This is a genomic window from Undibacterium sp. Di26W, from assembly GCF_049340265.1.
In the GTDB taxonomy this organism is placed as follows: domain Bacteria; phylum Pseudomonadota; class Gammaproteobacteria; order Burkholderiales; family Burkholderiaceae_D; genus Undibacterium.
Map to the genome: position 1 here is coordinate 1 of NZ_JBMPOR010000029.1, position 57671 is coordinate 57671.

The window sequence follows — 57671 nt, forward strand, 5'->3', positions numbered from 1 at the left end:
GTCACCATACGGACAACTTGCAACTTAAAGCCAATCTCAAATGTTCTTCTTTTTGCTTTCATCTCTTTTCCTCAATAAGTGAATTATCCCACCTATCTCGGTGTCCGTTATTATTAGACCACTACACAGTGAACAGGTTGGGATGGAGATAGGTTTCTGTCGCAAATTTGTTTTAACTCCTTCCCCTTCAAGGGGAAGGTTGGGATGGGGATGGGTTTCTTGTGCAATTCGATTGCGGATTGATCAACCGAAACCCATCCCCACCCTAACCCTCCCCTTGAAAGGGAGGGGATTTATCAGTCATTTTTTTCAAGCAGGTTATTACTGACAACAGTGTGCCTGCGCAGGAGTGACGATTTTGAGGCTATCTCTTTTTTGCGATTCAGGCTCGACTCAACGCTCCACAGGTCGCGAGGCATCTGCACACCATTCACTCCATGAACCCGGATACAAAGCCGCGCCGTGCATGCCTGCCACTTCCAGCGCCAGCAGGTTATGGCAAGCCGTCACGCCAGAGCCGCATTGCATGATGGCCTGGGTGGCGTCGCTGACGATGGCCATCCATTCTTCGCGCAATTGCGCGGCTGGTTTAAAGCGGCCATCGGCTTGCAGGTTGTCTTTGAAGAAGCGGTTTTTAGCACCGGGGATATGGCCACCAACCGGGTCCATGGTTTCATTCTCACCACGGAAGCGGTCAGCGGCACGGGCATCGACGACTGTCCTGGTGGGCTTGCTGATGTTTGCCAACACCTGACTGACTTCGACTGAACCAACCAAGGCTGGCTTGTCACTGATGTTGCCACAGCCACCAATAGCAGGCACCGCCGTGCTTACCGGCAAGCCTGCGGCTTGCCATACAGGCAAACCACCATCCAGTACGGCGACGTCGGCATGTCCGACCCAACGCAGCATCCACCACAGGCGCGCCGCAAACATACCGCCATGCGCGTCATACACGACCACCTGGCTATCATCATTCACGCCCAGATTACGCAGGCTGGCGATGAAATCACCTTTTTCCGGCAAAGGGTGGCGGCCACGAAAAACACCGTCCGGCCCGATTTTGGCTGCCGACAGACGCTGATCAAGATGCACAAACTGTGCGCCCGGGATATGCCCCAGGTCATAGGCAGCCTGCCCGGCATTGGTATCCATCAAATCATGGCGGCAATCCAGTAGCACCCAATTACTGCGTTCAATATGAGGGGCCAGGTCGCTTGCACTGATCAAAGTCGTGTACATCTTCATCTCCTGAAAAATAAATCGCTCACCATCACGCGGGAAAGACCGGCATTTTATTCCGAACTGATGGCGTCGCTGGGCATAGGGGCGGTATTGGTCTTCGCATTATAAAAGGTGGCGATCAGGCCGCTGCATAAAATCACAGCAATACCAAGCCAGCTTAGCCAGGCCAGGCTTTCTTCCCAGATCAGCACATCCCACAAGCTGGAAAACACAATACCCACATATTGCAGATTGGCCGTGACCAGGGTATTACCCAGGCGATAGGCGCGTGTCATGGCCATCTGTGCCATCGCAGCTGTCAGGCCTATGGCAAGCAGTAACAGGATGCCCTTGGTATCGAGGTGATGCCAGACGATGTTTTGTGCATTGCTGCCCATTGCACCGATGGATTTGCTGAACACGGTGCCAGCCAGGCCGGCCACGGCACAGGTCATGGAAAAATAGAATACCACGCGGTATTCAGGTTCGCCCATCAAGCCCATCTGCCTGACCTGCATATAGGCCCAGGCCGCCAGCATGCCAGAAATCAGGGCAATGACGCCGCCGATGACCTGGTCGGCATGAATGCTGGGCCGCAGCAGAAAAACCACGCCCACAAACCCCATGAGGATGGCCCCTACCGGTTGCCAGGTCAGCCCGGGTTGCCTGCGCCACCAGGCTGCCCCCAGCAACATGGCGGCGATCCAGATAGGTGACATGTAATTCAGCGTCACCGCCATCGCCAGCGGCAATTTGCCAATGGCATAAAACCACATCCACAGCGCGATGACACCAATCAGGCCGCGCCCCACATGATGATAGGGCATGCTGGTACGCAAGGTACCACCCTGCCAGCGCACCAGCGTGGCAATCATCAGCATGCCTATCATGCCGCGATACGCCACAATTTCAGAGGTTGAATAATCAACCGATGCCAGCTTGACGCAGACACCCATGATGGAAAACAGAAAGCTGGCAACCAGCATCCATAAAGACTGCATATACCTTTGCTCCAAAAGTTAAGGGAGGCACGCGCCTCCCCTACCGAAACACTTCAAACTGCGATTTTTCTTCGATACCATTCATGGAAGTGCTGCATGCCATCTTCCATGGGTGACTGATACGGCCCGACTTCACTGACACCGCGATCCAGCAAGATCTTGCGCCCGGCATCCATGCGCAAGGCGATTTCATCATCCTCCACACAGGTTTCCATGTAGGCGGCGCGTTCGGCGGCGATAAATTCGCGCTCAAACAGGACAATTTCTTCCGGATAATAAAATTCGACCACATTGCGGGTCTTGCCGGTTGCTGTTGGCCACAGGGTCGATACCACCAGCACATGCGGATACCATTCAACCATGATATTCGGGTACAGGGTCAGCCAGATCGCGCCGTACTTGGGCGTCTCGCCATGACGAAACTTCAGCACCTGCTCTTGCCAGCGTTGATAGGTGTCGGAACCGGACTTCAGCAAACCCTTGTTGACGCCCACGGTTTGTACGCTGTAATCCTCGCCAAATTCCCACTGCAGATCATCGCAAGCGACAAAGCTGCCCAGGCCAGGATGAAAGGGTTCGACGTGATAATCTTCCAGATAGACTTCAATGAAAGTCTTCCAGTTGTAATCACATTCATGCACTTCGACATGGTCGAGCATGTAATCGCTAAAATCCAGGTCTTTGGTAACGCTGAGATTAGTCATGCGTTCCATGACGTTATAGCCGTTTTGCTCAAACAGCAGACCATTCCAGTTTTGCAGCGGCGTGCGTTGCAAATTCAGGCAAGGGGTATCGGCAAAATGTGGCGCGCCAATCAGCTCGCCTTTCAGGTCATAGGTCCAGCGATGCAACGGGCAGACAATATTATGGGTATTGCCACGGCCATTGAACATCAATGCCTGCCGGTGACGGCAGACATTCGACATCAGTTCTATGCCCTGGGCGCTGCGTACCAGCATGCGGCCTTCGTTTTCAGAAGCCAGCGTAGCAAAGTCGCCGACATGGGGCACCATCAGTTCATGGCCGACATAACGCGGACCAGACTGGAATAATTCCTTGATTTCGCGCTGTAACAGCGTTTCATCAAAATACACGTAAACCGGAAGTTGCGCGTCAGAACGCGCGAGTGTAGACAAAGAAGCCAGATCGGACATCCCCACCCCCCAAATTAATTTGCACCAACCTAAGAGAGAAAGAATCCACAAAAACCTGTTTCGGCAGGACTTTCAATCCCGACGAAAATTCAAACGATCAAACGCCTTGAAGAGGAAATTTTGGACAGAACCGAGAATTATACCTGAACTGAAAAAATTTATGCCTTTACTTGCCATGCCATCATGAAAAAAAGCAGTGTAGCAATCCCGGATGCCTGCACTTTTAGAACCTGCTTACGATCTTACTGTGCGGGCGCAATCGGAGTCCAGGCGGGGCTCATGCGCTGCTCAAAATGCTCATGGTCTTAAGACCATTCCGCTTTTTGCGCTGCGTTTTTGTTACCGCTACTCCCGCTGAAGCTCGCTCGCTACAGATCGCAAACAGGTTCTTAGCTCTTGCATCAACAAAAAATGAACAAAAAAATGGTGGGACAAGCAAAATTCTTGCTGGCTGTCAGACACAGCGACTTTCTATACAATGACCGCCTGATGCCCACCAATGAGAGCAAGTGATGACACACCTTATTTATGTTGCCGACCCCATGTGTTCATGGTGCTATGGCTTTGGCCCCGAATTGCAAGCCTTGCTGGATGCTGTACCCGGCAGCCGGCTTGATCTGGTACTGGGTGGCTTGCGCGCCTATAACCAGCAAGTGCTGGACGAGAGCACCCGGACCACCATCCTGAGTCACTGGAAACACGTGGAAGAAAGAAGCGGCCTGCCCTTCGGCAGCGATGCCATGTCACAACCTGGCTTCATCTATGACACCGAACCCGCCTGCCGTGCAGTGGTTGCAGCCCGCACCCTGGTGGATGAAGCATCCAGCGATGCCGTCCTGAAAGTGTTTCATGCCATACAGCATGGCTTTTATGCCGAGGGCAAAGACGTGACGGACATAGGCGTACTATCCGAGATTGCTGTCACCGCCCTGAATGCGGCCGAAGGTGCCGACAGCTATGACGCCATCAGCTTTCACGAAACCATGCTGTCCCCCATGACCATGGCTGATGCAAGGCAAGACTTTGAACAAAGCCAGCGCTGGGGTATACGCGGCTTCCCGGCCTTGTTGCTGGTGCATCAGGATGCCTTGCACATGATTGCATCTGGCTATACCACCCGCGATGACCTGATAGCGACACTCAAACAGCTACAACAGGCATAAGCCTGCATCACCATCAAAGAATAAGCGGTCAGCCATGACGACCAATACAAAGACCATCAGCCCACGCCAGCAAGTTGCACCGGCCGGCCCTGAATTTTCCCGCATCGTGCTTGGCCTGTGGCGCCTGGGTCACTGGAAAATGTCCGCGGAACAAAGAGTCAGCTTTCTGGAACAGGCCCTGGCGCTGGGCATCACTACCGTGGACCAGGCTGACATCTATGGCAATTACCTGAGTGAAACCCTGCTCGGCGAAGCGCTGGTACTCGCCCCGCACCTGCGTCGGCAATTGCAGTTTGTCAGCAAATGCGGCATCAAGCTGGTATCAGACCAGCGCCCCAGCCATGGCATCCAGCATTACGACACCAGCGCGACCCACATCACTGCCTCTGCCGAGCAATCATTGCGTGCCATGCAGATAGACCAGCTGGACCTGCTGCTGATCCATCGTCCAGACCCGCTGATGAATGCGGATGAAATAGCCGGGGCATTTCGCCAGTTGCAAGACAGCGGCAAGGTAAAGCATTTTGGTGTATCGAATTTCACGCCTGCACAATTTGATTTGCTGAACTCACGCTTCCCGCTGGTGACCAATCAGATAGAGTTGTCCCTGCTGCATATGCAGCCCCTGCTGGATGGCAGCCTGGATCAATGCCAGCGCCTGCGCATTGCCCCCATGGTCTGGTCAGCCCTTGGCGGTGGACAATTGATGCTGCCAGCCAGTGAACAAAGCGAACAGGGCCAGCGCATCAGCCAGGTATTGCAGCGCATCGCCGGCGAACTGGATGTAGCACCCAGCGTAGTGGCATTGGCGTGGGTACTGAAACATCCAGCGTCACCGATGGTATTGACCGGCTCGGGCAGAATCGCCGCCGTGGCCGAAGCCGTACAGGCAACATGGGTACAACTCAGTCGTGAACAATGGTTTGCGCTATGGTCTGCATCCACCGGCAAAAACGTGGATTAATAACAAGATACGGCTCCCAGGAGAGGGGCTGCAACGCTTTGGGGCAGTTTTGCGTAAGGCCTATAAAAGTGTGTTCTTAACATCGTGCAATATCTGTACCTCTAAAGCTAAGCCTTGAATTAGCCGTAACCATTCAATCACAAGCTTGTTTTGAGGCAGTGTTAATATGTTTTCCAGGGCGTGTTGACCTATTTGACACATATAAGTACATAAGCTCATCTGAAAATTGTGCAGTGCATATATTTCCTGAATTAAACACTGAGTTGGTATAGTATTATTATTCGGCCTGTAAACTGAGCGTGGCTTGCTCTGGGACTGATTTCAGAAGGACAGCATTGATGACTGTTTTTCAATTCATCCGTAATTATTATTTGCTTCCCCCTTCGTCGCTGAATGAGACTCATCAGTGGCGCGAGCAAGTGTTGTCAGCCATTCTCTTCTTTGTACTGGCCCTGGGTTCTGCTACTGCCATCCCCAGCATCGTACTGGCCATCAGTGAAAACCTGTGGTCGGTGGTGGTGGTTGATATCTTTGCCCTGATCTGGGTGGCCACCATATGGCGCCTGCCGTTTCTGAACTACCGCCAGCGCGCCTGGAACTTTTTGCTGTTCCTGTATTTGCTTGGTGTCTGGTTTTTGATCAAGGTGGGGCTGACCGGCCTGATTTACCTGATGGCTTTTCCGGTATTGACATCCCTGTTGCTCAACCTGCGGCATGCCATGCAGGCCCTGTTTCTGTCTGCACTCAGTCTGCTGGTAGTTGGTTACCTGGCCGACCCCAGCCTGCATGTCTATGGTTTTGATTCCCATCCCTTTTTGCGACTGGTCATCGTCACCATCAATTTCACTTTTATTGCCGCCGTCATGGCGATCTCTTGCGGCGTCCTGCTGCAGAGACTGGACGGCAGCCTGGAACAGCAGCGCGTAATCGCTGCATCACTGCAATTGGGGCAATCGTCGCTGCGCATGGCAAATGAAGAATTGCGTCTGATCGTTGCCGCCGTCGCCAGGCTCAACGATATGGTCATGATCATTCATGTGGATGCCGATGCCATCGGCAAACGTCGCCTGAAAATTGTCTTTGTGAATGATGCCTTTGTACATCAGACTGGCTTTAGCAGCATCGAAGTGATCGACAGGTCCCCGGTATTCTTGCAGGGCCCGCGCACCCAGCCAGAAGAACTGGATCGCCTGAACCATGCCCTGATCACCTGTGAATCAGTGCATATAGAGTTGATCTGCTATACCCGGGATGGCAATGAATTCTGGATGGAAGCCGATGTCGTGCCTCTGGCCAACGATGCCGGTCAGTATACGCACTGGGTAGCAACCGGGCGCGATATCAGTGAACGCAAGAAAGCCCAGGAACATATACACAGGCTGGCCTATTTTGATGTGCTGACAGGCTTGCCCAACCGCCGCCTGCTGCTCGACAGGATGAGCATCTTGCTGGCGACAGCCAGGCGCAGCAATATGTTCAGTGCGGTACTGTTCATTGACCTGGATCACTTCAAATACATCAATGATGCACGCGGCCATGCCGTCGGTGATGCCTTGCTGATACAGGTGGCAGGAAGGCTCAGCCAGTCCCTGCGGGAAGTCGATACGGTAGCCCATATAGGGGGTGACGAATTCGTGGTGCTGCTCTGCCATGTGTCCAATGACGTGACCGTCGGCGCCCATGCGGCGCAGGCCGTGGCAGAAAAAATCCGTCATACCCTCTCGCAGTTTTTTGATATCAACGGCCTGCAGTACAACGTCACCTGCAGCATAGGTATCACCCTGTTGCCGCGTGAAAACCAGGGTGCCCATGATTTATTGCGTGAAGCCGATACCGCCATGTTCCGCGCCAAATCCTGTGGCAGGAATCAGATTGCCTTCTACGAAACCGGCATGCAGTCAGAAGTGGAACAAAGACTGACGGTGGAACGCGAGCTCAGCGAAGCCATCTCTGGCGGCCAGCTGCAAATGCATATACAGCCCCAGGTTGATCGTATGGGAAAACCCGTTGGCGGCGAAATGCTGATGCGCTGGACACACCCGGAACGCGGCCCCATCTCACCCGCCATCTTTATTCCGGTGGCAGAAGAATCCGGCATGATCTTGCGCCTGGGTGACTGGGTGATGGAACAGGGTTGCCTGGCGCTGCTGCAACTGGAACAGGCAGGCTGGGACATACCGCTGTCCGTCAATGTCAGCCCCAAACAATTCCGTCAGGTGGATTTTGTAGAAAAGGTCAAGCAGGTATTGAAAAACACCGGTGCACCGCCAGCCAGACTGATACTGGAAGTGACCGAAGGCCTGCTGATAGACAACCTGCATGACACCATTGCCCGCATGGTCGAATTGACCAAGCTGGGCATACGTTTCTCGATTGATGATTTCGGCACTGGCTATTCCAGCCTGGCTTACCTGAAAAAACTGCCCCTGTATGAACTGAAAATCGACAGAAGCTTTGTTCAGGATACGCCAGACGATGCCAATGACACGGCCATCGTGCAGTCGATATTGTCGATGGCATCGCACCTGGGCTTGCGCGTGGTCGCGGAAGGGGTGGAAACCAGGGAACAGGCCGACTTCCTGATCGCCAACGGCTGTGCGTCGATGCAGGGCTTTTTGTTTGCCCGCCCCATGCCGCTGGACAAATGGATAGCCATGCAAAAACCACCCAGCCAGCCTTTGCAGGACGTGATGTCCGATGTAGTGTCCGATGCGATGTCCGATATGACACCGGCCATTACGCCTGCTGATACGTCGCTTGCATCCAGTCAATAAACAACTGCACTTCAGGGCGGATATTCGCCTGTGCCTCGTGCACCAGATAATACGAATGTGGCGGCGTTGCCAACTGGGTTTCAAACACCCTGACCACATCACCACGGCGTATCATCTCTTGCGCGAAATGCTGGCGTGTCAGACCTATGCCGTGGCCATGCTTGATCGCTTCCAGCAACAACCCCAGGTCATCCACACGCAGGCCCGTTGCAGGTTCTGGCCAATCCAGCCCGGCCACTTCAAACCAGGGCTGCCAGGGTTCCAGCGCAGAACGCAATAATTTGGCATGTCGCAGATCGGCCGGTGTCTGCATGGCAGGTACGGTTTTCAGATAAGCCGGGCTGGCCACTACAAAACTGGGTTCCACAAATAATTTGCGGGTCACCAGGTTAGGATATTCACCAGCCCCGAAACGCACTTCGACATCGCTTTCTGACAGGCTGAGATCGTACAGCGGCACAAACAGAAACACTTCGATTTCTATTTCCGGGTACTGTCTGGTAAAACTGGCCAGCCTGGGCATGAACATGTAACGTGCAAATGTCGGCGGCACCGTCACCTTTACCCGCAACTGGTTTTGCGCAATCTTGTTCGGCAAGGGGAAATCAGACAGTGTACGCAAGGCCCCGCGCACCACATCCAGGTAACGGCGGCCAAATTCGGTCAGGGTGACACTGCGCCCTTCCCTGACAAACACACGCTCGCATAAATGCTCTTCCAGCAAACGTATGCGATGGGACAGGGCAGATGGTGTAATACAAAGTTCTTCAGCCGCAACAGCAAACGAGTTATGGCGGGCTGCAGCTTCAAAAGCCGAAAGCGCATGTACTGGCGGTAGACGTGTTGCCATTCGTATTCCAGATAAATAATGGGTGTAAACCAGATCAAACCGGGCTGGCAGTCCTGTATGGACCAGCCGCGCCCCACAAAATTCCCCAAAAGATTGCCACGACATAAAATCGACGCTGCAATGCAGGCGACTACATGATGTAAAAACCCCCTGCGCCTTGCATCATAAAATAAAGCAGCCAAAACGGGCATCTGTAGTACTACTGAAGTAGCTCAGATAAGTAGCTCAGATAAGTAATCCTAATAAGCATGCCGTGTGGAAAATCATTCATCCCAGGCAACAACCTTGCCCGGGTTTAATATATTTTTTGGATCAAAAGCCCGTTTCAGCATGCGCATCATGTGAATGGCATCAGCCCCATGTTCTTCGATCAGGAAAGCCATCTTGTGTATGCCCACCCCATGCTCGCCGGTACAGGTACCGTCCATGGCAATGGCGCGGCTGACCATGCGCTGGTTGATGGCTTCGGCTGTGGCAATTTCTTCACTGCTGGCCGGGTCAACCAGCATCAATACGTGGAAATTACCATCGCCGACATGGCCAATGATGGAATACAGGATGCCATGATTTTCACAATCAATCTGGGTTTCGCTGATGCATTCTGCCAGGCGTGAAATCGGCACACAACAGTCTGTGGAAATCGCCCGTGAACCAGGGCGCAATTGCAACAGTGCGAAATAGGCATTGTGCCTGGCCGCCCACAAACGCGAACGCTCTTCCGGTTTGGTCGCCCATTCAAAATCACCGGCACCATTGGCAGCAGCAATTTCCTGCACCAGCTCCGCCTGTTCCTTGACGCCATGCTCGCTGCCATGGAATTCAAACAGCAGCAAAGGCTTCACAGGCAGGTTCAGTTTGTCATGCGCATTGATGGCACGAACACCATTCGCATCCAGAAATTCTACCCGCGCAATCGGCACCCCCATCTGTATGGTCTGTATCACCGTATTCACCGCATCGGCGTTATCCGGAAAACTGCATACCGCTGCCGAAATTGCCTCCGGCAAAGGATAGAGCCTGACTGTCACTTCGGTGATGATGCCCAGCGTGCCTTCACTACCGACAAAGATACGCGTCAGATCGTAACCGGCAGACGATTTCTTGGCGCGTGAACCGGTGCGGATAACGCGCCCGTCTGCCGTCACCACTGTCAGCGCCAATACGTTTTCACGCATGGTGCCATACCGTACTGCATTGGTACCCGAGGCCCGGGTTGCCGCCATACCACCCAGGCTGGCATCGGCACCGGGGTCGATAGGAAAAAACAAGCCGGTATCACGAATCTCCACATTCAACTGCTTGCGGGTGACGCCAGCCTGTACAGTAGCAGTCAAATCTTCGGCGTGCACGGCCACCATATTGTTCATTTGCGATAAATCAATGGTGATGCCACCATGCAATGCCAGAATATGGCCTTCCAGCGACGACCCCGCACCATACGGTATCACTGGCACCCCTTGTTCATGGCACAGCTTGACGATGGCCGCCACCTCTTCCGTGGTCTGGGCAAATGCCACCCCTTCTGGCGGCATCGGGTCATAAGAAGATTCGTCGCGCCCATGATGTTCACGTACCGCCTGGGCAATGCTGAAACGGTCTTCCAGCAGGTTTTGCAGCGCGTGCAACAAGCTGGCTGGCAAAGGCGCTCTGACGCTTGCGATAGGGGCAGGATGGTTCATAATGCATTCCAGGCTAGTCGTGATGCGCTCTATTATGCTGTGTCCGGCCAGAATTTGCCGTATCCTTTCCAACTTCTCTCCTTATTTCATGTGCCATGGGTAATCGACTCTCAAAAATTGCAACACGCACCGGCGATGCCGGCACCACCGGCCTGGGCGATGGCAGCCGCATCGCCAAAGACGCCCTGCGCGTACACGCCATGGGCGACGTGGATGAACTCAACTCACAGATCGGCGTCTTGCTGTGCGAAGACATGCCCGAACAGATGAAACATGAACTGGTTTCCATCCAGCATGACCTGTTCGATATGGGCGGCGAACTGTGCATCCCCGGCTACACCATGATCACCGAAGCCCAGGTGACGAGGCTGGATGCCCTGCTGGAAAAATACAATGCCGACCTGCCACCACTCAAAGACTTCATCCTGCCCGGCGGATCACGCGCCGCTGCCATCGCCAACGTCTGCCGCACCGTCTGCCGCCGCGCCGAACGCGCCATCGTCAGCGTCGGCAACGCCGAGGTCATCAATGACGCACCTAGACAATATATGAATCGCTTGTCGGATTTGCTGTTTGTGTTGTCGCGGGTGTTGAACCGGTATGCGGGGGAGAGTGATGTGTTGTGGGAGAAGGAACGGGAGCGTTAGGAACGCTGATTGAGCCAAACGCGATCTTATTTTTGGCCTGCTGAATTGGTATCTTCAATACATATAATCGAAGAAAATTCTGCTAGACAGGCTTGTTGTATTTTTTCTCTTTGTAAAATTCAATGGCGTGCATTGTCAGAAGAAATGCTATTTCCATTTTTTGATTTACCTCCAGTTTCAATCTCCTATCTGTAGAATAAAGACGCAGCCATTTTCCATATGAACATTTCCAACAAACCCCGCAGTCGTCGCTTGCGAAAAAAATTGCGAACAGATGAATTTCATTCTCGTCCGTATCCAATCGAAGGTGCCATTGCAAAGCGGGTTCTGGATTTTACCTGCTCTGATGGGCGGATTTTACCAGCGCTCGTTTGTATCTGGCTACCGCTGGAAGTCAACGCGCACCATTGGCGTTGTCCGTGGCTTATTCAGACCAATGATTTTGAAAAAGCTGATTGTTGTACCGGTGACGATAGTATGCAGGCGCTACTATTGGCTACGCATGTGATAAGCAGTCATCTTACAGCGCTAGAAGGTAAATTTGACGGACGTTTCAGTCAGTATGGCCAGGATCATGGTTTTCCGGCTTTGAACCAAAATACATTCGGAACTTCTTAGTTTTCTTAAACTAAAGACAGATGACAATGTTTATCTCGTAAAATCATCTACCAACAACCCTACTTACGACATGCCTACCATCACTGAATTATGCAATCAATTGGCAGATGCCTATGAGGCAAAAGGGGTTGCAGTGAGAGAAAACCTGCGACCGGGCCTTACCACGACCGAGATTCTGGACATTGTCGTGCCCTTGAATATCGTTTTGCCAAGTGATGTCATTGAGCTTTACCAATGGGCGAATGGGCATATTCAAGATGACGATCCTGATCTGAATAGAAATTTGTGTTTCCGTGACAACAATTTCGCTTCACTTCAGGAAGCAGTTGTGGAATACAAAAGCATCCAGGAGACCTATGGTCTTTATTCCACACTAGAGCAAGATCGAGTGGATTTGCAGAATTGTTTGCCAATCTCTGCGTTTCAAGGTTCATGGGATGTGGTTGTCTGCGGTAAGCATCTGTTCAGCGCATCGATGGAGCATCCTGTCATCCGCGTATTTCAAGGCGTCGATATATATTTCCATTCGATACGGTCGATGCTTGAAACATGTATTGAATGGGTTTCTTCGCCAAACTGGCAACACCTGTGTGGCTTGCCAGATGAAGAGGAGATGGAAATCTGGAAACGGCACAATCCAGATATATTCAGCGACTGAACAGGGTTTTGGTGTTCAATTCGAACTTTCAACTTTATCTTAGCAAATACATCAAGCCAAACGCCAGCGCCAAAGCCCCCGTCAGCAATTGCATCAGCCCAAAAACCGGTTTGACTTCGCCAAAATAACGCCCTTCCCGCATGATCAGTTTTTGCAGCCTAGTCGATAATTTCGCTGCGGTTGAAAATGCACACGCAGACACCAGTGCGAATATTTGGACGGGGCCGGGTTCGGCGCCATGAGGGAAAAGCTGAGGTGGCAGATCAAGAAAAAACAGCACATTCCAGATGAGTATCATGGCGATAAGCACACTCCAGCGCATGGGCATGCCCTGTGGTCTTGCACAGACTTTACCGCTGGGTTGAAAACCGCATTGAGCAAAGCTGCCAAGAACTTTGTCCCGCCGACCCAAATACCAGAAAATGATGGCCCCTGGATAATCGAGGCGATTGTGATTGATGCGTATGCCGCTCATGAAAACCGGTATCATGCCATAGGGTTCAAATGACACAACTTGATCGGGGCTGAATTCATATTTTCCAAAAGTCGTCAGCACAATTTTTTGTCGCGAAATATTCAGCTTTGCAAACGGCCACGAAGCATTAATCCAGCCTACACTCGCACCGCCGGTAAAAGACATATCTTGCATGAAGCCGTTTCCTTTTTCGATCATTCAATGACGACATCATACCGGCATAAGTCACTCAACTAATGCCAGGCGGAGTCATAGAGCCAGCTCAAAAGATATGGCTTCTTTCTGCAAGATAGTGATAAGCCTATCGTAGTGCTCAGGCGTCACGCGATTGAGTACCAGACTCACTTTATTCTTTTTCATTGAAGTCCGCGCACCCAGGTGACGCAGCCATAATATGGTTTTTACCTGTTCATCTGTCAGGCCCGCTTTAGGGCCAAAGCAAAGCTCGAGATTGGCATACTCTGATGCCGGTAGTGAGGGATGGCCAGGACCATCGCAAATTATTACCCGCCTGGTTTCTTTTAATTCAGTCATCATTACAAGCAAATGGAATGGGCATTAATCTATAATCACATCGGCACTGCCCTTCTCTGTGTCTCAGTGTCTCTGTGGTGAGTCCCTTGGTCTTAAGCTTTCAATCTGTACGACTTCGTAATAAAGGCTGCTCGTAAGCAGCCTTTACAGATAGTGAATGTTTTGACCTCGGGTCGGACATCAATCACCAAAGTCACTAAAGCGCGCCCGCACCGAACGCTCTATACCCACTGCATCCAGCCCACATTGCGCCAGCAGCAAACCCGGGTCGCCATGATCGACAAACTTGTCGGGCAGGCCCAGTATCTGCAAGGGTTTGGTGATGCCTGCTTCGGCCAGGGCTTCTGCCACGGCAGAGCCTGCGCCGCCCATGGTGCAGCCTTCTTCTACGGTCACTAATATGTCATGGCTGGTAGCCAGGGCTTTGACCAGTTCGACATCCAGTGGTTTGATGAAGCGCATATTGGCCAGCGTGGCGTCGAGTTGTTCTGCCGCTTTTAATGCAGGGTGCACCAGTGAACCAAAGGCCAGGATGGCGATGCGTTTGCCCTGGCGTTTGATTTCACCTTTGCCCAGGGGGATGGTGTTCAAGTCTTTGTCGGTCGGCACGCCTATGCCCGCACCGCGCGGGTAACGTACTGCGGCAGGTCCGGGGTATTGGTAGGCGGTGCTTAACATCTGGCGGCATTCGTTTTCATCGGACGCTGCCATGACGATCATATTGGGGATGCAGCGCAGGTAAGCCAGGTCATAATTACCGGCATGGGTGGCACCGTCGGCACCAACCAGGCCAGCGCGGTCCAGCGCAAAGGTAACGTCCAGGTTTTGCAGGGCAACGTCATGGATCAGTTGATCGTAGGCACGCTGCAAGAAGGTGGAATAAATGGCGACGACAGGCTTCAAGCCTTCGCAAGCCAGGCCACCGGCAAAGGTGACGGAATGTTGTTCGGCAATGCCGACATCGTAATAGCGTTTGGGAAATTGTTTTTCAAATTCCACCATGCCAGAACCTTCGCGCATGGCGGGGGTAATGCCGACCAGCTTGTCGTCCGCCGCAGCCATGTCGCACAGCCATTGTCCAAACACCTGGGTGTAACTTTGCTTGGCTGGCGCACCAGTGGGCTTGATGCCTTCTGCTGGATTGAACTTGCCAGGGCCGTGATACAAGACCGGGTCAGCTTCTGCCAGTTTATAACCCTGGCCTTTTTTGGTGACCACGTGCAAAAACTGCGGACCTTTGAGGTTCTTGATGTTTTGCAGTGTCGGTATCAAAGAATCGAGATCATGGCCATCGATAGGGCCGATGTAATTAAAACCGAATTCTTCAAACATGGTGGCGGGCACGATCATGCCCTTGGCATGTTCTTCAAAACGCTTGGCCAATTCCAGCACGGGTGATGGCAAGACGGATTTGCCGACATTGCGAGCAGCTGCATAAAACTTGCCAGACATCAGGCGCGCCAGGTAGCGGTTCAGCGCGCCCACGGGTGGCGAGATGGACATGTCATTGTCGTTCAACACCACCAGCAGGTTGATGTCTTCATTCACGCCCGCATTGTTCATGGCTTCAAAGGCCATGCCGGCGGTCATGGAACCATCGCCGATGATGGCTACTGCATGGCGGTCTTCACCCTTGGTACGGGCAGCCACGGCCATGCCCAGTGCAGCAGAAATGGAGGTGGATGAATGGGCAGTACCAAAGGTGTCGTATTCGCTTTCGACGCGACGCGGGAAGCCAGATATACCATTCAACTGACGCAGGCTATGCATCTGATCGCGACGGCCGGTAAGTATCTTGTGCGGATAAGTTTGATGGCCAACATCCCACACCAGCCGGTCTTCAGGTGTATTGAAAACATAGTGCAGGGCGATGGTTAATTCCACCGTGCCAAGGTTGGACGACAAATGGCCACCCGTCCTGGAAACGGAATCGAGCACATACTGACGCAATTCATCAGCCAGCGGCTTGAGTTGCTGGCGCGACAGGCCACGCAGATCAGCAGGGGAATTAATGGTGTTCAATAAAGTCGTCATTGTTCTTTTCGTTACTTGGCTAAACAAGTCTGATCATTTGTTAATGCACATAATGGTCAGGGATGTTATCGCATTCTTCTATTTTAGGACTTACTCTAAACCGCCTCTTGTACTATTCGATCTGCTAACTGTTGATCTGGTGCGCATGGCGCACCCTACAATACTGCACATTACGCACGATTCAAGATGATCCCAATCTTCACCGGGATGACACTGAAACTCTTGCCTGGCCCGTAGGGTGCTACAGCTTATCTTCAAGCCTGGCGCTGTACGATCAGGTCTGCCAATTCATGCAAGAGCCGGGCTTTTTCACCAAAATCAGCCAGCGCTGCATGCGCATCATGGCACAATTGCGTTGCCAATGCGCGCGAAGCATCCAGCCCCATGAGGCTGACAAAGGTCGGTTTGTTGTCTGCGGCGTCCTTGCCTGCGGTCTTGCCCAGGGTGGCAGAGTCGGCAGTCGCATCCAGCACGTCATCCACCACCTGAAACGCCAGGCCAATGGCGGCAGCATACTGATCCAGCGCCTTGCTTTCTTGCGGTGACAGGGTTTTACCGCTCATGGCACCCAGCAGTACTGAGGCACGCAGCAAGGCACCGGTTTTTAATCTGTGCATCTGCTCCAATTGTTCGCGATCCAGGGCGATGCCGACACTGGCCAGATCAATCGCCTGGCCACCACACATGCCGACCGAGCCGGCAGCCGTCGCCAGCAGGCGCATCATGGCCAGCCGGTTGGAGGCATCGCCGTCGACACCTTCGGACAACACCAGAAACGCCTGGGCTTGCAGAGCGTCACCTACCAGCAAGGCAGTTGCTTCGTCATATTTGATATGCACGGTGGGCTTGCCACGGCGCAGGGCGTCATCATCCATGCAGGGCATGTCGTCATGCACCAGCGAATAGGCATGGATCATTTCTACCGCAGCAGCAGCACGGCTCAACAGATCGACAGGGGCGTCAAACAACTGGCCGGCGGCATGGACCAGCAAGGGGCGCACACGTTTGCCGCCATCCAGTGTGGCGTAGCGCATGGCGGCGTGCAATTGTTGCGGAATAGTTTTTTCGTCTGGCAGAAAGCGCGCCAGACTGGTTTCACATTCGGCTTGAGTTTGTCGCATCCAGTGACGAAAATCCTCACTCATGCCGCATCCTCAGTGCCATCAATGCTCAAAGGTTTGAGCATTCCAGCTTCCAGCACCTTGACTTGCTGTTCTACCTTGTCAAGCTGGGCTGCACAGTATTTAATCAACTCAGAGCCGCGTTGGTAAGCGCTTACAGAAGCTTCAAGCGGTAATTCACCGGCTTCCATACTGGCAACCAGTGCCGTCAATTCGGTCATCGCAGCTTCGAATGTCATGCCCGCCGGTATGGATGTTTCCAAATGATTTGTAGTTGCTTGTTTTTTTGTCATAAAGAAATGTTTTGCATGCGCCGTTAAAGAAATAAAGTGAAACCAAAAGTAAAAAACGGCGTTTGAAATAGGGTAAACCCGGCTAAGCCTGCTATTTTAGAGCAAACTTGGGAAAAGTATGTATTTAGTGCATTTCCGATAAGCAATTTTAGGAGCTATGTTCAAACAGGATTCTTTTTTAGCAGCGCGCTACAAGATATACTTAAAAATATCGCAGAAATTGCGTTTCAAACATTTCCATGTGGAAATTAACGGTATATAGTGGAAGCACATTTCTAAAATGCCTGTCTGAATTATGAGCCTGAAATCTTTATCAGGTGGTAATAAAATGTTTCTGCCGTACTGCCTAGTTTTTGTGCAACCATTTGAAGCCTGCAAGCCTGCCATATTGATTTCCTGGGCCAACAGACTTTGCCAGGAGTCCTGCTGATTGCAGAATTTTCCTGGCTTTTACTGTTTTGTATCTCAAGCATTAGTAAAATAACCTTGATTTTATCGCTGCCATGTCGAATCCCGTCAATAAATCTACATCTACCGGACCTGCCCTGCAGTCCCGGGATGAGGTCTTGCGCGGGTTAATTCCACTGGCAACGCATTTGGTGGTATCACAACTGGATGCCTTTACGGCCCGCTTGTCGAACGCCTTTCTGGCCCTGTCTGAACACAGCATGGACCCCCGCGAAGCCAACCTGAGCTTCAATGCTGGCCAGTTACTAAAGAAAAATTCCTACGCCTTTTATTTCCTGACTTCTACCGGGTTTGAAAAAGGCTTCCGCAAAGAGATTGATGCCCTGTTGCAGGGTGTGCGTGCGGTTGCTTCACCTGTTGACATCGCCCTGAGCCTGGTGACATATGAAGAAATGGACAAGAAGCTGGCCCTGAGCCGCTCTGGCCGCACACTGGAACTAAACAATGCCGAGCAGTATGCCGCGCTGAACATGCGCTTTGCGCATTTGATGGATCATGAAGCGCTGAGTATTGCGCAAAACCCTTTCCGTCCCGAAATGTTCTTGCACACCATCTATGCAGCATGGTGTGAATTCGATCCAGAGATCAATACCCATGAACTGGTATTGCCTTTGCTTCGCGCCGAAATCCTGTTCGACCTTGAACCCATATTAAACACGCTGAACGAAGCACTGGTCGCCAAGGGCATCTTGCCGGATCTGCATGAGTCTTTCCGCATACGCCGCAGCCGTAGTAGTGTAGAACGTCGCAAAGAAGCAATGCCGGCAGCACCTGGTGATGTGTCGCAAAAACTGCGCAGCTTCCTGTCTGGTAACGGCCAAAACGCCGCCAATGATGGTGATCAGTTTGCCCAAGGGGGCACTGGTGGCCACGGTGGCGGTGGCCATGGTGGTGCAGGCGGCTCTGGCATGGGCGGTGGTGGATCTGGCGGTATGGGTGGTCAGGGCGGCATGGCTGGTAGTGGCGGCGATGGCGCATCTGGCGATGGTCAGGGCACAACACCTTATTCAGGTTTTGCCACTGGTGGTGAACAACAGTTGGTAGCACGCGCCCAGATGTTCCAGAAACTGGCGGACTTGCAAAAGAACGTCAAGCTGCAGCAATTGATGGCCGGCGCGCAAGATGTATTGCGCCTGTCGCAAATGCGCGAGCAAATGCCCGAACTGGCGAATACCGGTGTAGAAAAAAATACCCTGGATTTGTTGTCACAGGTCTTTGATAGCGTATTCCGTAATCAGGCCATACCACCCCAGATCAAGGAACTGATTTCTGTTTTACAAATACCGGTATTGAAAGCAGCACTGCTGGACAAGGAATTCTTTTTCCAGGAAGACCATCCAGCACGTCGTCTGATTGAATTATTGTCGCGTTACAGTCTGGCATGGGATCAGAAAAAGGGTCAGGAAGATCCACTGTTCCAGACCATGCAGCGGAATGTGCATCGTGTACAGCAAGAGTTTGACCAGGAAATTGCACTCTTTGATGAAGTCGTCAACGACCTCGAATCTTTCATCAAGAAAGAGGAAGAAGAAGCATCCCAGGCTTTGCAGGCACCAATCAACACGGCGCTGAGAAAAGAAAAAGTCAAACAGGCCAATATGGCCGCCACGCATGAAGTGGCATTGCGGGTTGGTACCGGTGAAGTGGTGGCCTTTATAGAAAGCTTCCTGGAAAGCCGTTGGACCAAGGTCTTGACCCTGGCCTATAGCGTCAAGGAAGAAAAACCTTACGCAGTTGAAGACGCCATCAAAACCATGGATGACCTGATCTGGAGCGTCAAGCCCAAGATCACACTGCAACAACGCCAGGAATTACTGAACCGCCTGCCCGCCATTCTGGCCCGCCTGAACAAATGGCTGAGCCTGATCAAGTGGGAAGACGCCGACCGCGTGCAATTCTTTGCCGAACTGGCAGAATGCCATGCGTCCATTGTGCGTGCGCCGCTGGATCTGTCGCCAGAACGTCAGCTTGAAATCGCCGTTGAAGTTGCCCAGCAAGCCGCCGAACGCCGTCTGGCAAAACGTGCAGAAGCTGATAGCAAGATCGAACAAGAACCACCGCAACCTGCTGACGAACATGTGGACACCGTTACCGAACTGGAACGTGGCGTCTGGCTGGAATTCACCAAAAAATCCGGTGGCATCAACAAAGTCAAACTGGCCTGGGTCAGCCCCATGCGCAGCCTGTATATCTTCACCACGGGTGACAAAGACAAGACCTTCCAGGTCTCTGCCGAAGAACTCGAACAAACTTTCCGCGAAAAACGCGCCAAGATCCTGGTACTCGACAAAGTCGTCGATCGCGCCTTGATGGAAGCACTGGAAAACGTGCCCGAAGAAGAACAGGCTGAAGAACTCAGCCTGGCTTAATCCCCTTCCCTGCCTTGGTGAAACATACTGAGGTGCATGTAGTTCAGGTTTCCCGTCATACACTTTCAAATCTCGGTTTCGCACCTTAGTTTCAAATCTCAGCGTCAAACCTCAGTATCAAATCCACCCGGCCTCATTCATACGCTGGCAAACGCCGCTGCTCATCCGCACTAAAAAACTGATTGCGCACCTGCTGCAGTGCGCCCTGCTTTTCAGATTCACTATGAAAAGCCATTTCGGTATTCAGTCGATTTTTTTGGTCCAGGTATTGTTGTATGCGTGATTTCCAGGCGGCTTCTTCCTTGTCTACCTGTGCCAGCCTGGCGGCTGCTTCAGGCGAGGTGGCGGCAGCGCGCATGCGGAAGACTTCTTCATCGCTGGCACCGTTGGCGAGCAGGTTTTGTGCCTGCTCTTCCAGTCGCACGACCTGATAAGGCGCATTCTTTTCTTCTTTCAAGGCGGTGGGCAAGGCATCGTCCAGTGCTTTTAGTTGGGCCTTTTTCTGCTCAAGGGACAGGCTGTTATTTTCTGCGATGTCCATTCTTGCCAGAGCATCCTGGTCATAAGCATCGTCAAACCCAAACATGGCCTGGTTTTCGCGGTCGCTGAAATAGCGTTGGCGCACTTGCTGCATGGCAGTCCAGCGCTGCCTTGCAGCAACGCTCATGCCGGTTTTTCCCGGGCTGATATTTTGCGCATTGCTTTCCACTGCCAGCAATGCCTGCTTGTATTGAATATAGCGTGCCAGTAAATCCCTGGCTTGCTGGGCGGCCTTGCTGCCGAGTTTCTGAGTCAGCACTCGCTCAATTTCTGCCTGGATTTCATCCAGCTTTTTTTCACCGATGGCGGCCAGATAATAATCAAATAACAAGCGCAGTTCGGCATTGATCTGTAAGTCACCGGCAGCATCCTGGCTGACTCTGCCATCACCCGTCGTGCCTTCCATCGAGCGGACAAAATCAAAGCTGTGGTCTGCCTTGCGCAGTTTGATGGGTTCTGGATTCGACTCGTTTTTTAAAGCAGTAAAAATAAAAAAAGCAGCGACGCACAATGTCGTCGCGCCTGCAAATGCAAGATTACCTGTTCTCATTGACTACCGCTCCCTGTGCATATCATTTAGCTGTTTTGCTGCCTGGGCCGGATAACGCATAGATACGGTGTAGATAAGGTGCAATATGCTTGCACCTTATCTATTACACCATTATCCGGTTTGCCAAAGTACCAAAGCTCTGTTGACTACAAGCCCTGATTTTTCAAACGATTTGCATGCTGCCTGTAGATCGTAACCGGATTGGTTTCAAAAATGTTGATCAATCCTATGGTCTGGTTGACTTCATCCAGATGGTTCATCGCATAATCATCACGAATCACCTTGCCCAGATGGGTAGAGCAACTGGCAACCAGGCCATCATTCTTTTCAGATCCAAAGGCCAGTGAAGTCAGGGCCAGTGCCGGATCGATGATGTCCAGCACATTGGTATAAGGCTTGGCACCACTCCAGGAAAAATATGCCACACCTCTGGCCGTGTAAGCACCTTCACCACAAGTCGTGGTGGGGATACCTTCCGGATACTTGGCATTGAACCTCAGTGAACCGGCCGTGCTCAGTGAATTGGCGGCAGCCAGCGAATCTTGCGACAGCGTTGGTTGGCCCGACAAGAAACTGATGATCTGCGCCAGGCCATTGGTGATGGATACCAATACGGTATTCGACAACGAACCTGCCGGTGCAACACCCAGCAATACATCTGCTACCTTGGAACCACGATTCACACCGCCCACCGATGTCACCGACGCCACCAGATCAGGTCTGATGGAGGCCACGTAGCGGGTGGTAGGCCCACCATGGCTATGACCGATCAGATTGACCTTGCTGGCACCAGTGACGGCCAGTATCTGCTTGACCTGGGTCAGCAATTGCTCACCCCTGACTTCAGTGCTGTTGGCGGCAGCCACCTGGGTGACATACACCCTGGCACCATCGCTGCGCAACGCGGAAGGAATCCCATACCAATAATCGACAGGACCGATGTTGTCGAATCCAAACAGGCCGTGCACCAGCACGATAGGATATTTTGTTTCCGTATAACCTGATGCCCACGATGGTGCCGGTAACATCATCAGGGCGACTACACACATTACCAATTTCTTCATGATGCTTTTTTTCATTTTGTCTCTTTCTTTGTTATCGTTGAAATGAAACTCAGCGGTGCCAATGGCTCAGCCTCTGTGAGCTGATGCATATTTGTTATGGCAGCCTCAGGCTAGGATCAGCAGCCCGGATTAGCAAGTTGCCATGCAACATAAAAAGAGAGGGAAAAAGCCGGTTGTTGGAAAATTCCGACGATAACAAAGGCATAAAAATGAGTTAAATCATTTATACGCACTCTAAGGAGGCTTGCCACCAGAACAGGTGTGCAGTGTTTTAGATGAAATTCACTAAAATGAAGTCTTGCTTTTTCAACAGGAAAGTATTGTCGGGTAGTCACAACATGACAATAAGCGACATTTTATAGATGTAAATGCGAGGTTCCAGGCTTCACTTGGAACGTGTTTGCGATCTTACTGCCGTTTTGCCCACAGGGAAAAGCTAGAGAAATATCAGGCCGGGTACAGCGCCCCCAAAATGCGTGCACCGGCAGCACCGGTGACATCAGCCAGGTTGCCCGGCAGGCGCAAGCTGAACTGTCTGGCCAGCCAGGCGAAGGCCAGTGCTTCCACCTGTTCCGGGGCGACACCCAGGTCTGCCGTGCTGCACACGTGCGCAGGGCAGCGCTGTGCCGCCAGCAAGCTTTGCAAACGCTGCATCAGGTAATGGTTGAAGGCACCGCCACCGCAGACATATACATGGCTGGCCTGCGCCGCGTGCCGCACGATGTCATTGGCCAAGGTCTGGGCAGTAAATTCACACAGGCTGGCTTGCACATCAACTGCCTGCGCCTGGGCAAAATTCTGCAGCTTGTCTTGCAACCATGCCATGTGGAATAAATCGCGCCCCGTGCTTTTGGGGGCGGCCAATTGAAGATAGGCTTCGGACATCAATTGCTGCAACAAAGCAGGAATGACATGCCCCTGGGCTGCCCAGGCGCCATCCTGATCATAGCTTTTGCCGTGATGCTTTTGTATCCAGGCATCCATCAGTACATTGCCGGGGCCGGTATCAAAACCAAGAGTATGACCATCTTCCGCCAGGATGCTGATATTGCAGATGCCGCCAATATTAGCCACCACGCGGCAACTGCCAGGCTTGCCAAAGACGGCGCGATGGAAAGCCGGCACCAGCGGTGCCCCCTGCCCGCCAGCAGCCACATCGCGACTGCGGAAATCGGCAATCACATCCACGCCCGTCAACTCGGCCAGCAACGCCGGATTATTGGTCTGGCGGGTATAGCCCAGTTCTGGTCGGTGGCGTATGGTTTGCCCATGCACGCCGATAGCGCAAATAGGGCTAGCGGGTGATTTGGCCTGCAAGGCATGGACGCAGGCTGCATAGCAACGCGCCAGTGCATTTGCCAGCAAGGCTTCATGATGAATTTCATTCTCGCCTGGCTGTTGCAAGGCCATGGCCTGCTGCCGCAAGGCGTCATCAAAAGGCAGGTAGGCACTGGCGATAATCTGCATGGCAGCAGTATTGTTGGCATCTGCGGTTTCAGGAAAACGGACCAGCACGCCGTCAACGCCATCCAGACTGGTACCTGACATCAGTCCCAGGTAGATGGGCGCACTGTTTTCTGGATGGACTGGCATGCTTGTGCTCACTTTGAGGATGGAACGGAGGTTTCCTGAAGATTACAGCATTTTGAAAAAAATTCTGCTTTCGATTTTCTCTTCCCCATCTGGAAGATGCTGACCGCAGTATCTTGATAAGCCCGCCTTGGGGCAGAACTGCAACGCACGGGATTGCCAGGCTTGCTGTCTACCTTGCGCATGCAGGGCCAGTTCTGCATCTGCCTGCAATCTGCAGCCATAGCTTTGCGCAAGGTATACGCAACATGCCCGCTCATGTTGTCAACACGAATGTGACAAAACAAGCGGGCATGGATGAAACGGACAAATGCTGGTCTAAGCTTAATGCAGGTTTATTGCAGGCTTATTGCAAGCTTAACGCGATGCCAGTTTCATGACTTCCGTCATGCGTTCAGGATGCAAGAGATTGAATCTGTGGTTCATATCACCGGCAAAACCTTTGAAACGGTTCATTTCATTCGCGGCCAATGGTGCGGCTTCCGTCATGTTGATGGACATGGGGTCGCGTGCCTCATTGTTGACGCGGAATTCATAATGCAAATGCGGGCCGGTAGACCAGCCTGTCGTACCGACATAACCAATGACCTCACCCTGGCTAACCTTGCTGCCCTTGTGTATGCCAGCAGCAAAGCGACTCATATGGGCATAGGCCGTGCTGTAGTTATTCCAGTGCTTGAGCACGACCAGGTTGCCATAACCATTGCTGGGAGCCGCTGAATCAACTACGCCATCAGCAGAAGCACGTATCGGGGTGCCAGTGGCGGCCGCAAAATCGACGCCTTTATGGGCTTTCCATTGACCAGAGATAGGATGTACGCGCATGGAAAAACCAGAAGAAACGCGGGTAAATTCTATCGGTGATTTCAGGAAGGCTTTTTTCAATGATTTGCCGTCAAAGGTGTAATAACCGCCCTTGCCACCCGTTTCTTCAAACCAGGCGGCCTGGTACAGTTTGCCAGAATTGCTGAATTCGCCGGCCAGCACACGGCCAGTACGTACACGTTCCCCGTTTTGCCAAAAACTTTCATAGACGATGTTGAAATAGTCACCTTTTTGCAGGCGCTGATAATCAACACTGGTCTCGAACATGGTCTTGACCTGTTCGGTGACGTTATAAGGAATCAAGGCATCATCGGCAGCCGGGTAAAACGCGGTGCGGATATAGGCTGTCGCCATTTCCACCCTTCTTTCCAGACTGGCGGTGATGTCGGAGGATGCCAATTTACCATTGGCATCACGCTTGATGACGATATTTCTGACGGGCTTGTCGGGGCCATCTGAGACGGTTGTCTGCAACCACAACAGTTCACCTTCATCATCCGTTTTCACTGCAACGGTCTTGTCCGCCCGGAACTGCAACATGCTGCGGGCAATACTGTCTGACTTGATAAACTGACTTGCTTCGTCATCGTCAACACCGATGCGTTGCAAGAATGTACTCAATGGTTCACTGCTCTTGAAGGTCGCTTCCCTGATGAATTGTTGCTCACTCGCTTCGAGCGCAGCAACCTGGTCTTCCAGTTTTGGCAGGGACAGTTCTTCGGTGATTCTCTTGACTGGCAAGTCCGAGGCATCAGGTGCCAGCGGTGCTACGCCCACTGCGCCAAATGCGCAGACAGCAAAGAATAGAGCGGAAACAGAGACGATGCGCGAAGCGCGCGTGGTGCCGAACAACAGTCTGCTACCAGAAGCTAAACGAAGTAATTTATCTGATGGACGCATGCAATAAGTTAAAATTGACTGTTTTTATCGAAAATTCGGGCTTGTTGTAGTGACTTGAAGGTGCACACAAGATGCACAACATAGCAAGACTGCAAGGCCAAGGATGGGATTATAAAGTACTCACAACAACCGCCTGAAGATCACTTAGCAAGTAAAATTGCAAGTATGCGATGGCTTCTGATGACTCTGATTAATCCCGGCAATTTAACCAACACCCAGAATTTGGCAAAACGCTGATTATGGATTCAGTTTGTGAATTCGACCAGCGGTGTTACAAAAAATTTCATGCAACTTTACTATGACTTCTGTACAAAATTCAAGCTCTACTGATCACGCTGAACAGACCAGCAAAATCCTGCCTCTTTCTGATGCGGTGCAGCATGCACTGGCAGTGACCAAACGCGGTGTTGATGAACTTTTAATCGAGTCTGAATTCGCGCAAAAACTGGCACGCAGCGAGCAAAGCGGCAAACCCCTGCGCATCAAGCTGGGCCTGGACCCGACTGCACCAGATTTGCACCTGGGGCACACGGTGGTACTCAACAAGATGCGTCAGTTGCAAGATCTGGGCCATACCGTCATCTTTTTGATTGGTGACTTCACGTCCATGATTGGTGATCCGTCTGGCCGCAATGCCACTCGCCCACCACTGACGCGTGAGCAGATCGAAGACAACGCCCAGACTTACTTCAAGCAGGCCGCTTTGGTACTGGATGCCAGCAAGACCGAGATCCGTTACAACTCGGAATGGTCGGACCCGCTGGGTGCGCGCGGCATGATACAACTGTCATCCAAGTACACCGTGGCCCGCATGATGGAGCGTGATGATTTCACCAAGCGCTTCAAGGCTGGCACACCCATTTCAGTGCATGAATTCTTGTACCCGCTGATGCAGGGTTATGATTCTGTCGCTCTGAAATCTGACCTGGAACTGGGTGGTACCGATCAAAAATTCAACCTGCTGGTTGGTCGTGAATTGCAAAAGGATTATGGCCAGGAGCCACAATGTATCCTGACCATGCCTTTGCTGGAAGGTCTGGATGGCGTGGAAAAAATGTCCAAGTCCAAGAACAACTACATCGCCATCACTGAACCCGCCAACACCATGTTTGCCAAGATCATGAGCATCTCGGACACCATGATGTGGCGTTACTACGAGCTGCTGTCTTTCTGCTCGCTGGAACAGATCGCGACCTACAAAAAAGCCGTGGCCGAAGGCCAGAACCCGCGTGATATCAAGGTTGCCATCGCGCAGGAAATCGTTACCCGCTTTCATGACAAGCAGGCGGCAGAAGATGCCTTGGCGGATTTCGTGAATCGTTCCAAGGGCGGCATCCCGGATGATGTAGAAGAAATCAGTTTAAGCGGCGCACCTATGAGCATAGGCCAGTTGTTGAAACAGACCAATCTGTGCGCCTCGACAGGTGAAGGCATGCGTATGGTTGAACAAGGTGGCGTGCGTATTGATTCCGTTGTTATCAGCGACAAGGGTTTGAAAGTTGAAGCCGGTACATTTGTGGTGCAGGTTGGTCGTCGCAAGTTTGCAAAGGTGACTTTGACGGCTCTTGATGGCTTGATGCATGCCCCACTTCCTGAGTAACGCGGGAAACTCCTTCCCCTTCAAGGGGAAGGTTGGGATGGGGATGGGTTTCCTCAGCAAATCACCGATTCAATTAACATCTCGGCCATTCAACCGAACCCCATCCCCACCCTAACCCTCCCCTTGAAAGGGAGGGAATCAAAACACCGAATACATTTCCCCATGATCGCCCTACTACAAAGAGTCACCGAAGCCAAAGTCGTCGTCGATGGCAACACCATCGGTGCCATCAACAATGGCCTGATGGTCCTGGTCTGCGCCGAGCGCGACGATACCAAAAAACAAGCGGACGCCCTGCTGACGAAATTACTGGCTTACCGCGTTTTTTCTGACGATGCCGGCAAGATGAACCGCAGTGTCACCGATGTACAAGGCGGCTTGCTGCTGGTACCGCAATTCACGCTCGCAGCTGATACCAATTCCGGCACCCGCCCGTCTTTCACGCCGGCCGCACCACCAGAACTGGGCAAGCAATTGTTCGACTATTTTGTCACCCAGGCACGCAACAAACATGCGCAGGTAGAAACCGGCAGCTTTGGTGCCGACATGAAAGTATCACTAACGAATGATGGCCCCGTGACCTTCTGGCTAAAAACCAAATAAGCAACATAAGAATATGAAACCCGCAGAAATTTTATTGATACGCCATGGCGAAACTGCCTGGAATGCAGAACGCCGTTTGCAAGGTCATCTCGACATCCCCTTGAATGCCGAAGGCGCACGCCAGGCCAAGGCACTGGCGTGGGCGCTGCAAAATGAAAAGCTGCATGCCATCGTCTCCAGCGACTTGCAACGCGCCGTGCAGACTGCCGGCGAGATCGCCCGCCTGCAAGGCGTCAGTACCCGCATCGACAAAGGCTTGCGTGAACGTTGCTTTGGCGGTTTTGAAGGCAAGCTGTATAGCGAATTACCCAGCCTGTATCGCAAGGAATATAACGCCTGGCAAGCGCATGAACCGGATACCCAATTCCCGCCGGGTGAAAACGAAGGTGAAACCATACGCCAGTTCCACAAACGCGTGATGGAACATGTGCTGCACTATGCCAAACAATTTGAAGGCAAGAAAATCGCCATCGTCGCCCACGGCGGCGTACTTGAATGTGCTTACCGCGCCGCCAAGGATTTGCCACTGAACGCACCACGCGAAGTCACCATCTACAACGCCAGCATCAATCGCTTTGAAGTCACAGGCAAAGACATCAAGCTGGTGCAATGGGGCGATGTCGCGCATCTGGATGCGGATGGGCTGGATGAGATTAATCAGACTAAGAGCGAGAAACATTGATTGACGTGCTGCGACAATACGGTGGGCCTTGTGCACTACTGTCTGATCGCTAAATCGCTCTCTGGCTCACCGTGCTGCTCGGCAACCAACGCCACCAAACATTAGTGACACAGTATATCGCGTAACCAAAATGTCAGCAGGTGCCAGATTTGTTTGAGCATTCCTTCATCAATCCCAGCGCGCCGCCAAGGAGTCGCTGAGTAAGCGTAGCGAGCGGTTCAAGTTTGAGTTAAGAAGCGCTTCGTACTCAAGTACGACGAGCATCGCAGGCTCAAAATTGAGCCGCGCTTAGCTTAACCAGCACTTAGCAACTACATTTGGCGAAACTGGTGTTGATACGCCTGCGATACCGCCAGCCACGCATCTCCATGCTGCAATCGCAAGGCCAGCCCTCCATCATTTCTTTGAACGGCGTCAATCGCCGCCACACTGACAATATTGCTGCGCGATATCTGCCAGAATTTATCGGTATCCAGTTGCGCTGCCAGATCCTTGATGGTGGTACGGATATAGGCTTCGAGTTTAGCTGTGATGACCTTGGTGTATTTAGAATCTGCCCTGAAACACAGCACGTCGCTGACATTAATGAAGCGTATCTGGTTGCCGACGGATGCCTGTATCCAGCGCAGCGACTCTTGCGGTTTTCTGACTTGCAGGGCGGACAGGTCGGCTGGTTGTTGTGACAGGCGTTGTTTCAGTCTTTGCACGGCCAAAGCCAGACGCCCGGCATCGAGCGGTTTGAGCAGGTAGTCAACGGCCCCCTGATCAAAGGCATCGACTGCATAATCATTGTGGGCAGTTAAAAATACGATGTGACAAGGGTGCTGCGCCAAACGGGCGACATCGATGCCGCTTAAGCCAGGCATGCGCACGTCCAGAAAGGCAAGCTCGGGACGTAGTTCTGCTATCGCGTGCAAGGCCTTGATACCATCATCAACAGTAGCGATGATGTCAAGCTCTGGCCACAGTTGCGTCAATGTGCTTTGCAGTTCTTGTCGTAAAATCGCTTCGTCTTCGGCGATCAGTACCCTGGGATTGTTGATACTCATGACAACTCACCTGACCTGGCTGGCAAGCAGATGGTCGCGCATATGCCACCGGATTCTTGCGCTTGCAATTGCAATTCTGCCTGTTCGCCAAACAGCGCCAGCAATCTTTCCTGTACATTCAGCAAACCCACACCACTGCCCAGTTCATCCTGAAAACCGCGACCATTATCGCTGACCATGATCTGCAATTGTCCTGCCTCACTACTAGCGCTGATGTCGATGCGCACATCGCCAGGCTGCGGTTCTATGCCATGTTTGATGGCATTCTCTACCAGACTCATGACAGCCAGCGGTGGAATCAGGCAAGCCCTGACATCGTCTGCGGCTTGCACAGAAAATTGAAAACGCTGCCCCAGCCGTATCTGGAAGATTTGCAGATATGCAGCAGCTCTGTCGAGCTCTTGCCCCAGCGTGGTGGTACTCTGGCGTATGTCGGGCATGGCGGCACGCAGATAGGCAATCAGGTGGTTCAGCATTTGCTCGGCAAGTACTGCATCCTGATGTATCAGGGCACGGGTATTGGCCAGGGTATTAAACAAAAAATGCGGTTCTATCTGCCCTTGCAAAGCAGCCAGCCTGGCTTCCAGCATTTGTCTTTCCACCCTGTGTTTGCTGGCTTCTGCTGCCAGGCTGGCCTGGGTACGACGCTTGATTTCAAGGTCTATGGCTGCGGGCAATACTGTGGCGAAGATAAATACCAAAATGATGGCTGGCAGCAGCCAGTTTGCATGGCCAGTCGTCAAGGGTGGCCAGAAGATGGTTTCAGCCCTTACTCCCACATACAAGGCCAGCGATACAAACAATACCAGGACGCCCCACCGTTGACCGGCATGCTTGAGCCGCGTAGTTTTTTGCGACAGACACAGTCCCGCCTGCGCCAGCGTATACGCCAGCAAGAGCGCAAGGCTATCTGCCAGCCAGGCAGAGCGAGCCGCGCTCACCCCCGCATAAGCAAACAGTCCCAGCACTGCCGCCGTGGACAAAAATGGCCAGGTAATTACTGTGTTATCACCCTGTTGATCTTGATGAGGTATCGCAATTTCTGTGTGCATCTGTTGTATCTATTTCAGAAAATTATTCAGAAAATTATTCAGAAAAATTCAGGTTCTTTATCGTACCTGTGACTGACCCCATGGTGATTTTATTGGCGATGGGCTTACTCTCCGGCACAGAATTGCTGGGCTGCGCTTCATTGAAAGTCATGCCTTTTACCATTAATTTACCTTTGTCTCTGATACCCACGCCCAGCTCCAATTTTTGTGCATAGTCTGGCACCATCAATCTGACTCTGACTGCTTCCCAGGTATCACTCTTGCGTGCCCAGGAGGAGGCAATAGAGGTATGTCCCTTCTCATCCGTGGTTCTGATCCAGAATTCATAACCGCCAAGATCGCCTATGTGCAGGGCCGATGCAGTAAAGAACATGATTTTCCCACGATAGGCACTGGCATCAATCACTTGCGTGATGGCCGCAAAATCATCCGTAACGATATCCTGTTTTGCTGCGATGAAGAAGGCGGGCTGCTCAGTTGTGCCTTGTGATTCATCGAGACCGCTTTCATAATGGGTAGAGATCGCTCCACTACCGATCCAGCCTTTGGGGATGCCATTTTTGACAGGCCCGGCAAAAGAAAAGTTGACGGCAAATGCGACCAGAGGCGCAGCGACTAAAATTTTCCAGTGTTTCAATGTTGACTCCAATATTTGCTTGATTTATGTATTGCGATGCAGATGTGCAAGACCGAAAAATTAACCAGTAAAGTTAAGATTGCGGGCAGGATAGGTGGGTAAGCCCATGCGAAAAGCTGGTAGATCAACGGGATTGGTAATCGGTACAAAAGGTTTGCGTTCCAATTTAATATCCCTGACCCATATCTTGCCTTTGGAAGCAAGTGAGATACCAATGTCAAAGTGCCGGTCTTCGTCACCTGCGTCTTTGGGTAAATAGCTGATGATGGTAATCCGCTCCCACCCCTTGCTGTCTGGTATGCTGCGTGAGTTCACCATCAGTTCCGGCACGTTGCGTTTTTCTCCCGTGACGGGGTTCCTGCCTTTCATATGGCGTAACCATATCCTGTTCTTTTCCGCACCGACCGCTTTAGCCATCATACTGAATTCAATCATGCCACCTTCCCATTCTGCGGCATTCACTTGCTGCATCAGGGTGACGGTTTCATTCGTTGGTGTGTCTTTGCTAGCGATGATCAGCGCGGGGTGATCAGGCGTACTTTCCGCCGGGTCTATCCCCATCTCATATTTATCCCCCAAGGGTCCCCATAGCTGCCACCCCTCAGGTGCACCAAGCTTGACGCCATCGGCAAACGAGGCATTCATGGCAAAGCCAATCAGGCAGGCTGCGATTACTGCTTTCCAGTGTTTCATCACATCTTCTCCATAAGAATGATTCAAGATTTGAAATATACGCATGTGGATTTGCCTTTACCTCTGGTTTGCGATTAGTGGCGGGTGACAGTCGATTAGTGCCGGTAATTGTCGGATGGATGCATTTCAAACTGCATCAGATCAAAAAACGGTGTTCTGGTGAGCAGACACACCCAAAACATCATTTCCAGACACATAGGTTGACCAAAGCAAGACAATTGGTGATACTGATAATGTTGAATAATTGCAAGCTTTTTATGGCGCTGACTACCATCAACTGACCACACTATTTTAAATTTAAGGACTGAATTCGTGCGCGTCTTTTATCAATTCGATTTTGATACACTGCCCCGCAGTGTCAAAAAACAATTATTAAAGTCTGTTTCCAATCCTGATTACCTAGTGCATGCCGACACGACATCAAACAGGATCTGGTTTGGGCTGAATGCGCTACTCATCCTCTTTTGCAGTATTTTATTATGGCTGGTGGCATTTTCTGATGCAATGGAATCGCTCAGCATACTATGGGAAGACCAACGGGCAATTTTCTTGTATGCGCTGTTGTTGACAGGCCTTATCTATGGCGTCCATGCGATCTGGCAACGCAATCAGCTCAACAAGGAATTTTACTTTCTTCCCGGCTGCTATCTTTTTCCATTGGCGATAGTCGATGTCAGGTCATGGAAGATAGGCATATATGACCTCGCACAATTGCACAAGTTGGAAGTGACCCATAATAACGTGAATGGCAAATACAAAAAAACCCTATTCAAATTCAACTTCTATGATGGCTCTGCAAAAACCCTGGCGATCAAAGACCGGAATAAGGCTGAAATTGTTTTAAACAATTTCAATCTGTCACAAGGCGTTGCACGGACGGCATTTCATAACAGGGATACGCAAACGCTGAATGGATTTGACCCATTTCTTGAATTACGAAAAGCCAAATGGGCCGGGGCATTGAATGATGCAAAAAATGGTACGCAGAAAAAACTACTGGTCAGGCTGATAGACTTAAAATTGCCGCTGGTGCTGATCGCCATTGCGCTGGCAATTCTGCTTTGGTATGGCAAGAATGCTGCTTGAGATGTCAAGCAGCTGGTACCAAGGAAGCAAGAAAACCCAAGCTCCCCCTATTTCTGCTGTGACCAAACGAGGTCTGCCCCTGCAAGCAATAGCTGGCCACAAGGCCTCGCTGCAGGGCTCCGTCCAGAAAAAAAATCAATGCAACTTGATACGCGGATTGCGCACTCTGTCTATGGTTTCTGCCCAGGTGGATAGCCAGGTATGGAACAGGCCATTGACTGCCACCTGATGATGCTTGTGCAGTGACCAGTACATCCATTTCGCCAATGTGCCTTCGATAAAAACGGAACCGCTGGCGATGGCCCCCATCAGGCTACCAACCGTACTGTAATTACCCAATGACACCAGTGAACCATGGTCTTTGTAGGTAAATTCCAGCAGCGACTTGCCTTGCAACTGGCGTGTCAGTGACTTGGCCAGCAAGCTGGCTTGCTGATGTGCAGATTGGGCGCGAGGAGGCACGTTCGGCAAACCCTCACCTTGCGGACAGGCACAGCAATCGCCGAGGGCAAAGATGGAAGGATCGCGCGTTGTTTGCAAGGACCGGTTGACGACCAGTTGATTGATGCGATTACATTCCAGGTCATCAAGGTCTTTCAAGAATTCTGGTGCCTTGATACCTGCCGCCCATACCACGATGCCGCTGGGGATGAATTTGCCACCTGCCATTTGCACGCCGGCCTTGGAAACTTCGACGACTTTTTCGTTGGTATGAATTTCAACGGCAATGCTGCGCAATTCGCGCGCCACGGCTTCTGACAAGCGCTCAGGCAGCATTTGCAGCAAACGCGGTGCGGCATCAACGATGACGATCTTCAAGTCTTTTTCAGGATGGAAATTAACCAGCCCATAACTGGACAGGATTTTGGTAGTCATGTGCAACTCGGCGGCTAGCTCTACACCGGTGGCACCACCACCGATGATGGTGACGGTAAAGCGTCCTTCCCCCACAGCCTGGGCCTGGGTTTGTGCACGCAGGCAGCAATTGATGAGTTTTTGATGGAAGCGTTCTGCAGCAGCCAGAGAATCCAGCATGATGCAATTTTCACGTGCGCCAGGCGTACCAAAGTCATTGGTCTGGCTGCCCAGTGCAATCACCAGGCTATCATAAGGAATGGCCTGACGTGGCAATAACTCTATGCCGTTTTCATCGAGAGTGGGAGCGAGGTAGATTTCTTTCTTGTCGCGTGACAAGCCATCCATGCGGCCCAGCCGGAATTCAAAATGATTCGATCTTGCCAAGGCAAAATATTCGCGTTCGTCGGCGTGGCTGTCGAGGGTACCTGCGGCAACCTGGTGCAATAAAGGTTTCCACAAATGAGTACGGCTGGCATCCACCAGCGTGATGATCGCCTTCGCTTTCTTGCCCAGTTTCTTGCCCAGACGGACTGCCAGTTCCAGCCCGCCTGCACCACCGCCAACGATGGTAATTCTATGTACTGCCTCCTTGTTTTGCGTGTTCACGACAACTCCCTTAATATAAAAAATGTATTCCCTTGACGACGATCAGCAAATCAAGGCCATGGGAATGCACTTTTGTCAGGAGTCTGTAAGAACGTGTTTAGTCAACTAGTAACTAGAGTATACACAAGTACTGCAACACAGGTTGGTAAATTGGCTATGGCAATAATTTAGAAATGCAAGTCTAAAAGACGCGTCTTTTACTAGATTTATACTATTAAGTGATCATGCCATATAGATAAAAATATTCCCGACGAACGGTCATGATTTTGCCGAATATTTAGGCAGGATTCAGGTAGAATAGCGCTTCTTCGAATTTCCCCTTCCCTGATCGTGCAAATCGGCTCTTACGTGCTGCGTAATAATATTTTTGTCGCTCCCATGGCTGGTGTGACGGACAGGCCTTTCCGTCAGTTATGCAAGGAACTGGGTGCAGGCTATGCCGTATCTGAAATGGCGGCATCCAATCCCAAGCTCTGGGAAACAGAAAAATCGACGCGCCGTACCAACCATGAAGGCGAAATGGAACCCAAGGCGGTGCAGATCGCCGGTGCTGACCCGCAAATGCTGGCAGAATGTGCCAGGCATAATGTGGATAAAGGTGCGCAAATCATCGATATCAATATGGGTTGTCCGGTGAAAAAAGTTTGCAATGCCTGGTGCGGTTCTGCCTTGTTGCAACATGAAAGCCTGGTCGGGAAAATACTGGATGCGGTAGTCGGTGCAGTCGATGTGCCGGTGACGCTGAAGTTTCGTACTGGCTGGGACAGGGCAAACAAAAATGCCCTGAACATTGCCCGCATGGCAGAAGCGGCTGGCATACAAATGCTGACCCTGCATGGGCGTACCCGCGCCGATGGCTACAAGGGTGATGCCGAATATGACACCATCGCTGCGGTCAAGGCCGCAGTCAATATTCCCGTGGTTGCCAATGGCGACATCACGACACCGGAAAAGGCCAAATATGTTTTGCAGGTCACCGGTGCTGACGCCATCATGATAGGCCGGGCGGCGCAAGGCCGACCGTGGATCTTTCGCGAGATCGCCCACTTCCTCAATACCGGACAATATTTACCTGCCCCTCTGATTTCTGAAGTTCGTGAACTGATGGATGCCCATTTGAAAGCGCACTATGCCTTCTACGGTGACTATCTCGGTGTACGAACGGCACGCAAACACATAGGCTGGTATATGCAAGACCTGGTAGGTGGTGAAGAATTCCGGCAACAAATGAACTTACTGACGGACTGTGATGAACAACTTGCCGCCGTCAGCAGTTTTTTTGATCACATGGATGGGGAGCGGTTACAATACCGCCCCTTTGAAGAAAAACTGGCAGCGTAAGGCGAATACCCTTTTGTCTTCCCGTCCTTCATCCACGGACAACTCGCCGCCTGGCATAACCGAACAGTGATAAAAACAGCATGAGCAAAGATAGCATCCAAGACGCCGTCCACAAAAACCTGGAAAAATATTTCCGGGACCTGGGCGAGCAACCCGCATCCAATATTTACGACATGGTCGTGTTAGCCGTTGAAAAGCCAATGTTAGAAATGGTCATGACGCGGGCCTCCAGCAACCAGTCACAAGCCGCTGATATGTTAGGCATTAACCGGAATACCTTGCGCAAGAAATTGCAGCAACACGGTTTGCTTTAATCTATCCGCGAGGCATGACACCGATTTCCTTACTCATATCAAAAATCATGATCAAACAAGCCCTCATTTCCGTCTCCGACAAGACCGGTGTGCTCGAATTTGCACGTGAATTGTCTGCGCTCGGTGTCAAGCTCTTGTCCACGGGTGGCACGGCCAAACTGCTGGCTGACAACGGCCTGCCTGTGACTGAAGTGGCAGACTACACCGGTTTTCCTGAGATGCTCGATGGCCGTGTCAAGACCCTGCACCCGAAAGTGCATGGGGGCATCCTGGCGCGCCGTGATTTCCCTGAACACGTGGCTGCGCTGGAACAGCATGGCATTCCTACCATCGACATGGTGGTGGTGAACCTGTACCCGTTCCAGCAAACTGTGGCCAAGGGCGAATGCTCACTCGAAGATGCGATAGAAAATATCGACATCGGCGGCCCGACCATGTTGCGTTCGTCTGCCAAGAACCACAAAGACGTGACTGTCATTGTTGACCCGGCTGATTATGCCGTGGTGCTGGCAGAGATGAAGGCACATCAAAACGTCGTCAGCTATAACACCAAGTTTTCACTGGCAAAAAAAGTATTTGCCCACACCGCGCAATACGATGGTGCCATCACCAATTACCTGAGCAGCCTGGGTGAAGACAAGGCGCATGCTACACGCAGCGCTTATCCACAAACACTGAACCTGCATTTTGAAAAAGTGCAGGAAATGCGTTACGGTGAAAACCCACACCAGTCTGCGGCTTTTTACCGCGACCTGAAGTCTCTCGAAGGCTCATTGGCCAACTACAAGCAATTGCAAGGCAAGGAACTGTCTTACAACAATATCGCCGACGCCGATGCTGCCTGGGAATGCGTGAAGTCTTTCGCTGAATCTGCCTGCGTCATCGTTAAGCATGCCAATCCTTGCGGCGTGGCGCTGGGTGCGACGCCGTTTGAATCGTATAGCAAGGCTTTGCAGACAGACCCTACGTCTGCTTTCGGCGGCATCATCGCTTTCAATCGCGAACTCGACGGCAAGGCTGCTGAAATCGTCGCCAAGCAATTCGTCGAAGTGTTGATCGCGCCATCCTTCACTGCGGAAGCCAAACAGATTTTTGCAGCCAAACAAAACGTACGCCTGCTGGAAATTTCTTTGGGTGCCGGCTTCAACCAGTACGATATGAAACGCGTCGGCGGTGGTTTGCTGGTGCAGGCACCAGATGCCAAAAACGTCCTACAGGAAGAATTGCGCGTCGTCTCGAAATTGCAGCCAAGCCCACAACAAATGGCTGACATGATGTTCGCCTGGCGCGTGGCCAAATATGTCAAATCAAATGCCATCGTCTTCTGCGGCAATGGCATGACGCTGGGTGTAGGTGCCGGCCAGATGAGCCGGATTGACTCTGCCCGTATCGCCTCTATCAAGGCGCAGAATGCTGGCCTGATACTGGCCGGTTCTGCGGTAGCGTCCGACGCGTTCTTCCCCTTCCGTGATGGCCTGGATGTCGTGGTGGATGCTGGCGCGACCTGTGTCATCCATCCCGGTGGTTCCATGCGTGACCAGGAAGTGATTGATGCTGCTGATGAACGCGGTGTGGTGATGGTGTACACGGGTACCCGTCATTTCCGTCATTGATGCGGTGTTGATACGGTGCTGATGCTGTATTGATCAAATTAACGGCTCTGTTATCCCAGAGCCGTTTTTTATTCTGCCCTCTCATCTTTATGGCTTACGTCACTATTCTGACTAGTGCCAGACTGGAGGCTACCGGGCTGGCGCTCCAGCAGCGTTGGTTGTTCACGCATACCAGTCACAAATAACAATAAACAAAAGTAATTACCTACTCACATAAGCACAAATAAAACTCCACATTGATACGCTATACTCTTAAGCAACACCCTCTCAGCAACATCGGCAATTAGCGCCAGACCACCGATACCCACAAAAACAATTCATGAAAATCCTAGGCATAGACCCCGGCTTGCGCACTACCGGTTTTGGCGTCATTCACAAACAGGGCAGCAAGCTGACGTATATCGCCTCGGGCACCATAAAGACCATTGATGGCACTTTACCGGAACGCTTAAAGACCATTTTATCAGGCGTTTCTGAGGTAGTACGCACTTACCAGCCCGATTGTGCGGCCATAGAAAAAGTGTTCGTCAACGTCAATCCACAATCCACGCTCTTGCTGGGGCAGGCACGCGGGGCGGCCATTTGTGCTCTGGTGGCGGCCGACCTGGTAGTCGCAGAATACACGGCCCTGCAAGTCAAACAGGGAGTGGTCGGCCATGGCCGGGCCAAGAAGGAACAGGTACAGGATATGGTACAGCGCCTGCTGGCGCTGTCTGGCCTGCCTGGCAGCGATGCAGCCGATGCGCTGGGTGTGGCGATTTGCCATGCGCATAGCGGTGATATCCTTGCAACTCTGGGGGCGATTGCGCCAGGCTTGGCCAAGAAGGGCTTGCGCGTCAAGGGCGGGCGGCTGGTAGGTTAAACCCTGACAGGGATGCTGCTCATTCTTGTCAGGCGCTCGTGATCAATAATTGCGATATCGCAATATCAATATAATTTCCCCGCGAGCCTCGTCAAACGCCCAAGAATCGTTTACTATCACTGCTTATTCATACAGTATGAAAGCAGTCTCATGATAGGTCGCATTGCTGGCACTCTGATAGAAAAGAATCCTCCGCAATTGCTGGTCGATTGCCAGGGCGTAGGCTATGAAGTCGATGTGCCCATGAGCACCTTCTATAATCTGCCGCACCTGGGTGAAAAAGTCGTCTTGCTGACCCACCTGGCGATACGCGAAGATGCGCACGTGCTGTTTGGTTTTGGTACGGCAGAAGAACGCAGCACCTTCAAACAACTGATCAAGATCAGCGGGGTTGGTGCCCGCACTGCCCTGTCTATCCTGTCCGGCATGTCAGTCGCTGATCTGGCGCAGGCGATTACCCTGCAGGAAGCCGGACGCCTGACCCGCGTGCCTGGCATAGGCAAAAAGACCGCTGAACGCCTGCTACTGGAACTGAAAGGTAAATTGGGCGCAGACCTGGGTACTGCAACAGCCGCGCTGGCGGCAGGTGACCATAGCGCCGATATCCTGAATGCCTTGCAAGCCCTTGGTTATTCCGACAAAGAAGCCTTGCTGGCGATGAAATCCGTGCCTGCCGGCAGCGGGGTATCCGACGGTATCAAGCTGGCATTGAAAGCACTGTCCAAAGGCTAAGCGATGACGATACAGACAGATAATCTTTCTTCCAACTTCAGCGAGCCGCGCATTATCTCGGCAACGCCGAGCTCCCCCAATGAAGAAGCGATAGAACGCGCCCTGCGCCCCAAACAACTGGATGAGTATGTGGGGCAGGAAAAGATACGCGGCCAGTTGGAAATTTTTATCACCGCTGCCAGACAACGCAGCGAAGCACTCGATCACACGCTGCTGTTTGGTCCGCCAGGCCTGGGTAAAACCACCCTCGCGCATATTATTGCACGCGAGATGGGTGTCAATCTGCGCCAGACATCGGGACCGGTGCTGGAACGTGCGGGCGACCTGGCTGCCCTGCTAACCAACCTGGAAGCAAACGATGTCTTGTTCATCGATGAAATTCACAGATTGTCACCGGTCGTGGAAGAAATTTTGTACCCGGCGCTGGAAGATTACCAGATCGATATCATGATCGGTGAAGGCCCTGCGGCCCGCTCGGTGAAACTGGATTTGCAGCCGTTCACCCTGGTGGGGGCAACAACCCGCGCCGGCATGCTGACCAACCCGCTGCGCGACCGTTTTGGTATCGTCGCCAGACTGGAATTTTATACGCCGGAAGAATTGACCAAGATCGTCACCCGCTCAGCTTCATTGCTGCATGCGCCGATACAGGCCGATGGAGCCGGTGAAATCGCCAAGCGGGCACGTGGCACGCCCAGGATAGCCAATCGCCTGTTGCGACGTGTACGCGACTATGCCGAGGTCAAAGGCAATGGCGAAATCACCCGCGCCATGGCCGATGCTGCCCTGAAAATGCTGGATGTGGATGCCGCCGGATTTGATCTGATGGATAGAAAATTGCTGGAAGCCATACTCTTCAAGTTTGGTGGTGGCCCGGTCGGTCTGGACAATGTTGCCGCCGCCATAGGCGAAGAACGCGACACCATAGAAGATGTATTGGAACCCTATCTGATACAGCAAGGATTTTTACAGCGTACACCCCGGGGCCGGATAGCAACTCCGTCCGCCTATGAACATTTTGGCGTAACCATGCCCAGATCGGGCAATAACGGTGAATTATGGGGAGGCGCTTAAGGGTGCAGACCTCGTTTCTCTATCGCCATTAAAGCCATGCTTTGCATTGCCTGCACGTGGCAGTAAGAACCTGTTTGCGATCTGTAGCGAGCGTGCGTCAGCAGGGTCAGGGCAAAAAGCGCAGCGCAAAAAGCGGAATGGTCTCTGGACCATGCGCATTTTGAGCAGCGCATGAGCCCCGCGTGGACTCCGATTGCGCACGTGCTTAAGATCGTAAATAGGTTCTAAGAACTATTCCAGAAACAGAAAGTGACACACCCACGCCTTCCAGAATTTTTTTGTGCTCAAACCAACCAACTTGATGCCATGTCCCTACAAGCCGAACACCATGCCTACACCTTCCTTGAAGCCAGGGCCCGTTTCCAGCCCTTGCATCCACTGACTTCCCAATTCGATTTAAGCATTCATGATGCCTATGAAATCGCTAAAGCCTCAGATGCCATACGCATAGCCGAAGGTGAAGTGCGCATCGGACGCAAGCTGGGTTTTACCAATCGCAAGCTATGGTCCAAATACGGTGCCAGGGAAGCTATTCGTGCCCCCATCTGGAGCAGCCTGTTTGATAGCACGGTACGCTATGTGGAAGACGCCTATGTCTATCAAAGCCTGACTGGTGCCTTGCAACCCCGCATAGAGCCTGAGATTGTCTTCAAGCTGGGCCGCACACCTGCAGCAGACGCCACCATAGAAGAATTGGCTGATTGCCTGGAATGGATGGCGCACGGCATAGAAATCGTCGTCAGCCCCTACCCCGACTGGAAGTTCGAAGCCGCGGACGCCATTGCTGCCCTTGGCCTGCACGGCACCTTGCTGATAGGCGAGCCACGCATACTGTCCAGCGCCAGCCGTCAGCATCTGGCAGAAGTGCTGGCGAATGCCAGCGTGTCTTTATCTTGCGACGGCTCGTTGCTCAGCGCAGGCTATGGTAGCGACGTGCTGGACAGCCCGCTGCACGCCATCTGGTATTTGCACCGGCTGCTGCAAGAACAACCGCAGTTTCCGGCCTTGCAGGCGGGTGAGATTATCACGACCGGCACCTGGACTGATGCGTATCCGGTACAGGCCGGGCAAACCTGGGGAACGGCTTTTTCTGGCGTACCACTACCTGGTCTTAGTGTCAGCTTCGCCTAAATGACAACTACCGCTCTCAAGAGAGCAATCACTTACTTCACATAAGTAATAACGAAAGAATGGCTAAATGATCTGACAGTTTTTTTGACCAGACAAATCACCAAATGACAGATATGTGACTTGACTTTACGGCTCAGAAATATTCCCCAATAAGCAAGAGCCATAAAAAAAAGCACCATCTAGGTGCTTTTTTTACATTTCTCATACTGCCCCTAAGGCCAGTATAAAAAATTAGAACATGTGACGGATACCTACGTTCACCAGACGTTCTGTCACACCGTTACCGGAAGCCAGACCACCTGCGTTTGTATTAGCATCATTCGAAAGACGCTCGAAGGATGTGTAGATGTTTGTACGCTTGGACAGAGAGTGAGTGTAACCAATAGCGATTTGGTTAGAATTACCAGCTGATACCAGGTTATTTGTTACACGTGCGTATGTACCGACGATTGCGCCAGCAGCACTTACTGGTACTGTTCCGCCCAACAACCACATTTTGCTATCAACAGAGTTATTGTCAGAAGTAACTTTACCGTATGCCAAAGCAGCTTTAACTACTGTAAAGTCATATGTTGCACCTGCAAACAAATGCTTGGTTGCTAGTGCAGCCGCATCATTTTCTGTGTGGTAAGCAATCACGCCAAGGAACGGGCCAGCAGCATATTGGCCAGACGCACCAATACCACGGCTTTTAGAGTTGTCGCCAGCAGCTTCACCAAATGTGTAAGCAACGGAGCCAGTGAAACCACTCAGATCATTAGTGGAGTAGTTGATTGTGTTTGTGGAACGTGGGTTGGTCGCGAAGAACAGGTTACCGAAACCAGTTGCACTTGTACTTTGGCCAGCTGTGCCGCCGACGATACCAGTGCTGAATGGATCGATAGAGTCAACGGCGTCGAACATAGGCTTGTTTTGACGGCCCAATTTAACAACACCAAAGTCACCAGCCAAACCTACCCAAGCTGCACGACCGAATGCCACGCCACCTTGAGCAGATGCACCTGTATCAGCATTAACGCCCATTTCCAGCTTGAAGATGGCTTTCAGACCGCCACCCAAATCTTCAGTACCCTTAAAGCCCAAACGGGAACCGGATTGAACGCCGGAATCCAGAGCTGTAATATTGCCTGCGCCTTTTGTACCAGCGCCATTGTTTTCATTTTGCAAAGCCATGTCCAGAACACCGTAGATAGTTACGGATGATTGTGCTTGCGCAGTACCAGCAACAGCTGCCAAAACGGACAAAGCGATGAGTGATTTTTTCATTTATATTTCTCCAAAGGATTTCACATTGATATGAACTACATTAAGCACATTTTCGCGCAAAACAGAGCCAAAACTTGATCGCACAAAACGCGCTAATTCTTATGTACCTACAAGACTGCTAAAAAGAAGTTAACGTATTTGACCAAAATTGGCCTTGGACAGCCAAGCTAATTCGGCTTTGGAGGGGGATATGGACAAAAAATGTCTCAAATAAGCAACATTAATTGCTTAAATTAACACACTTTTGATGCCTGAAATGCAACATTACTGATGTGCAAAAGTACAACAAATTGTCTTGAAATCTATTTTCTATTATCAAAAAAACAAACTGCAAAGGCCGCCCCAAGGCGACCTTTGCATATACTGCGATCAGTTTATGATCAGAATGCGTGCAATACACCTACTGCTGTACGCGTTGCTGAACTGTTACCCGCACCAATGATACCCAGTGCCAGCGATACATCTTGTGCATTTAGAGAACCGGCTTTTGCATAGGTCAGGGATGCATACGCTGTTGTACGTTTGCTAAATGCATATTTGGCCAGTCCGATGAACTGATCGGCTTTACCGTCGATGTCGCCGGAACGTTTGGTGTTGTAATAAGCGGCTGTCAGTGTTGTCTGATCAGACAAACTGAAATCTGCACCCAGGCCAATCACAGCAATCTTGCGTCCGTCTGCGCTTGGCAGAGCATCAATCTTGATAGCGCCTTCGACCTTGGTTTGTGCATATGTGCCGCGTAGCATAATAGACGGAGTGACCTTAAACTTGGCACCAGCGGCAAAGCCAGTCAGGTTGGCTACATTGGCATTGTCTTTCATTTTTGCATAAGACACAGCCGCGCCATTGGTACCATCAGTGAAGAAACCAGACAAACCAGCGTAGTTGCTGGCTGTTGTATCGCCGGCTTTTTCACCGAAGCCATACATCAACGCGCCGCCGAAGCCTGACATCAATGGGGAAACATATTTGATGGAATTGTTTTGACGCAGTGCTGTACCGCCCTGGTTAGTACCGAAACCACCAAAGAAGGCACCAGAATTCAATGCACTGAACATCACGTTAGGATTAGAACCTGCATGTGCCAGACTCATAGGATCAGCCAGACCAACAGAATCCACACCCAGAATATTGTTACGACCCAGAGTGACGGCACCGAAATCACCGGACAGACCTACCCATGACAGGCGATCAAACAGGGAAGTGTTATTACCAGTCTGGTTAAACACATTACCGCCAAAACCTGCACCGGCTGCACCAGTGTCATTGGCCAATGTACCTTCCAGATTGAAGTTGGCTTTCAAACCGCCGCCCAGATCTTCAGAACCTTTGATACCCCAGCGGGAAGTCAGCAATTGGCCTGCATCCATGGAAAATTTAGAGCCGCCGGTAGCAGTCTGATTAGTAGTCGCTACCACTGCTGCATCAATAATCCCGTAGATAGTAACGGAAGATTGTGCAGACGCTGTCGCTGCAAATGCACTCAGAACTGCAAAAGCCAGTATCGTTTTTTTCATTTAAACAGTCTCCAAAATTATAAGTATTTTTACCGACCAGACGTTTTTGCATGGTCATGCTTTTGTATTTAGTCTTGCCAAGACTTCAAAACCTGCTGATTAAGAAGCTAGATTCCATTGGAACAAATTAAAAGATTTAGGGCAAAGAGAATTTGCGAACGACCGTATTTAAGCAAATTTTATGTGGCGTTATCGCAACAAGCATCTTCTTTCTTATTGTGAGAATCACAATTTTCTTGAAAGTCTTGATGTGAATCATGCAGCCTGGCAATCCCTCTGAAGCACGCGGTGTTCTGTCCTATAATTCGGCCATTGACGCTTACTTCTTCAGGCATAATCTATGAGTACTTTAGCAATCGACCACCTCATCCAGGGATTTGACCGCGCATTGCGTGTCGTGAATGGACAAGCCCGTGCCAGACGCGGTAATCCGGCCCAGGGGATAGACGAAGCAACCATGTCGGATGAAGAAAAAACCCATAGCGCCGGCCTGATGCGTGTCAATCATGTGGGCGAGATTTGCGCCCAAGCTTTGTATGACGCCCAGGGCGCGTTCACGAAAACGGATGATATCCGCCAGCAATTTCAGTATTCCGGTATCGAAGAAGAAGATCACCTTGCATGGACTGCAGGCCGCTTGAAGGAATTGAATTCACACACCAGCCTGCTGAACCCCTTGTGGTATGTCGGTGCCTATGCAGTTGGCATGCTGGCGGCCAAAAGCGGCGACAAGCTCAGCCTGGGATTTGTGGTTGAAACCGAACGTCAGGTTGAAGCCCATCTTGCCAGCCACATGGATAAATTACCTGCGCAAGATGCCAGGTCGCGCGCCATTGTGGAACAGATGCGTGTAGATGAGATTGCTCACGGTGCGGCTGCCCAGTCGCTGGGTGCCAGCGAGCTGCCGGCACCGGTCAAGGCAGGAATGAAATTCATGGCCAAAATCATGACGGTCAGTGCCTATTACATTTAGGCCATTTTTTTGACTTGCAGATCAAGACCCAAGACCGTTACGCATCTTGATCTGCAAGTCCAAAGTGATACGTGACCATGGTGCATGAAGCATAGCCCACGTTCGCCACATCCATTTTCTGCTTTTATACTTTTTGTAGTTTTGCACTACTCAGGTCCAACTGTTTCACACCTAATTTTCCGAAATTGATATAGGCACTCGCAACGGCACCACCGCTACCGCCTATGATTTTGTCAATCACGCCTTCACCAAATTTTTCATGCACAACATTCTGTCCTACGCGCCAGGCCATTTTGTCGTTACTCTGTTTAAAACTCTGTGCAATCCGGTTAGCGGCATCATCGGGCGCTTCATCCCATGCAGACTTTTTATTGCCAAACCAGCTTGCCTGTATTTTGGGTGACAACCACTTGATTGATTCTTCGGGCAATTCTCCCAGGAAGCGTGAACGCAGGTTGTAGCGCGTCTGGCCATGCAGCATGCGGGTTTGTGAAAAGCTCAGGTACAGACGCTGGCGTGCTCGGGTAATCGCCACATACATGAGGCGACGTTCTTCTTCGACGCCGCTTTCTTCCTGCGCGCTGTTTTCGTGCGGGAACAAGCCTTCTTCCAGACCGGTGATAAAGACCGCATCAAATTCAAGCCCCTTGGCCGAATGCACGGTCATCAACTGCATGGCATCCTGTCCAGCTTGCGCCTGATTGTCGCCAGCTTCCAATGACGCATGCGAGAGAAAAGCCGACAGCGGTGACATCACCGTTGGCAAGGCTGCATCAGCATCAATGATCTGATCACCATTCCCGTTTTCCAGCAAGACCGCAGCACTGCTGGCCGGGCCAGCATAGGCTGGCGCTTCTTTATTGAAGCCTTCTTCTGACACAAACAGGGTTGCCGCATTCACCAACTGTTCCAGATTTTCTATACGGTCTGCACCCTCTTTTTCGGTCTGGTAGTGCGTTAGCAAAGTGCTTACTTCCAGCACAATTTTTACCATTTCGGGTAAAGGCAGGTTCTGTGTTTCGAAACGCGCACCTTCTATCAATTTAACGAAAGATGCCAGCGAAGAACCGGCCTTGCCTGACACATACCGCACGGCTGCATACATGGAACTATTCTGCTGTCTGGCGACATCCTGCAATTGCTCCAGCGAACGTGCGCCTATGCCACGGGTAGGGAAGTTGACCACACGCAAAAACGCAGAATCATTATGCGGATTGTCCATCAATTGCAGATAAGCAATCGCATGCTTGATCTCGGCCCGCTCAAAAAAACGCTGCCCGCCATATACGCGATATGGTATGCCAGCCGTGAACAAGGCATGCTCAATCACACGCGACTGTGCGTTCGAGCGATACAAGATCGCGATTTCGCTGCGCAGCGAACCTTCACGTATCAAGTTCTTGGCTTCATCGATGATCCAGTTGGCTTCCTGTATATCACTGCTGGCTTCCATGATGCGCACAGGTTCACCGTGACCGGCATCGGTACGCAGATTTTTACCCAGGCGTTTGCTATTGTGTTCTATCAGCACGTTTGCGCTGTCCAGAATGTGACCATGTGAACGGTAATTCTGTTCCAGCTTGATCAGGTTCTGTACCTGGAATTCACGTTCAAAGGATGACATATTGCCGACATTCGCACCACGGAAGGCATAGATACTCTGGTCATCATCACCCACTGCAAAGACCGCCCCGCCGTTCTTGGTGCCCTCGCCGGCCATCAGTTTCAACCATTTGTATTGCAAGTCATTGGTATCCTGGAACTCGTCAACGAGGATGTGGCGAAACCTGTTCTGATAATGTTCACGCAAGGGCTGGTTACGGCTCAATAATTCATAGGTGCGCAACAGCAACTCGGCAAAATCGACTACGCCTTCACGCTGACATTGGGCATCATACAAATCATACAGACCGACCAGCTTGCGATTGAAATCATCATAGGCATCGACCTGGGCAGCACGCAAACCCTGGTCCTTGGCACCATTAATGAAATACATCAGGGTTTTGGGTGGAAATTTTTCATCATCGATATTGTTCGCCTTCAACAAACGCTTGATGAAGGATAACTGGTCGGCAGAATCGAGAATCTGGAAAGTCGACGGCAAACCAGCGTCACGGTGATGCGCGCGCAACAGGCGGTTACACAAGCCATGGAAAGTGCCTATCCACATGCCACGTGTATTAATCGGCAACATGGCCGACAGGCGCGTCAACATCTCCTTGGCCGCCTTGTTAGTAAAGGTCACTGCCAAAATACCACCGGGTGATACCTGGCCAGTCTGGATCAGCCACGCTATCCTGGTCGTCAGCACACGCGTCTTGCCAGAACCGGCACCGGCCAAAATCAGGGCAGACTGCGCCGGCAGGGTCACGGCAGCGAGTTGTTCAGGATTTAAGTTGTGGAGTAAATTTTGCATAGACGGATTATACGGGACTATGTCATTTGCGCTTTATGCTGTCCCCTGACGGTGTAAAGTTTGTGGCGAAATGAACGGTTTAGCAACTTGACAGGCTTACTACACCCGCAGATAATCGTGTCAGTCGCTATCCCAATTTCAGTCTCATTATGCAAACTCTGGTCAAAGATCAATTACACACACAAGGCTGCACTGCCTTGGGTATGGTCTTTGCCACAGCCAAGAAACAGACGCTCATCTGACCGGGGCGTGCTGTCCCGTCAGGTGAGCTGACAGGATGGCAAAACGGTCTCTTCCCTTTGTGCTATGTGTCAACTCTCTGCGGGTCTTTTAACCGGTCCACAGGAGAACAGGCATGTCCAGCAGCATCAGCAATTCCAGCAATACCAGTCATACACCTATCGCACATATTGAATCTGACGACCAGGCCAGACGCATTGATTTTTCCGGCATCTGGGTCGCCCTGGTCACGCCATTTTGTGCCGACACCGGGGCGGCGGTGGATTTCCCTGCCTTACAGGCATTGGCCAGCAAGCTGATCCTGGAAGGGGTAGCAGGCCTGGTCGTTTGTGGATCTACCGGCGAGGCAGCCGCACTCAGTGAAGATGAACAATTGCTGGTACTGGATGCTGTACTGGCTGTGGTTCCGGCCCATCAAGTCATCATGGGTTTAAGCGGTAATCACATGGGACAAGTCTTGCACAGACTTGCATCAGTGGGGCAAAGACAGGTCGCTGGTGTGTTGGTCACACCGCCGTATTACATACGGCCATCGCAGGCTGGCATCCTGCACTATTTCAACGCAATCGCTGATGTGTCGCCCCTCCCTGTGCTGCTGTATAACATTCCTTACCGCACCGGCGTGAATATGGAATTGGCCACCTTGCAGCAACTGGCCAGGCATCCCAATATCGTCGCCATCAAGGACTGCGGTGGCAATCTGCAAGCCACCATGCAACTCATCATGGATGGCGATATCCAGGTGCTGACAGGGGAAGACCATCAATTGTTTTCTACATTATGCCTTGGCGGTGCTGGCGGCATACTGGCATCGGCGCATATACGCCCTGACCTGTTCCTGCGTTTGCAGGTCCATATCAATGCGGGTCAGCTTGCGCAGGCCAGGACAATTTTCTATCACTTGCTGCCCGTCATGCAGGCGCTGTTTGAAGAGCCCAATCCGGCTCCACTGAAAGCAGCACTGGCAGCATCCGGCGCAATGCAAGCCTGCCTGCGCGCCCCCATGCTGGCAGCGACTGCAGAAACAGTGGATAAATTATTGCGTGCGATAACAAACCTTGACATCATTGCATAGAACATTGCCCGGTCGGTCTAAGCAAAGGATAATGCGGCTTCAATTATTTCTTTCTGAACGATGATGCCACGCTTGAATCCTTTGTTTACCTTGCTGGCTGCGGCCATGATTTCTTATACCGCGCCTGTCGCTGCCATGACCATGCTGCGCTCAAATGACACCCTGATTTTATATGGCAAGGTAGAAGCGGATGATGCACAACGCTTCCGTCGCAATCTGTCGGGTGGTGAAGTGCACAATGTCGTACTGACCGAAAGCCAGGGCGGCGACCTGAATGCAGCCTATGGCATTGCCCAGTTGATCAGCGGCAGGAAAATCAATACTGCAGTCCAGGGTAATTGCTTTTCTTCCTGCGCCATCATGTTCATGGCAGGTAAAGAGCGCCGCATGCTCGCCAGCAAGGACCTGACACGTACCAATCTCGGCTTTCACGGCCCGCACAACAAGGAAACCCGTGAAATCAGCAATGACGCCATACCTAAATTACGTGAATGGTTGCTGAAGGCAACAGAAGGCAAATTTCCGGAATCATTGCTGGACCAGGCCATGTATATCAAAAGTGCCAGCGACATGATGTTTTTCTACTACCCAGGCGCGAACAAGAAGCGGGGCAATATCCGCTTTTGCACGGAAGGTACGCTCGCCAATCCGCGCAAATGTGAAACCATAGAAGGCCACGATATCATCAGCGTCGGCATCCTGACCACAGCAGAATTATTGAAGGTCGAAGACCTGGAACCGCAAGCGGCTGCGCCTGCCAACAAAGAAACCGAAGGCGAAACAAAATAAATCCACCTGCCTTCAAGCCTTGCGTGCAGTGAAAAGCGCTGCAAATGCACGCGCCGCCTGTTGCGGTTGCTCTGCCATATACACACTGCTGATTACTGCCACCATGTCAGCCCCTTGTGCCAGCAGTGGCTGGCAATTTTCCAGTGTCATGCCGCCGATGACCACATTCGGCACATCAAACTCCCTGACTGCCTCAGCCACTATGCTTGCTGGTGTGGTCACCGCATATTGCTTGATGCGCGAAGGATAAAAGCCACCAAAGGCAATATAGCTGGCACCAGCTTTGACGGCAGTGCGTGCAAGTTCCAGATCACCATAGCAGGATGCGCCCAAAATCTTATCCGCCCCCAGCTTTGCCCTGGCATCAGCGACCGACATATCAGTGCCGCCTACATGCAAGCCATCGGCATCAATATCCAGACAGAGGTCCAGATGGTCATTGATGATGAAGGGCTTGTCAAAACTGCGGCACAACTCCAGCAAGGCCAGGGCCTGGGTTTTGCGCAGTTCCGGGCTGGCGGTTTTGTGACGGTATTGCACGATCTGCGCGCCGCCCTGCAAGGCCTGCTCTGTGACGGCCACCAGCTCGGCAGTATTGTCCCAGTCAGGGGTGACGACATACAAGCCGCTGAGTTGACCACTACTGAGTTGACCACTACTGAGTTGACGAGCACTTAATTGGTTCATAATTTTTTCCTCGTATTCAATACTGGCTGGCGCGCCGGGATAAGCTGTCCGGCAGCTATGGCATAAGCATGTTGCAAGCTCTGCTGGGTATAGCTTTGCGCTTGTTGCAAGGCATCTGCCAATACGACACCCTTTGCCAGTTGTCCGGCGATGGCCGACGCCAGTGTGCAGCCGCTGCCGTGAAATTCACCCGGCAGGCGTGGCCATTGCCATTCTTGTGCAGTCTGCCGTTGTCCATGCTGAAACCAGATATTTTTCACCTGCACTTCCGTTGCATGACCGCCTTTCAGCAAGATATCAGCTTGTGTGCATTCCATCAGGTTTTGCACCTGCGCCTGAAGATCACTCGCCTGTGGTGACAAACGTTTTAACTCTGGCAAATTTGGCGTGATCAATGTCGCGACTTTCAACAAGGGCTCAATCGCCTTTACCGCATCATCCAGCGATAAACTGTCACCATGTCCGCTACCCAATACCGGATCGACGATGACTTGCAAGTCGGGATATTGCAGTTTCATCTTCTGGATAAAATTCGCAATCGCCGTCGCATTTTTTTTGTGCGCGACGATACCCAGCTTGATGACCTTGACCGGGATCTTGGCGACCAGGGTCATGGCCTGCTGCAAGATAATTTGCACATCAACAGCATGCACTGCATAGGCATGGTCATTGTCTTGCACCGTCAATGCGGTAATCACCGGCAAGGCATGCGCACCCTGCGCAGCAATCGCTTCTATGTCAGCCTGTATGCCAGCACCACCGCTGGGGTCATGTCCGGCAAACACCAGCACACATGGACGGCTGGGTGTTTTCATCAGACGATGCGACCAGCCATGGGCGATGAGGGTGACGCCACAAACTTGCGTGGCATGCGCCCCGCCAGAAAGGCTTCCCGTCCAGCTTCGACCGCCAGCCCCATGGCACGCGCCATGCGCACCGGGTCTTTGGCACCCGCTATCGCCGTATTCATCAGTACCCCATCGCAACCCAGTTCCATGGCGATGGCGGCATCCGACGCGGTGCCAACACCAGCATCAACCAGTACCGGCACCTTGGCCTGATCGATGATCAGCGACAGATTCCAGGGATTCAAAATACCCATGCCCGAACCTATCAATGAAGCCAGCGGCATGATGGCAACGCAGCCCAGGTCTTCCAGCATCTTTGCCTGTATCGGGTCATCGCTGCAATACACCATGACATCAAAACCCTCTTTGACCAGGGTCCTGGCTGCCTTCAGGGTTTCAGGCATATTCGGGAACAGGGTTTTCTCGTCACCCAATACTTCCAGCTTGCACAGTTTGTGACCACCCAATAATTCTCGTCCCAGTTGCAGTGTATAGACCGCATCTTCGGCGTTATAGCAACCGGCAGAGTTAGGTAAGATAGTGTATTTGCTGGGTGGTACTACATCCAGCAAGCTTGGTGCATTCGGGTCTTGCCCGATATTCACACGGCGTATCGCTACCGTGATGATCTCGGCACCACTGGCTTCTGTTGCCAGACGGGTTTGTTCGAGGTCTTTGTATTTGCCACTACCGACCAGCAGGCGCGAGCGGTAGGTTTTGCCGGCTATGGTGAGGCCTTTATTGTTTTCTGTGTTCATTGTTTTCTCTCCAAAATTTGGAATGCTGTTTGGCTCCTTCCCCTTCAAGGGGAAGGTTGGGATGGGGATGGGGTTCTGCAGCAAACTGAATGTTTGCTTAATCGACTGAACCCCATCCCCACCCTAGCCCTCCCCTTGAAGGGGAGGGGAATGTCCTCAGTCTTTTAAGACTGCTCTTTGTTCACATGCCGCCAAATTTCTTCCATCACAGCACTAGTTTCACTCAATACCTGATTATTCCAAAAGCGTAAGACAGTAAAACCTGCCTTCTTCAGCACTTCAGTCCTATGCATGTCATACGTTTGCGCTTCAGTATGCTGTCCCCCATCAACTTCAATCACCAAACGCTTTTCCAGACATACAAAATCCAACACGAAATACTGAAATGGATATTGCCGTCTGAACTTCACGCCAAGCTGTTCGCCACGCAAACCTTGCCACAATTTCTTCTCGGCATCAGTCATATTTTTTCGCAGCACTTTTGCTGTGGTAATCAAGGTTTCGCTAGTTGCGTTTTTCATATTTTTTCGCAAAAAATATTTTTTAAATCCCTTTCCCTTCAAGGGGATGACGTCAGGGTTTCGCAAAGCATGCTTGCGCCGACAGAATCTAGGATTGGGATGGGGTTCCATCGAAAATAATGTAAGAATTTTACGACTGAAACCCATCCCCATCCCAACCTTCCCCTTGAAGGGGAAGGAGCTAAAAAAACTCAGCCACCACCAATAGCACGCACAACATCTACCTTGTCTAACTCATACAACTGGTACTCTGCCCACTTCGACTTCGGAATAATCTGCCGGTTAACCGCCACCGCAATCGCCTGCTGCGACAGGTTCAGTTCTGCGATCAGGTCAGCCAGCAACGCGCTTGTCAGTTGCCGTTTTTCTCCATTGAGTTGTATATCCACCATGGCTTATTGCTTCTTGTAGATTTCCGCACCGGATTTGATGAATTCGACGGCTTTCACTTCCATGCCCTGCTTCAATGCCTGTATCTCGCTGATGCCCTGTGCGTTGGCATAGTCGCGTACTTCCTGCGTAATTTTCATGGAACAGAAATGCGGACCACACATGGAGCAGAAATGGGCAACCTTGGCAGAATCCTTGGGCAAGGTTTCATCGTGGAATTCACGCGCTTTATCGGGATCAAGACCGATGTTGAACTGGTCTTCCCAACGGAATTCAAAACGTGCCTTGGACAAGGCATTGTCACGTATCTGCGCACCGGGATGGCCTTTTGCCAGATCGGCTGCATGGGCGGCAATCTTGTAAGTGATAATGCCATCCTTGACGTCTACTTTGTTAGGCAAACCCAGATGTTCTTTTGGTGTCACGTAGCACAGCATGGCAGTGCCATACCAGCCGATTTGCGCAGCGCCTATGCCGGATGTGATGTGGTCGTAGCCTGGTGCGATGTCGGTCGTCAAAGGGCCAAGCGTATAGAACGGTGCTTCACGACATTGTTCGAGTTGCAGGTCCATGTTTTCTTTGATCAGGTGCATGGGCACATGACCGGGGCCTTCTATCATGACTTGTACATCATGCTTCCAGGCGATCTGGGTCAACTCGCCCAGGGTTTTCAATTCACCTAACTGGGCTTCATCATTGGCGTCATAGATAGAACCAGGGCGCAAGCCATCGCCTAAACTAAAGGACACGTCATACGCCTTCATGATGTCGCAGATGTCTTCAAAATGCGCATACAAGAAGCTTTCTTTATGATGCGCCAAACACCATTTCGCCATGATGGAACCACCACGTGAGACGATGCCGGTCAGACGCTTGGCAGTCATCGGCACATATTGCAGGCGTACACCGGCGTGGATGGTGAAATAATCGACGCCTTGTTCAGCCTGTTCTATCAGGGTGTCACGGAAGATTTCCCAAGTCAGGTCTTCGGCCTTGCCGTTCACTTTTTCCAGTGCCTGGTAGATAGGCACGGTACCGATAGGCACGGGTGAATTACGGATGATCCATTCACGGGTTTCGTGTATGTGTTTGCCGGTCGACAAATCCATCACATTGTCGCCGCCCCAGCGTATCGCCCAAGTCATTTTTTCGACTTCTTCACCGATGGAAGAGGTCACTGCAGAATTGCCGATATTGGCATTGATCTTGACCAGGAAATTACGGCCTATGATCATGGGCTCGATTTCAGGATGATTGATATTGGCCGGAATAATTGCACGGCCACGGGCGATTTCTGAACGTACGAATTCTGGCGTGATTTCGTCAGGTATCGCAGCACCAAAAGACTGGCCAGGATGTTGCCGGCCCATGACTTCTGCCAGCTTGTTACCCATGGGGCCAGAGGCTTTCAGGTTTTCCAGGTATTCTTTCCTGCGCAAATTTTCGCGGATAGCAACAAATTCCATTTCCGGCGTGATAACGCCCTGTCGCGCATAATGCATTTGCGAGACATTCCTGCCTGCCAGTGCACGACGTGGCAAGCGCTTGAGATTGAAGCGCAATTCGGCCAGCTTGGGGTCATGCAGGCGGGCTATGCCGTATTCGGATGTCGGGCCAGCCAGTTCTTCGGTGTCATTACGCTCGGCTATCCAGGCACCGCGTACTGACGCCAGGCCGGACCGGATGTCGATTTTGACAGCAGGGTCGGTATAAGGGCCAGACGTGTCATAAACATAGATAGGCGGATTTTTTTCTGAACCAAACATGGCAGGTGTATCAGACTGGCTGATTTCGCGCATGGGCACACGAATATCGGGACGACTGCCCTGTACATAGGTCTTGCGGGAATTCGGTAGTGGCTGTATGGCTGCCTCGTCTACCGTGGCGGTAGCGGACAAGAATTGCGGGTTGGCGTTCATTTTGGCTCCTTTGCTTTGTTGGCATGGAGCCAGCAAAGGAGTTTCCAAAGTCGGGATGCTCACGCTGACGGTGGCAAAAAGTCTTCGGCAGCTTCCCTTCGCTGGCATTATCCAGATCAGGTTCGAGGGTATTTCTCACCCGACATCACGATTCATAGCGTGATGGCAGGACCCCTAGCATTTTTTCTTCGGGTCTTATAAAAAAACAGGACCGCGACGAGGGCAGATTATACGACTTTTATTTTAGCCGTGGTGCTTATTTAGCTTCTTCCGGTGAGACACACTGTAGCTCTGCTACATCTGCGACAATATTGCTGCCTTGCACTTTTATCGGCCCGTGAACTTCAGTCAACTCCACCATACCGGCTTTGATGGCAGCCGATAAATCATGGTCCAGTACCGGCAAGGCATCTTCATACGCAATCAGTAATTTGTTAACGCCATAGGCGCGATTGCGCCCATTGACCTTACCCAGATACAGGGCCATGTCGGCAATCTGCAGGGCTTTTTCCCAATTACAGACCAATTCGGGGATGCCGGAAAACGGTAGGCTGATAAAGCCGGCGGTCATGGTCACTGCGATTGAGACACCATCGACATTCACACTGGCTTCACCGATGACGCGCAGTATGCGTTCCACCAGATTCTTCAATTGTGCTGGATTCGAGCGCGGTGAATAAATCAAAAATTCTTCTCCCCCCCAACGCAGCACCATATCCGTATCGCGCACTGTATTGCGCAAGCGTTGTGCCACTTCCATTAACACCACGTCACCGGCAGCATGGCCGTAACTGTCATTGATATTTTTAAAATGATCGATATCCATGAGTATCAGGCAGTCCGGGTTTTCCAGACTGTCCTCGCGACGCTCACCTTCCGGCAAGATCACCCTGCTCTTCATCAGGTCGACGAAAGAGCGGCGGTTGTACAAACCAGTCAGGGGATCACGCACGGCATGAAACTCCAGTTGCTGGTTGACTTCGCGCAGTTTCTCGTTGGTCTTGCGTACCCGTTGGTAGAGAAAGAAAATGACGATACCTATCATCACCATCACTACTGCAGCCAGCAATAAAATAATTTGCTGCAGCTGACGATTTTTAATTTCAGCATCCTTGAGCTGATTCTCGCGGGCCAGCAATTCAATCTGCTTTTGTCTTTGTTGCGCATTGAACTGTTCTTGCAAAGTCGCAACGGCGCGGGCGCGGTCGGACCGAAACAATTCGTCACTGAGTTTTTGCTGCTCACGTACGACTGCCAGTGCCTCTTTGTGCATGCCTGCGGTTTCGTACATCGCCCCAATTTCACTCAACAGGCTTTCCATCTCCGACTTGGAACCGGTTTCCATGAAATACTTTTTGGCCTCGTTGATATACGTGATGCCCTGCGCAAATTTTCTTTGACCAGCCAGGCCAAATCCTATATTGGCTTTGGCCATCGCCACGGCAAAGGGATCGCCAATCTCCTCCGCTTTTTGCAGTGCTGTCCTGGCCGCCTGTTCGGCTTCGTCATACCGGTGAACGTGCAAATAATAATCTGAAATATTGCCCAGGGCAGTCGCAACAACAACCGGCATGCCAGCATCGGTGGCAATCTGCAAGACGGTCTTGTAGGCGTCCAGCGCCTCGGCAAACCGGCCCAGGTCGGTCAGTGCCAGGCCACGCGCCATCACCAATGAAGAGATGGTTTTAGGAGAATCAATTTTCGGTGTTATCGACAATGCGTCATTAGCGGTTTCCAATGCCTTTTCTGCATTGTGCATGTTTAAATAGAGGCGGGAAATGGCTTCCATACGGTACAGCCGGGCTTGGGCCCGGCGGCGCGGTATCTGGTCAGTCAAACGCAAGGCTTCCAGGCAATAGGCCAGCGACTTGTCAAAATTACCGATCGCCAAGTGCACCGTACCAAACGCAATGTTCAGGCGCATCAGCACTTCGGCATCTTTGCTGTCACGCAAGGATTGTTGTGTCTCCTCCAGTTTGACCAGTGCCAGCGCAAACTTGCCCTGGTCCTGCAACTGAAACGCTTCCCCGATCATGGCCAGGGCGATCATGTCGCCATCATTGTGCGCACGCGCCAATTGCATCAGTTCAGCATTGGTGGCATTCGCTTCTTTATTCTTGCCGGCGTCGTACAGGATGGTGATCAGGGTTTTCAGCAGTTCGGCACGCAAACTGTAATTGGCATAGGTGCTGCCATTCACACTGATTTTTTCCTTATACGCCCTTAGTTGCTGGAGTGCAGCAGTATTATCCCGGTCTGCCAGGTCATGGATGGTTTCTATCTCACGCAAGTCACTGCGGCTGTCGGCCCAGACTGTCGGGGGCAGTAAAACCAGTAACAGGCTCGCCATGCATACACACCATCTCAAGCATTGATTTTGATGTCGGAGCTGGAACATGCATGCCCTCGTGGGTAGAAAGTAGGTGGCTTTTAAGTAGGCAGGAAAATTGGAAAGGCCGTCAAAACGGCCGGAGCCAGCCTGTATCAACCATAAACAGGCGACAAGCATACGACTTTCCCTCTGTTTTAGATATGCCGTTTAAAGTCGATGACACAATCTATTACACAAAAGAAATACAGATGACTATAGATAACAACAGATGTTGCTATCTATCAGACAAGAGTCGCATTTCTCTCGCATGGCATAAAAATTATTTTTAAAACAATTTAACTCGCAGTAAAAACCCAACTTCTACACCTGACTCATTTATAATCAAAGGTTTAGCAATCACCGCAGATCATATTATGGAATTAGCCAAGTCTTTTGAGCCCGCAGAAATCGAACAATCCTGGCGTGACGAGTGGGAAAAACGTGGATATTTTGCCGCCACCATGGATGCAGGC

The 57671-nt window shown here is 51.6% G+C and carries 51 protein-coding genes and 1 riboswitch (1 of these 52 running past the window's edge); of the genes, 22 read left to right on the forward strand and 29 right to left on the reverse strand.

What is annotated here, in order from left to right:
- Positions 1 to 393: 393 nt before the first annotated feature.
- The 3 genes from ACO0LM_RS25250 to ACO0LM_RS25260 are packed head-to-tail and all read right to left on the reverse strand — an operon-like array spanning position 394 to position 3379.
- Positions 394 to 1242 (reverse strand): sulfurtransferase, encoded by an 849-nt coding sequence (locus tag ACO0LM_RS25250; protein WP_423041120.1) that lies wholly within the window; start codon positions 1240 to 1242, stop codon positions 394 to 396.
- A gap of 53 nt (positions 1243 to 1295) precedes the next feature.
- The gene (locus tag ACO0LM_RS25255) at positions 1296 to 2225 is read right to left on the reverse strand and encodes a DMT family transporter (RefSeq protein WP_423041122.1); all 930 of its coding nucleotides are present in this window, start codon (positions 2223 to 2225) and stop codon (positions 1296 to 1298) included.
- A gap of 53 nt (positions 2226 to 2278) precedes the next feature.
- Positions 2279 to 3379 carry an aromatic ring-hydroxylating oxygenase subunit alpha gene (locus ACO0LM_RS25260; protein ID WP_423041124.1) on the reverse strand — a complete coding sequence of 367 codons (1101 nt, stop codon included), beginning with the start codon at positions 3377 to 3379 and terminating at the stop codon, positions 2279 to 2281.
- A gap of 512 nt (positions 3380 to 3891) precedes the next feature.
- Here ACO0LM_RS25260 and ACO0LM_RS25265 point away from each other — a divergent pair.
- The 3 genes from ACO0LM_RS25265 (at position 3892) to ACO0LM_RS25275 (ending at position 8280) form a co-directional block, all read left to right on the forward strand.
- Positions 3892 to 4542, forward strand: coding sequence for a DsbA family protein (locus tag ACO0LM_RS25265; protein WP_423041126.1), 651 nt, complete (start codon positions 3892 to 3894; stop codon positions 4540 to 4542).
- A 34-nt stretch (positions 4543 to 4576) separates the two neighbouring features.
- On the forward strand, positions 4577 to 5506 hold the full coding sequence (locus tag ACO0LM_RS25270; RefSeq protein ID WP_423041128.1) for an aldo/keto reductase: 930 nt from the start codon (positions 4577 to 4579) through the stop codon (positions 5504 to 5506).
- A 338-nt stretch (positions 5507 to 5844) separates the two neighbouring features.
- Positions 5845 to 8280 carry a putative bifunctional diguanylate cyclase/phosphodiesterase gene (locus tag ACO0LM_RS25275; protein WP_423041130.1) on the forward strand — a complete coding sequence of 812 codons (2436 nt, stop codon included), beginning with the start codon at positions 5845 to 5847 and terminating at the stop codon, positions 8278 to 8280.
- Here the strand turns inward: ACO0LM_RS25275 and ACO0LM_RS25280 are convergent.
- Both ACO0LM_RS25280 and ACO0LM_RS25285 read right to left on the reverse strand, forming a co-directional pair.
- Positions 8243 to 9130, reverse strand: coding sequence for a LysR substrate-binding domain-containing protein (locus tag ACO0LM_RS25280; protein WP_423041132.1), 888 nt, complete (start codon positions 9128 to 9130; stop codon positions 8243 to 8245). The genes ACO0LM_RS25275 and ACO0LM_RS25280 overlap by 38 nt on opposite strands.
- 263 nt (positions 9131 to 9393) lie before the next feature.
- On the reverse strand, positions 9394 to 10809 hold the full coding sequence (locus ACO0LM_RS25285) for an FAD-binding oxidoreductase (RefSeq protein ID WP_423041134.1): 1416 nt from the start codon (positions 10807 to 10809) through the stop codon (positions 9394 to 9396).
- 95 nt (positions 10810 to 10904) lie between these two features.
- Between ACO0LM_RS25285 and ACO0LM_RS25290 the strand changes: the two genes are divergently transcribed.
- From ACO0LM_RS25290 to ACO0LM_RS25300, 3 genes are all read left to right on the forward strand, one after another.
- Complete coding sequence (locus ACO0LM_RS25290; protein ID WP_423041136.1) at positions 10905 to 11456, forward strand: cob(I)yrinic acid a,c-diamide adenosyltransferase; 552 nt, start codon at positions 10905 to 10907, stop codon at positions 11454 to 11456.
- A 219-nt stretch (positions 11457 to 11675) separates the two neighbouring features.
- Positions 11676 to 12074, forward strand: a complete 399-nt coding sequence (locus tag ACO0LM_RS25295; RefSeq protein WP_423041138.1) for a DUF6968 family protein — start codon at positions 11676 to 11678, stop codon at positions 12072 to 12074.
- 70 nt (positions 12075 to 12144) lie between these two features.
- Positions 12145 to 12732 carry a hypothetical protein gene (locus ACO0LM_RS25300; protein ID WP_423041140.1) on the forward strand — a complete coding sequence of 196 codons (588 nt, stop codon included), beginning with the start codon at positions 12145 to 12147 and terminating at the stop codon, positions 12730 to 12732.
- A 34-nt stretch (positions 12733 to 12766) separates the two neighbouring features.
- Here the strand turns inward: ACO0LM_RS25300 and ACO0LM_RS25305 are convergent, their stop codons facing one another.
- The 5 genes from ACO0LM_RS25305 to ACO0LM_RS25325 all read right to left on the reverse strand — a co-directional run bounded on the left by ACO0LM_RS25305 (position 12767) and on the right by ACO0LM_RS25325 (position 17189).
- On the reverse strand, positions 12767 to 13381 hold the full coding sequence (locus ACO0LM_RS25305; protein WP_423041142.1) for a hypothetical protein: 615 nt from the start codon (positions 13379 to 13381) through the stop codon (positions 12767 to 12769).
- A gap of 75 nt (positions 13382 to 13456) precedes the next feature.
- Positions 13457 to 13744, reverse strand: coding sequence for a hypothetical protein (locus ACO0LM_RS25310; RefSeq protein WP_423041144.1), 288 nt, complete (start codon positions 13742 to 13744; stop codon positions 13457 to 13459).
- A 177-nt stretch (positions 13745 to 13921) separates the two neighbouring features.
- The gene (gene dxs / locus ACO0LM_RS25315; RefSeq protein ID WP_423041146.1) at positions 13922 to 15775 is read right to left on the reverse strand and encodes a 1-deoxy-D-xylulose-5-phosphate synthase; all 1854 of its coding nucleotides are present in this window, start codon (positions 15773 to 15775) and stop codon (positions 13922 to 13924) included.
- A gap of 254 nt (positions 15776 to 16029) precedes the next feature.
- Positions 16030 to 16920, reverse strand: coding sequence for a polyprenyl synthetase family protein (locus tag ACO0LM_RS25320; RefSeq protein ID WP_423041148.1), 891 nt, complete (start codon positions 16918 to 16920; stop codon positions 16030 to 16032).
- On the reverse strand, positions 16917 to 17189 hold the full coding sequence (locus ACO0LM_RS25325; RefSeq protein WP_423041150.1) for an exodeoxyribonuclease VII small subunit: 273 nt from the start codon (positions 17187 to 17189) through the stop codon (positions 16917 to 16919). The genes ACO0LM_RS25320 and ACO0LM_RS25325 overlap by 4 nt, the downstream gene beginning before the upstream one ends.
- A gap of 503 nt (positions 17190 to 17692) precedes the next feature.
- Here ACO0LM_RS25325 and ACO0LM_RS25330 point away from each other — a divergent pair.
- Positions 17693 to 20026, forward strand: coding sequence for a DUF1631 family protein (locus ACO0LM_RS25330; protein WP_423041152.1), 2334 nt, complete (start codon positions 17693 to 17695; stop codon positions 20024 to 20026).
- 133 nt (positions 20027 to 20159) lie between these two features.
- Here the strand turns inward: ACO0LM_RS25330 and ACO0LM_RS25335 are convergent, their stop codons facing one another.
- The 4 genes from ACO0LM_RS25335 to ACO0LM_RS25350 all read right to left on the reverse strand — a co-directional run bounded on the left by ACO0LM_RS25335 (position 20160) and on the right by ACO0LM_RS25350 (position 25447).
- On the reverse strand, positions 20160 to 21116 hold the full coding sequence (locus ACO0LM_RS25335) for a lipase secretion chaperone (protein WP_423041154.1): 957 nt from the start codon (positions 21114 to 21116) through the stop codon (positions 20160 to 20162).
- 146 nt (positions 21117 to 21262) lie between these two features.
- The gene (locus ACO0LM_RS25340) at positions 21263 to 22195 is read right to left on the reverse strand and encodes a lipase family alpha/beta hydrolase (protein WP_423041156.1); all 933 of its coding nucleotides are present in this window, start codon (positions 22193 to 22195) and stop codon (positions 21263 to 21265) included.
- A gap of 432 nt (positions 22196 to 22627) precedes the next feature.
- Positions 22628 to 23773, reverse strand: coding sequence for an anhydro-N-acetylmuramic acid kinase (locus ACO0LM_RS25345; RefSeq protein ID WP_423041158.1), 1146 nt, complete (start codon positions 23771 to 23773; stop codon positions 22628 to 22630).
- A 354-nt stretch (positions 23774 to 24127) separates the two neighbouring features.
- Positions 24128 to 25447 (reverse strand): peptidoglycan DD-metalloendopeptidase family protein, encoded by a 1320-nt coding sequence (locus tag ACO0LM_RS25350; RefSeq protein WP_422982651.1) that lies wholly within the window; start codon positions 25445 to 25447, stop codon positions 24128 to 24130.
- 346 nt (positions 25448 to 25793) lie between these two features.
- On the opposite strand from ACO0LM_RS25350, the gene tyrS reads away from it, so the two are divergent.
- The 3 genes from tyrS (at position 25794) to ACO0LM_RS25365 (ending at position 28380) form a co-directional block, all read left to right on the forward strand.
- Positions 25794 to 27095 carry a tyrosine--tRNA ligase gene (gene tyrS, locus ACO0LM_RS25355; RefSeq protein WP_423041160.1) on the forward strand — a complete coding sequence of 434 codons (1302 nt, stop codon included), beginning with the start codon at positions 25794 to 25796 and terminating at the stop codon, positions 27093 to 27095.
- Positions 27096 to 27257: 162 nt separating this feature from the next.
- Entirely contained in the window at positions 27258 to 27698 is a 441-nt protein-coding gene (dtd, locus tag ACO0LM_RS25360; protein ID WP_423041162.1) for a D-aminoacyl-tRNA deacylase, read from the forward strand.
- 13 nt (positions 27699 to 27711) lie between these two features.
- Positions 27712 to 28380, forward strand: coding sequence for a histidine phosphatase family protein (locus ACO0LM_RS25365; RefSeq protein ID WP_423041164.1), 669 nt, complete (start codon positions 27712 to 27714; stop codon positions 28378 to 28380).
- Between the two features lie 311 nt (positions 28381 to 28691).
- On the opposite strand, the gene ACO0LM_RS25370 is transcribed toward ACO0LM_RS25365, so the two are convergent.
- From ACO0LM_RS25370 to ACO0LM_RS25385, 4 genes are read right to left on the reverse strand one after another with little or no spacing between them, the layout of a single operon-like run.
- A complete protein-coding gene (locus tag ACO0LM_RS25370; protein WP_423041166.1) occupies positions 28692 to 29429 on the reverse strand; it encodes a LytR/AlgR family response regulator transcription factor in 738 nt (245 codons plus the stop codon).
- Positions 29426 to 30481, reverse strand: a complete 1056-nt coding sequence (locus ACO0LM_RS25375) for a sensor histidine kinase (protein ID WP_423041168.1) — start codon at positions 30479 to 30481, stop codon at positions 29426 to 29428. The genes ACO0LM_RS25370 and ACO0LM_RS25375 overlap by 4 nt, the downstream gene beginning before the upstream one ends.
- 34 nt (positions 30482 to 30515) lie before the next feature.
- Entirely contained in the window at positions 30516 to 31118 is a 603-nt protein-coding gene (locus tag ACO0LM_RS25380) for a hypothetical protein (protein ID WP_423041170.1), read from the reverse strand.
- Between the two features lie 60 nt (positions 31119 to 31178).
- Complete coding sequence (locus tag ACO0LM_RS25385) at positions 31179 to 31811, reverse strand: hypothetical protein (protein WP_423041172.1); 633 nt, start codon at positions 31809 to 31811, stop codon at positions 31179 to 31181.
- A 312-nt stretch (positions 31812 to 32123) separates the two neighbouring features.
- Here ACO0LM_RS25385 and ACO0LM_RS25390 point away from each other — a divergent pair, with 312 nt between their 5' ends.
- Positions 32124 to 32897, forward strand: coding sequence for a hypothetical protein (locus tag ACO0LM_RS25390; RefSeq protein ID WP_423041174.1), 774 nt, complete (start codon positions 32124 to 32126; stop codon positions 32895 to 32897).
- A 135-nt stretch (positions 32898 to 33032) separates the two neighbouring features.
- Here ACO0LM_RS25390 and ACO0LM_RS25395 read toward each other — a convergent pair whose 3' ends face one another.
- The gene (locus ACO0LM_RS25395; protein ID WP_423041176.1) at positions 33033 to 34361 is read right to left on the reverse strand and encodes an NAD(P)/FAD-dependent oxidoreductase; all 1329 of its coding nucleotides are present in this window, start codon (positions 34359 to 34361) and stop codon (positions 33033 to 33035) included.
- A gap of 330 nt (positions 34362 to 34691) precedes the next feature.
- On the opposite strand from ACO0LM_RS25395, the gene dusB reads away from it, so the two are divergent.
- The 7 genes from dusB (at position 34692) to ACO0LM_RS25430 (ending at position 41428) form a co-directional block, all read left to right on the forward strand.
- Positions 34692 to 35702 (forward strand): tRNA dihydrouridine synthase DusB, encoded by a 1011-nt coding sequence (gene dusB / locus ACO0LM_RS25400; RefSeq protein WP_423041178.1) that lies wholly within the window; start codon positions 34692 to 34694, stop codon positions 35700 to 35702.
- Positions 35703 to 35782: 80 nt separating this feature from the next.
- Positions 35783 to 36016: a helix-turn-helix domain-containing protein gene (locus ACO0LM_RS25405; RefSeq protein ID WP_110258221.1), complete on the forward strand. Its 234-nt coding sequence runs from the start codon at positions 35783 to 35785 to the stop codon at positions 36014 to 36016.
- Positions 36017 to 36063: 47 nt separating this feature from the next.
- Positions 36064 to 37629, forward strand: coding sequence for a bifunctional phosphoribosylaminoimidazolecarboxamide formyltransferase/IMP cyclohydrolase (gene purH, locus ACO0LM_RS25410; protein ID WP_423041180.1), 1566 nt, complete (start codon positions 36064 to 36066; stop codon positions 37627 to 37629).
- A 319-nt stretch (positions 37630 to 37948) separates the two neighbouring features.
- Positions 37949 to 38491, forward strand: coding sequence for a crossover junction endodeoxyribonuclease RuvC (gene ruvC, locus ACO0LM_RS25415; RefSeq protein ID WP_423041182.1), 543 nt, complete (start codon positions 37949 to 37951; stop codon positions 38489 to 38491).
- 150 nt (positions 38492 to 38641) lie between these two features.
- Positions 38642 to 39223: a Holliday junction branch migration protein RuvA gene (gene ruvA, locus ACO0LM_RS25420; RefSeq protein ID WP_423012883.1), complete on the forward strand. Its 582-nt coding sequence runs from the start codon at positions 38642 to 38644 to the stop codon at positions 39221 to 39223.
- A gap of 3 nt (positions 39224 to 39226) precedes the next feature.
- The gene (gene ruvB, locus ACO0LM_RS25425; protein WP_422982617.1) at positions 39227 to 40297 is read left to right on the forward strand and encodes a Holliday junction branch migration DNA helicase RuvB; all 1071 of its coding nucleotides are present in this window, start codon (positions 39227 to 39229) and stop codon (positions 40295 to 40297) included.
- 306 nt (positions 40298 to 40603) lie between these two features.
- Positions 40604 to 41428: a 2-keto-4-pentenoate hydratase gene (locus ACO0LM_RS25430; RefSeq protein ID WP_422982615.1), complete on the forward strand. Its 825-nt coding sequence runs from the start codon at positions 40604 to 40606 to the stop codon at positions 41426 to 41428.
- Between the two features lie 231 nt (positions 41429 to 41659).
- On the opposite strand, the gene ACO0LM_RS25435 is transcribed toward ACO0LM_RS25430, so the two are convergent.
- Together ACO0LM_RS25435 and ACO0LM_RS25440 are read right to left on the reverse strand one after the other, a co-directional pair.
- Positions 41660 to 42694 carry a porin gene (locus ACO0LM_RS25435; RefSeq protein WP_423041184.1) on the reverse strand — a complete coding sequence of 345 codons (1035 nt, stop codon included), beginning with the start codon at positions 42692 to 42694 and terminating at the stop codon, positions 41660 to 41662.
- Between the two features lie 380 nt (positions 42695 to 43074).
- Positions 43075 to 44211, reverse strand: a complete 1137-nt coding sequence (locus tag ACO0LM_RS25440) for a porin (RefSeq protein WP_423041186.1) — start codon at positions 44209 to 44211, stop codon at positions 43075 to 43077.
- 340 nt (positions 44212 to 44551) lie between these two features.
- On the opposite strand from ACO0LM_RS25440, the gene coq7 reads away from it, so the two are divergent.
- A complete protein-coding gene (coq7, locus tag ACO0LM_RS25445; RefSeq protein WP_423041188.1) occupies positions 44552 to 45184 on the forward strand; it encodes a 2-polyprenyl-3-methyl-6-methoxy-1,4-benzoquinone monooxygenase in 633 nt (210 codons plus the stop codon).
- 124 nt (positions 45185 to 45308) lie between these two features.
- On the opposite strand, the gene ACO0LM_RS25450 is transcribed toward coq7, so the two are convergent.
- Positions 45309 to 47600 carry a UvrD-helicase domain-containing protein gene (locus ACO0LM_RS25450; protein WP_423041190.1) on the reverse strand — a complete coding sequence of 764 codons (2292 nt, stop codon included), beginning with the start codon at positions 47598 to 47600 and terminating at the stop codon, positions 45309 to 45311.
- A gap of 355 nt (positions 47601 to 47955) precedes the next feature.
- Between ACO0LM_RS25450 and dapA the strand changes: the two genes are divergently transcribed.
- Together dapA and ACO0LM_RS25460 are read left to right on the forward strand one after the other, a co-directional pair.
- Positions 47956 to 48915, forward strand: coding sequence for a 4-hydroxy-tetrahydrodipicolinate synthase (gene dapA, locus ACO0LM_RS25455; RefSeq protein ID WP_423041192.1), 960 nt, complete (start codon positions 47956 to 47958; stop codon positions 48913 to 48915).
- A 72-nt stretch (positions 48916 to 48987) separates the two neighbouring features.
- Positions 48988 to 49704, forward strand: a complete 717-nt coding sequence (locus ACO0LM_RS25460) for a hypothetical protein (protein WP_423041194.1) — start codon at positions 48988 to 48990, stop codon at positions 49702 to 49704.
- Between the two features lie 12 nt (positions 49705 to 49716).
- Here ACO0LM_RS25460 and thiE read toward each other — a convergent pair whose 3' ends face one another.
- From thiE to ACO0LM_RS25495, 7 genes are all read right to left on the reverse strand, one after another.
- Positions 49717 to 50391: a thiamine phosphate synthase gene (gene thiE, locus ACO0LM_RS25465; RefSeq protein WP_423041196.1), complete on the reverse strand. Its 675-nt coding sequence runs from the start codon at positions 50389 to 50391 to the stop codon at positions 49717 to 49719.
- On the reverse strand, positions 50388 to 51206 hold the full coding sequence (thiD, locus tag ACO0LM_RS25470; protein WP_423041198.1) for a bifunctional hydroxymethylpyrimidine kinase/phosphomethylpyrimidine kinase: 819 nt from the start codon (positions 51204 to 51206) through the stop codon (positions 50388 to 50390). Before thiD ends, thiE begins: the two co-directional genes overlap by 4 nt.
- A complete protein-coding gene (locus ACO0LM_RS25475) occupies positions 51206 to 51997 on the reverse strand; it encodes a thiazole synthase (RefSeq protein WP_423041200.1) in 792 nt (263 codons plus the stop codon). The genes thiD and ACO0LM_RS25475 overlap by 1 nt, the downstream gene beginning before the upstream one ends.
- A gap of 164 nt (positions 51998 to 52161) precedes the next feature.
- Entirely contained in the window at positions 52162 to 52665 is a 504-nt protein-coding gene (locus tag ACO0LM_RS25480) for an endonuclease domain-containing protein (protein WP_423041202.1), read from the reverse strand.
- Positions 52666 to 52709: 44 nt separating this feature from the next.
- Positions 52710 to 52910, reverse strand: coding sequence for a sulfur carrier protein ThiS (thiS, locus tag ACO0LM_RS25485; protein ID WP_423041204.1), 201 nt, complete (start codon positions 52908 to 52910; stop codon positions 52710 to 52712).
- Between the two features lie 3 nt (positions 52911 to 52913).
- Positions 52914 to 54827, reverse strand: coding sequence for a phosphomethylpyrimidine synthase ThiC (gene thiC / locus ACO0LM_RS25490; protein WP_423041206.1), 1914 nt, complete (start codon positions 54825 to 54827; stop codon positions 52914 to 52916).
- 76 nt (positions 54828 to 54903) lie between these two features.
- A riboswitch (TPP riboswitch) is annotated at positions 54904 to 55013 on the reverse strand.
- Positions 55014 to 55083: 70 nt separating this feature from the next.
- Positions 55084 to 57177 carry a diguanylate cyclase gene (locus ACO0LM_RS25495; RefSeq protein WP_423041208.1) on the reverse strand — a complete coding sequence of 698 codons (2094 nt, stop codon included), beginning with the start codon at positions 57175 to 57177 and terminating at the stop codon, positions 55084 to 55086.
- Positions 57178 to 57572: 395 nt separating this feature from the next.
- Between ACO0LM_RS25495 and ACO0LM_RS25500 the strand changes: the two genes are divergently transcribed.
- Positions 57573 to 57671 carry the 5' end (the start) of a valine--tRNA ligase gene (locus ACO0LM_RS25500; protein ID WP_423041210.1) on the forward strand. The gene runs 2727 nt beyond the window's last position, so 99 of the gene's 2826 nt are visible here — the first part of the coding sequence; it begins with the start codon at positions 57573 to 57575; its stop codon lies off the right edge, out of view.

Excerpts from the sequence above, each read along its gene's own strand:
- ACO0LM_RS25370 (WP_423041166.1), bottom strand. The coding sequence starts at position 29,429 with ATGAGTATCAACAATCCCAGGGTACTGATCGCCGAAGACGAAGCGATT.
- thiS (WP_423041204.1), bottom strand. The coding sequence starts at position 52,910 with ATGGTGGATATACAACTCAATGGAGAAAAACGGCAACTGACAAGCGCG.
- ACO0LM_RS25365 (WP_423041164.1), top strand. The coding sequence starts at position 27,712 with ATGAAACCCGCAGAAATTTTATTGATACGCCATGGCGAAACTGCCTGG.
- ruvB (WP_422982617.1), top strand. The coding sequence starts at position 39,227 with ATGACGATACAGACAGATAATCTTTCTTCCAACTTCAGCGAGCCGCGC.
- dxs (WP_423041146.1), bottom strand. The coding sequence starts at position 15,775 with ATGACGACTTTATTGAACACCATTAATTCCCCTGCTGATCTGCGTGGC.
- purH (WP_423041180.1), top strand. The coding sequence starts at position 36,064 with ATGATCAAACAAGCCCTCATTTCCGTCTCCGACAAGACCGGTGTGCTC.
- ACO0LM_RS25250 (WP_423041120.1), bottom strand. The coding sequence starts at position 1,242 with ATGTACACGACTTTGATCAGTGCAAGCGACCTGGCCCCTCATATTGAA.
- ACO0LM_RS25335 (WP_423041154.1), bottom strand. The coding sequence starts at position 21,116 with ATGAGAACAGGTAATCTTGCATTTGCAGGCGCGACGACATTGTGCGTC.
- ACO0LM_RS25385 (WP_423041172.1), bottom strand. The coding sequence starts at position 31,811 with ATGAAACACTGGAAAGCAGTAATCGCAGCCTGCCTGATTGGCTTTGCC.
- dtd (WP_423041162.1), top strand. The coding sequence starts at position 27,258 with ATGATCGCCCTACTACAAAGAGTCACCGAAGCCAAAGTCGTCGTCGAT.
- ACO0LM_RS25265 (WP_423041126.1), top strand. The coding sequence starts at position 3,892 with ATGACACACCTTATTTATGTTGCCGACCCCATGTGTTCATGGTGCTAT.
- ACO0LM_RS25330 (WP_423041152.1), top strand. The coding sequence starts at position 17,693 with ATGTCGAATCCCGTCAATAAATCTACATCTACCGGACCTGCCCTGCAG.
- ACO0LM_RS25305 (WP_423041142.1), bottom strand. The coding sequence starts at position 13,381 with ATGCAAGATATGTCTTTTACCGGCGGTGCGAGTGTAGGCTGGATTAAT.
- ACO0LM_RS25285 (WP_423041134.1), bottom strand. The coding sequence starts at position 10,809 with ATGAACCATCCTGCCCCTATCGCAAGCGTCAGAGCGCCTTTGCCAGCC.
- thiC (WP_423041206.1), bottom strand. The coding sequence starts at position 54,827 with ATGAACGCCAACCCGCAATTCTTGTCCGCTACCGCCACGGTAGACGAG.
- ACO0LM_RS25280 (WP_423041132.1), bottom strand. The coding sequence starts at position 9,130 with ATGGCAACACGTCTACCGCCAGTACATGCGCTTTCGGCTTTTGAAGCT.
- ruvA (WP_423012883.1), top strand. The coding sequence starts at position 38,642 with ATGATAGGTCGCATTGCTGGCACTCTGATAGAAAAGAATCCTCCGCAA.
- ACO0LM_RS25435 (WP_423041184.1), bottom strand. The coding sequence starts at position 42,694 with ATGAAAAAATCACTCATCGCTTTGTCCGTTTTGGCAGCTGTTGCTGGT.
- ACO0LM_RS25320 (WP_423041148.1), bottom strand. The coding sequence starts at position 16,920 with ATGAGTGAGGATTTTCGTCACTGGATGCGACAAACTCAAGCCGAATGT.
- ACO0LM_RS25495 (WP_423041208.1), bottom strand. The coding sequence starts at position 57,177 with ATGGCGAGCCTGTTACTGGTTTTACTGCCCCCGACAGTCTGGGCCGAC.
- ruvC (WP_423041182.1), top strand. The coding sequence starts at position 37,949 with ATGAAAATCCTAGGCATAGACCCCGGCTTGCGCACTACCGGTTTTGGC.
- ACO0LM_RS25290 (WP_423041136.1), top strand. The coding sequence starts at position 10,905 with ATGGGTAATCGACTCTCAAAAATTGCAACACGCACCGGCGATGCCGGC.
- ACO0LM_RS25270 (WP_423041128.1), top strand. The coding sequence starts at position 4,577 with ATGACGACCAATACAAAGACCATCAGCCCACGCCAGCAAGTTGCACCG.
- ACO0LM_RS25405 (WP_110258221.1), top strand. The coding sequence starts at position 35,783 with ATGAGCAAAGATAGCATCCAAGACGCCGTCCACAAAAACCTGGAAAAA.
- ACO0LM_RS25480 (WP_423041202.1), bottom strand. The coding sequence starts at position 52,665 with ATGGGTTTCAGTCGTAAAATTCTTACATTATTTTCGATGGAACCCCAT.
- coq7 (WP_423041188.1), top strand. The coding sequence starts at position 44,552 with ATGAGTACTTTAGCAATCGACCACCTCATCCAGGGATTTGACCGCGCA.
- dapA (WP_423041192.1), top strand. The coding sequence starts at position 47,956 with ATGTCCAGCAGCATCAGCAATTCCAGCAATACCAGTCATACACCTATC.
- ACO0LM_RS25440 (WP_423041186.1), bottom strand. The coding sequence starts at position 44,211 with ATGAAAAAAACGATACTGGCTTTTGCAGTTCTGAGTGCATTTGCAGCG.
- ACO0LM_RS25450 (WP_423041190.1), bottom strand. The coding sequence starts at position 47,600 with ATGCAAAATTTACTCCACAACTTAAATCCTGAACAACTCGCTGCCGTG.
- ACO0LM_RS25255 (WP_423041122.1), bottom strand. The coding sequence starts at position 2,225 with ATGCAGTCTTTATGGATGCTGGTTGCCAGCTTTCTGTTTTCCATCATG.
- ACO0LM_RS25260 (WP_423041124.1), bottom strand. The coding sequence starts at position 3,379 with ATGTCCGATCTGGCTTCTTTGTCTACACTCGCGCGTTCTGACGCGCAA.
- ACO0LM_RS25295 (WP_423041138.1), top strand. The coding sequence starts at position 11,676 with ATGAACATTTCCAACAAACCCCGCAGTCGTCGCTTGCGAAAAAAATTG.
- ACO0LM_RS25345 (WP_423041158.1), bottom strand. The coding sequence starts at position 23,773 with ATGCCAGTCCATCCAGAAAACAGTGCGCCCATCTACCTGGGACTGATG.
- thiE (WP_423041196.1), bottom strand. The coding sequence starts at position 50,391 with ATGAACCAATTAAGTGCTCGTCAACTCAGTAGTGGTCAACTCAGTAGT.
- ACO0LM_RS25275 (WP_423041130.1), top strand. The coding sequence starts at position 5,845 with ATGACTGTTTTTCAATTCATCCGTAATTATTATTTGCTTCCCCCTTCG.
- ACO0LM_RS25475 (WP_423041200.1), bottom strand. The coding sequence starts at position 51,997 with ATGAACACAGAAAACAATAAAGGCCTCACCATAGCCGGCAAAACCTAC.
- thiD (WP_423041198.1), bottom strand. The coding sequence starts at position 51,206 with ATGAAAACACCCAGCCGTCCATGTGTGCTGGTGTTTGCCGGACATGAC.
- ACO0LM_RS25430 (WP_422982615.1), top strand. The coding sequence starts at position 40,604 with ATGTCCCTACAAGCCGAACACCATGCCTACACCTTCCTTGAAGCCAGG.
- tyrS (WP_423041160.1), top strand. The coding sequence starts at position 25,794 with ATGACTTCTGTACAAAATTCAAGCTCTACTGATCACGCTGAACAGACC.
- ACO0LM_RS25310 (WP_423041144.1), bottom strand. The coding sequence starts at position 13,744 with ATGATGACTGAATTAAAAGAAACCAGGCGGGTAATAATTTGCGATGGT.
- ACO0LM_RS25325 (WP_423041150.1), bottom strand. The coding sequence starts at position 17,189 with ATGACAAAAAAACAAGCAACTACAAATCATTTGGAAACATCCATACCG.
- ACO0LM_RS25375 (WP_423041168.1), bottom strand. The coding sequence starts at position 30,481 with ATGCACACAGAAATTGCGATACCTCATCAAGATCAACAGGGTGATAAC.
- ACO0LM_RS25300 (WP_423041140.1), top strand. The coding sequence starts at position 12,145 with ATGCCTACCATCACTGAATTATGCAATCAATTGGCAGATGCCTATGAG.
- ACO0LM_RS25340 (WP_423041156.1), bottom strand. The coding sequence starts at position 22,195 with ATGAAAAAAAGCATCATGAAGAAATTGGTAATGTGTGTAGTCGCCCTG.